This window comes from Enterobacter sp. Ag1 (assembly GCA_000277545.1).
Taxonomy (GTDB): Bacteria; Pseudomonadota; Gammaproteobacteria; order Enterobacterales; family Enterobacteriaceae; genus Cedecea.
Genome location: AKXM01000055.1, coordinates 114,165 through 171,131, shown reverse-complemented (window position 1 = coordinate 171,131; position 56,967 = coordinate 114,165). Strand labels below are relative to the sequence as shown.

General features: G+C 57.6%; 53 protein-coding genes (1 of these 53 cut by a window edge). 27 read left to right on the top strand and 26 right to left on the bottom strand.

The window, feature by feature from the left end; all coding sequences use genetic code 11:
• Window positions 1-71 precede the first annotated feature (71 nt).
• Window positions 72-2,327: a mechanosensitive channel protein gene (gene ybiO, locus A936_RS20075; protein ID WP_008461024.1), complete on the top strand. Its 2,256-nt coding sequence runs from the start codon at window positions 72-74 to the stop codon at window positions 2,325-2,327.
• On the opposite strand, the gene rlmF is transcribed toward ybiO, so the two are convergent.
• A complete protein-coding gene (rlmF, locus tag A936_RS20070; RefSeq protein WP_008461023.1) occupies window positions 2,328-3,269 on the bottom strand; it encodes a 23S rRNA (adenine(1618)-N(6))-methyltransferase RlmF in 942 nt (313 codons plus the stop codon).
• Window positions 3,270-3,371: 102 nt separating this feature from the next.
• Here rlmF and A936_RS20065 point away from each other — a divergent pair, with 102 nt between their 5' ends.
• The 5 genes from A936_RS20065 (at window position 3,372) to A936_RS20045 (ending at window position 8,363) form a co-directional block, all read left to right on the top strand.
• The gene (locus A936_RS20065) at window positions 3,372-3,998 is read left to right on the top strand and encodes a flavin reductase family protein (protein WP_008461022.1); all 627 of its coding nucleotides are present in this window, start codon (window positions 3,372-3,374) and stop codon (window positions 3,996-3,998) included.
• Between the two features lie 193 nt (window positions 3,999-4,191).
• Entirely contained in the window at window positions 4,192-4,449 is a 258-nt protein-coding gene (mcbA, locus tag A936_RS20060; protein WP_008461021.1) for a DUF1471 family periplasmic protein McbA, read from the top strand.
• A gap of 192 nt (window positions 4,450-4,641) precedes the next feature.
• A complete protein-coding gene (gene celB / locus A936_RS20055; RefSeq protein ID WP_008461020.1) occupies window positions 4,642-5,949 on the top strand; it encodes a PTS cellobiose transporter subunit IIC in 1,308 nt (435 codons plus the stop codon).
• Between the two features lie 6 nt (window positions 5,950-5,955).
• Window positions 5,956-6,924: a glycosylasparaginase gene (locus A936_RS20050; protein WP_008461018.1), complete on the top strand. Its 969-nt coding sequence runs from the start codon at window positions 5,956-5,958 to the stop codon at window positions 6,922-6,924.
• Entirely contained in the window at window positions 6,921-8,363 is a 1,443-nt protein-coding gene (locus A936_RS20045) for a leucyl aminopeptidase family protein (protein WP_008461015.1), read from the top strand. The genes A936_RS20050 and A936_RS20045 overlap by 4 nt, the downstream gene beginning before the upstream one ends.
• Window positions 8,364-8,397: 34 nt before the next feature.
• Here the strand turns inward: A936_RS20045 and A936_RS20040 are convergent, their stop codons facing one another.
• On the bottom strand, window positions 8,398-9,231 hold the full coding sequence (locus A936_RS20040; RefSeq protein WP_008461013.1) for a helix-turn-helix domain-containing protein: 834 nt from the start codon (window positions 9,229-9,231) through the stop codon (window positions 8,398-8,400).
• Between the two features lie 361 nt (window positions 9,232-9,592).
• On the opposite strand from A936_RS20040, the gene ybiJ reads away from it, so the two are divergent.
• Window positions 9,593-9,853 (top strand): DUF1471 family protein YbiJ, encoded by a 261-nt coding sequence (gene ybiJ, locus A936_RS20035; RefSeq protein ID WP_008461011.1) that lies wholly within the window; start codon window positions 9,593-9,595, stop codon window positions 9,851-9,853.
• 130 nt (window positions 9,854-9,983) lie between these two features.
• Here the strand turns inward: ybiJ and ybiB are convergent, their stop codons facing one another.
• The 6 genes from ybiB to A936_RS20005 all read right to left on the bottom strand — a co-directional run bounded on the left by ybiB (window position 9,984) and on the right by A936_RS20005 (window position 16,312).
• The gene (gene ybiB / locus A936_RS20030; RefSeq protein WP_008461009.1) at window positions 9,984-10,946 is read right to left on the bottom strand and encodes a DNA-binding protein YbiB; all 963 of its coding nucleotides are present in this window, start codon (window positions 10,944-10,946) and stop codon (window positions 9,984-9,986) included.
• Between the two features lie 14 nt (window positions 10,947-10,960).
• Window positions 10,961-13,120 (bottom strand): ATP-dependent DNA helicase DinG, encoded by a 2,160-nt coding sequence (gene dinG, locus A936_RS20025; protein WP_008461008.1) that lies wholly within the window; start codon window positions 13,118-13,120, stop codon window positions 10,961-10,963.
• Window positions 13,121-13,315: 195 nt separating this feature from the next.
• Window positions 13,316-13,714 carry a CesT family type III secretion system chaperone gene (locus A936_RS20020; RefSeq protein ID WP_008461007.1) on the bottom strand — a complete coding sequence of 133 codons (399 nt, stop codon included), beginning with the start codon at window positions 13,712-13,714 and terminating at the stop codon, window positions 13,316-13,318.
• Between the two features lie 2 nt (window positions 13,715-13,716).
• Window positions 13,717-15,096, bottom strand: coding sequence for a hypothetical protein (locus A936_RS20015; RefSeq protein WP_008461006.1), 1,380 nt, complete (start codon window positions 15,094-15,096; stop codon window positions 13,717-13,719).
• A gap of 77 nt (window positions 15,097-15,173) precedes the next feature.
• Window positions 15,174-15,809, bottom strand: a complete 636-nt coding sequence (xopG, locus tag A936_RS22480; protein ID WP_008461005.1) for a XopG/HopH/AvrPtoH family type III secretion system effector — start codon at window positions 15,807-15,809, stop codon at window positions 15,174-15,176.
• 20 nt (window positions 15,810-15,829) lie between these two features.
• On the bottom strand, window positions 15,830-16,312 hold the full coding sequence (locus A936_RS20005) for a CesT family type III secretion system chaperone (RefSeq protein WP_008461004.1): 483 nt from the start codon (window positions 16,310-16,312) through the stop codon (window positions 15,830-15,832).
• 227 nt (window positions 16,313-16,539) lie between these two features.
• On the opposite strand from A936_RS20005, the gene A936_RS20000 reads away from it, so the two are divergent.
• Window positions 16,540-17,172, top strand: coding sequence for a response regulator (locus tag A936_RS20000; RefSeq protein ID WP_008461003.1), 633 nt, complete (start codon window positions 16,540-16,542; stop codon window positions 17,170-17,172).
• Here A936_RS20000 and A936_RS19995 read toward each other — a convergent pair.
• Window positions 17,150-18,637 carry a histidine kinase gene (locus A936_RS19995; protein ID WP_008461002.1) on the bottom strand — a complete coding sequence of 496 codons (1,488 nt, stop codon included), beginning with the start codon at window positions 18,635-18,637 and terminating at the stop codon, window positions 17,150-17,152. The genes A936_RS20000 and A936_RS19995 overlap by 23 nt on opposite strands.
• Before the next feature lie 45 nt (window positions 18,638-18,682).
• Entirely contained in the window at window positions 18,683-19,276 is a 594-nt protein-coding gene (locus A936_RS19990) for an RNA polymerase sigma factor (protein WP_008461001.1), read from the bottom strand.
• A gap of 262 nt (window positions 19,277-19,538) precedes the next feature.
• Here A936_RS19990 and sctW point away from each other — a divergent pair, with 262 nt between their 5' ends.
• The 11 genes from sctW to sctU are packed head-to-tail and all read left to right on the top strand — an operon-like array spanning window position 19,539 to window position 30,127.
• Window positions 19,539-20,714 (top strand): type III secretion system gatekeeper subunit SctW, encoded by a 1,176-nt coding sequence (gene sctW / locus A936_RS19985; RefSeq protein WP_008461000.1) that lies wholly within the window; start codon window positions 19,539-19,541, stop codon window positions 20,712-20,714.
• A 27-nt stretch (window positions 20,715-20,741) separates the two neighbouring features.
• The gene (gene sctV / locus A936_RS19980; protein WP_008460998.1) at window positions 20,742-22,838 is read left to right on the top strand and encodes a type III secretion system export apparatus subunit SctV; all 2,097 of its coding nucleotides are present in this window, start codon (window positions 20,742-20,744) and stop codon (window positions 22,836-22,838) included.
• 11 nt (window positions 22,839-22,849) lie between these two features.
• Window positions 22,850-23,794 carry an FHA domain-containing protein gene (locus A936_RS19975; RefSeq protein ID WP_008460995.1) on the top strand — a complete coding sequence of 315 codons (945 nt, stop codon included), beginning with the start codon at window positions 22,850-22,852 and terminating at the stop codon, window positions 23,792-23,794.
• Window positions 23,788-25,152: a type III secretion system ATPase SctN gene (gene sctN, locus A936_RS19970; RefSeq protein ID WP_008460994.1), complete on the top strand. Its 1,365-nt coding sequence runs from the start codon at window positions 23,788-23,790 to the stop codon at window positions 25,150-25,152. The genes A936_RS19975 and sctN overlap by 7 nt, the downstream gene beginning before the upstream one ends.
• Complete coding sequence (locus tag A936_RS19965) at window positions 25,139-25,606, top strand: hypothetical protein (protein ID WP_008460992.1); 468 nt, start codon at window positions 25,139-25,141, stop codon at window positions 25,604-25,606. The genes sctN and A936_RS19965 overlap by 14 nt, the downstream gene beginning before the upstream one ends.
• On the top strand, window positions 25,603-26,226 hold the full coding sequence (locus A936_RS19960; RefSeq protein ID WP_008460991.1) for a type III secretion system HrpP C-terminal domain-containing protein: 624 nt from the start codon (window positions 25,603-25,605) through the stop codon (window positions 26,224-26,226). The genes A936_RS19965 and A936_RS19960 overlap by 4 nt, the downstream gene beginning before the upstream one ends.
• Entirely contained in the window at window positions 26,223-27,275 is a 1,053-nt protein-coding gene (locus A936_RS19955) for a FliM/FliN family flagellar motor switch protein (RefSeq protein ID WP_008460989.1), read from the top strand. Before A936_RS19960 ends, A936_RS19955 begins: the two co-directional genes overlap by 4 nt.
• Window positions 27,275-27,940 (top strand): type III secretion system export apparatus subunit SctR, encoded by a 666-nt coding sequence (sctR, locus tag A936_RS19950; protein WP_008460987.1) that lies wholly within the window; start codon window positions 27,275-27,277, stop codon window positions 27,938-27,940. The genes A936_RS19955 and sctR overlap by 1 nt, the downstream gene beginning before the upstream one ends.
• A gap of 7 nt (window positions 27,941-27,947) precedes the next feature.
• Window positions 27,948-28,214: a type III secretion system export apparatus subunit SctS gene (gene sctS / locus A936_RS19945; protein ID WP_008460985.1), complete on the top strand. Its 267-nt coding sequence runs from the start codon at window positions 27,948-27,950 to the stop codon at window positions 28,212-28,214.
• Window positions 28,211-29,020 carry a type III secretion system export apparatus subunit SctT gene (sctT, locus tag A936_RS19940; RefSeq protein ID WP_008460984.1) on the top strand — a complete coding sequence of 270 codons (810 nt, stop codon included), beginning with the start codon at window positions 28,211-28,213 and terminating at the stop codon, window positions 29,018-29,020. The genes sctS and sctT overlap by 4 nt, the downstream gene beginning before the upstream one ends.
• Before the next feature lie 24 nt (window positions 29,021-29,044).
• Window positions 29,045-30,127, top strand: a complete 1,083-nt coding sequence (sctU, locus tag A936_RS19935; protein WP_008460983.1) for a type III secretion system export apparatus subunit SctU — start codon at window positions 29,045-29,047, stop codon at window positions 30,125-30,127.
• Window positions 30,128-30,963: 836 nt separating this feature from the next.
• On the opposite strand, the gene A936_RS19930 is transcribed toward sctU, so the two are convergent.
• The 11 genes from A936_RS19930 to A936_RS19880 all read right to left on the bottom strand — a co-directional run bounded on the left by A936_RS19930 (window position 30,964) and on the right by A936_RS19880 (window position 40,450).
• Window positions 30,964-31,905 (bottom strand): Hrp/hrc type III secretion system-Hrp elicitor/effector region-harpin/ elicitor of hypersensitivity reaction, encoded by a 942-nt coding sequence (locus A936_RS19930; RefSeq protein WP_008460982.1) that lies wholly within the window; start codon window positions 31,903-31,905, stop codon window positions 30,964-30,966.
• 177 nt (window positions 31,906-32,082) lie between these two features.
• On the bottom strand, window positions 32,083-32,268 hold the full coding sequence (hrpT, locus tag A936_RS19925) for an HrpT family type III secretion system protein (RefSeq protein ID WP_008460981.1): 186 nt from the start codon (window positions 32,266-32,268) through the stop codon (window positions 32,083-32,085).
• A 9-nt stretch (window positions 32,269-32,277) separates the two neighbouring features.
• On the bottom strand, window positions 32,278-34,347 hold the full coding sequence (gene sctC, locus A936_RS19920) for a type III secretion system outer membrane ring subunit SctC (protein WP_034810083.1): 2,070 nt from the start codon (window positions 34,345-34,347) through the stop codon (window positions 32,278-32,280).
• 135 nt (window positions 34,348-34,482) lie between these two features.
• Window positions 34,483-34,713, bottom strand: a complete 231-nt coding sequence (locus A936_RS19915; protein ID WP_008460979.1) for a hypothetical protein — start codon at window positions 34,711-34,713, stop codon at window positions 34,483-34,485.
• A 103-nt stretch (window positions 34,714-34,816) separates the two neighbouring features.
• Window positions 34,817-35,437, bottom strand: coding sequence for an HrpE/YscL family type III secretion apparatus protein (locus tag A936_RS19910; protein WP_008460978.1), 621 nt, complete (start codon window positions 35,435-35,437; stop codon window positions 34,817-34,819).
• A gap of 3 nt (window positions 35,438-35,440) precedes the next feature.
• A complete protein-coding gene (locus tag A936_RS19905) occupies window positions 35,441-36,055 on the bottom strand; it encodes a hypothetical protein (protein WP_008460976.1) in 615 nt (204 codons plus the stop codon).
• 5 nt (window positions 36,056-36,060) lie between these two features.
• Window positions 36,061-36,861 (bottom strand): type III secretion system inner membrane ring lipoprotein SctJ, encoded by an 801-nt coding sequence (sctJ, locus tag A936_RS19900; RefSeq protein WP_008460974.1) that lies wholly within the window; start codon window positions 36,859-36,861, stop codon window positions 36,061-36,063.
• Window positions 36,862-36,867: 6 nt separating this feature from the next.
• Window positions 36,868-37,281: an EscF/YscF/HrpA family type III secretion system needle major subunit gene (locus A936_RS19895; protein WP_008460972.1), complete on the bottom strand. Its 414-nt coding sequence runs from the start codon at window positions 37,279-37,281 to the stop codon at window positions 36,868-36,870.
• 65 nt (window positions 37,282-37,346) lie between these two features.
• Window positions 37,347-37,556, bottom strand: a complete 210-nt coding sequence (locus A936_RS19890) for a hypothetical protein (protein ID WP_008460970.1) — start codon at window positions 37,554-37,556, stop codon at window positions 37,347-37,349.
• Between the two features lie 94 nt (window positions 37,557-37,650).
• Entirely contained in the window at window positions 37,651-38,625 is a 975-nt protein-coding gene (locus tag A936_RS19885; RefSeq protein WP_008460967.1) for a sigma 54-interacting transcriptional regulator, read from the bottom strand.
• A gap of 805 nt (window positions 38,626-39,430) precedes the next feature.
• Entirely contained in the window at window positions 39,431-40,450 is a 1,020-nt protein-coding gene (locus A936_RS19880; protein ID WP_008460966.1) for a lytic transglycosylase domain-containing protein, read from the bottom strand.
• A 198-nt stretch (window positions 40,451-40,648) separates the two neighbouring features.
• Here A936_RS19880 and A936_RS19875 point away from each other — a divergent pair, with 198 nt between their 5' ends.
• Window positions 40,649-41,149 carry a lytic transglycosylase domain-containing protein gene (locus A936_RS19875; protein ID WP_008460965.1) on the top strand — a complete coding sequence of 167 codons (501 nt, stop codon included), beginning with the start codon at window positions 40,649-40,651 and terminating at the stop codon, window positions 41,147-41,149.
• Window positions 41,150-41,189: 40 nt separating this feature from the next.
• Here the strand turns inward: A936_RS19875 and A936_RS19870 are convergent, their stop codons facing one another.
• Together A936_RS19870 and A936_RS19865 are read right to left on the bottom strand one after the other, a co-directional pair.
• Window positions 41,190-41,615: a type III secretion system chaperone gene (locus A936_RS19870; RefSeq protein ID WP_008460964.1), complete on the bottom strand. Its 426-nt coding sequence runs from the start codon at window positions 41,613-41,615 to the stop codon at window positions 41,190-41,192.
• Window positions 41,616-41,619: 4 nt separating this feature from the next.
• Entirely contained in the window at window positions 41,620-47,106 is a 5,487-nt protein-coding gene (locus A936_RS19865; protein WP_034810029.1) for an AvrE-family type 3 secretion system effector, read from the bottom strand.
• Between the two features lie 288 nt (window positions 47,107-47,394).
• Between A936_RS19865 and A936_RS19860 the strand changes: the two genes are divergently transcribed.
• Window positions 47,395-48,516: a ribosomal protein uL16 3-hydroxylase gene (locus A936_RS19860; RefSeq protein ID WP_008460962.1), complete on the top strand. Its 1,122-nt coding sequence runs from the start codon at window positions 47,395-47,397 to the stop codon at window positions 48,514-48,516.
• A gap of 551 nt (window positions 48,517-49,067) precedes the next feature.
• Here A936_RS19860 and exbD read toward each other — a convergent pair.
• Window positions 49,068-49,493 carry a TonB system transport protein ExbD gene (gene exbD, locus A936_RS19855; RefSeq protein ID WP_008460960.1) on the bottom strand — a complete coding sequence of 142 codons (426 nt, stop codon included), beginning with the start codon at window positions 49,491-49,493 and terminating at the stop codon, window positions 49,068-49,070.
• 6 nt (window positions 49,494-49,499) lie between these two features.
• Window positions 49,500-50,234 (bottom strand): tol-pal system-associated acyl-CoA thioesterase, encoded by a 735-nt coding sequence (gene exbB, locus A936_RS19850; RefSeq protein ID WP_008460958.1) that lies wholly within the window; start codon window positions 50,232-50,234, stop codon window positions 49,500-49,502.
• A gap of 256 nt (window positions 50,235-50,490) precedes the next feature.
• Here exbB and metC point away from each other — a divergent pair, with 256 nt between their 5' ends.
• On the top strand, window positions 50,491-51,678 hold the full coding sequence (gene metC, locus A936_RS19845; protein WP_008460955.1) for a cystathionine beta-lyase: 1,188 nt from the start codon (window positions 50,491-50,493) through the stop codon (window positions 51,676-51,678).
• 176 nt (window positions 51,679-51,854) lie between these two features.
• Entirely contained in the window at window positions 51,855-52,514 is a 660-nt protein-coding gene (yghB, locus tag A936_RS19840; protein WP_008460953.1) for a DedA family general envelope maintenance protein YghB, read from the top strand.
• Between the two features lie 60 nt (window positions 52,515-52,574).
• Here the strand turns inward: yghB and A936_RS19835 are convergent, their stop codons facing one another.
• Window positions 52,575-53,462: an AraC family transcriptional regulator gene (locus A936_RS19835; protein WP_008460951.1), complete on the bottom strand. Its 888-nt coding sequence runs from the start codon at window positions 53,460-53,462 to the stop codon at window positions 52,575-52,577.
• Window positions 53,463-53,649: 187 nt separating this feature from the next.
• Between A936_RS19835 and yqhD the strand changes: the two genes are divergently transcribed.
• From yqhD to phnD, 4 genes are all read left to right on the top strand, one after another.
• Complete coding sequence (yqhD, locus tag A936_RS19830; RefSeq protein ID WP_008460948.1) at window positions 53,650-54,813, top strand: alcohol dehydrogenase; 1,164 nt, start codon at window positions 53,650-53,652, stop codon at window positions 54,811-54,813.
• A gap of 103 nt (window positions 54,814-54,916) precedes the next feature.
• The gene (dkgA, locus tag A936_RS19825) at window positions 54,917-55,744 is read left to right on the top strand and encodes a 2,5-didehydrogluconate reductase DkgA (RefSeq protein WP_008460946.1); all 828 of its coding nucleotides are present in this window, start codon (window positions 54,917-54,919) and stop codon (window positions 55,742-55,744) included.
• Window positions 55,745-55,969: 225 nt separating this feature from the next.
• Complete coding sequence (gene phnC / locus A936_RS19820) at window positions 55,970-56,812, top strand: phosphonate ABC transporter ATP-binding protein (RefSeq protein WP_008460944.1); 843 nt, start codon at window positions 55,970-55,972, stop codon at window positions 56,810-56,812.
• A gap of 35 nt (window positions 56,813-56,847) precedes the next feature.
• Window positions 56,848-56,967: the start of a phosphonate ABC transporter substrate-binding protein gene (gene phnD / locus A936_RS19815; RefSeq protein ID WP_008460942.1), read on the top strand. It continues 822 nt past the right edge of the window; 120 of the gene's 942 nt are visible here — the first part of the coding sequence; it begins with the start codon at window positions 56,848-56,850; its stop codon lies beyond the right edge, outside the window.

Genomic DNA, 56,967 nt, shown 5'->3' with positions numbered 1-56,967 from the left:
TTTTCTCCTCGCCAAAATCTCAGCCACTATACTTACTCCTTTGTCAGATTTTCTCAGTCCGGAGGAGCGCTGTGCGATGGATCCTGATATTACTGTTTAACCTGATGAGCCTGCCCGGCCATGCAGTCACCTTACCCGCTGCCGCCGTTGCCGCCTCGACATCCCAGGGCAGCGCCACACAAACAGAACCCAGCGTAGAAGAAAAGAAAAAAGCGTACTCGGCGCTCGCCGACGTGCTCGACAACCCAAAGTCCCGGAGTGAACTCATCGAGCAGCTTCGCAAAGTCGCCGCTGACGGCACCTCACACACCATGCCGGTTATTGCCCCACCGGATACGCTCACTGAAGACAAAACCGTGCTCGAAAACGTCACCGACGTCAGCCGCCGCTATGGGGGAGAACTTACGCAGCGTTTTGAGCTGCTCCAGCAAAATATCGCCAGCGCACCGAGGAAAGCCTTTAACCAGCAGACTTTCTTCAATGCGCTGAGCCACTTCGCGATGCTCGCCAGCGCCGTTTTTGTGTTCTATTTCTTGCTTCGCGCCGGCGTCAGGCCGCTGTGGGCCAAAATGGGCGACTGGGGACGAAGAAAAAACCGCGATCATACCAACTGGCTTCACCTGCCGGTGACCATCCTCGGCGCCTTTGCGGTGGACATCCTGCTGCTGGCGTTAACGCTATTCGTCGGGCAGCTCCTGAGTGACAAAATGAACGCAGGCAACGCCACTATCGCGCGCCAGCAGGGGCTATTTCTTAATGCCTTTGGGCTTATCGAGTTCTTCAAGGCTGTTCTGCGCCTCATTTTCAGCCCGCGTTTCCCGGCGCTACGCCCCTTCCCCATCGGCGACCAGGGCGCCCGCTACTGGAGTATTCGCCTTTCCTGGCTAAGTACCATCATCGGCTATGGGTTATTGGTGGTGGTGCCGATTCTCGCCAATCAGGTCAACGCCCAGATCAGCGCCATGGTTAACGTGGTGGTCATGCTACTGATTACCGTCTGGGCGCTATATCTGATTTTTCACAACAAACGCGCCATCCAGCAAAGCCTGATTCACCTGGCAGATCGCTCAATGAGCTTCTTTAGCCTGTTTATTCGTGCTTTTGCGCTCATCTGGCACTGGCTCGCTTGTCTCTATTTTGTGGTGCTGTTTTTCCTTTCGCTTTTCGATCCGGGCAACAGCCTGAAATTTATGATGGGCGCCTCACTGCACAGCCTGACCATCATCGGCGTGGCGGCGTTTATCTCCGGCATGCTTTCGCGCTGGATAGCAAAAACCATCACCCTTTCTCCACAGGTGCAGCGCAATTACCCCGAGCTGCAAAAGCGTCTTAATGGCTGGATCTCCGTCTCGCTGAAGCTGGCACGTATTCTTACCGTTTGCGTCGCAGTCATGCTGCTGCTGGACGCCTGGGGGCTTTTCGATGTCTGGCAATGGCTCACTGAGGGTGCCGGAGAAAAAACCGTCGATATACTGATCCGCATTGTACTGATCCTTTTCTTCTCGGCGGTAGGCTGGACGCTGCTGGCAAGCCTGATCGAAAACCGCCTTGCGTCGGATATCCACGGCCGCCCGATGCCAAGCGCGCGAGCCCGCACGCTGCTAACGCTGTTCCGTAACGCGCTGGCCGTGGTGATCAGCACCATCACCATCATGATCTTGCTTTCTGAAATCGGCGTGAACATCGCACCTCTGCTGGCGGGGGCGGGGGCGCTGGGGCTAGCGATAAGCTTTGGTTCGCAAACCCTGGTGAAGGATATTATTACCGGGATATTCATTCAGTTTGAAAATGGGATGAATACCGGCGACTACGTCACCATCGGCGCGATTACAGGCACAGTCGAGAAAATGTCGATTCGTTCGGTGGGCGTACGCCAGGATACGGGGGCTTACCATATTATTCCGTGGTCATCGATAACGACCTTTGCCAACTTTGTCCGCGGGATTGGCTCTTTCGTCGCGAACTACGACGTCGACAGGCAGGAGGACGTGGACAACGCCAACCGGGTACTGAAAGAAGCCGTGGACGCGCTGATGGGCCAGGAAGATATTCGTCTGCTGGTCATTGGCGAGCCGTTGTTCTCAGGCATTGTGGGGCTGACGAACCAGGCCTTCACAGTACGCGTGACCTTTACCACCCTGCCGCTAAAACAGTGGACGGTGCGCTACGCGCTCGACGGAATGGTCAAAAAACACTTTGATGAAGCGGGCATCAGGCCCCCGGTGCAAACCGTGCAGGTCATGCAGCCGGGTGTCGATGCAGCACAGGCGCTACAGGCGACAGAGGCGGCGGCCGGCGCGCTGCCGCCCACCAGCACAGCCAACTAATTATTTCCCGCGGGTTTTCGCCCAGCGTGCGCGCTGGGCATCATCCATAAAGCTCCAGGCAATAAAACGGCTCTGTTTTTGCCCCTGTGCCATCTCTTTTTTCACCACTTTCACCACGCCGTTTTCCTGCATCACGCGGTACAGCGCAGGCAGGTTTTCACCTTTTGAAACCAGCGACGTAAACCACAGCACCTGGCGGCCAAACGCTTTACTTTCTTTGATCATCTGGCTGACGAAGGCCACTTCGCCCCCCTCGCACCACAGCTCCTGCTCACGACCACCAAAGTTCAGCGCCGCGCTTGCGTCCTGGCCAAGATTGCGGCGCTTACGCTCGCTGCCGCTGCGGGCCGCCTCGACTGAATCGTGGAATGGCGGATTACATAGCGTGGCATCATAGGTTTCATTTTTGTGGATGATGCCGTCCAGAATGCAGCCAGCATTTTTCTGGCGACGGAGACGGATCATGCGGCTAAGCCCAGGATTGCCGTCTACAATTTGCTGCGCGCTGCGAAACGCATCGCCGTCCAGCTCAGAGCCGGTAAAGCGCCAGCCGTATTCGTGCTGCCCGATGAGTGGATAAATGCAGTTCGCGCCGACGCCGATATCCAGGACGGAAACCTGGGCAGGCACAACGCCGCCGTTGCCTTCCGCCAGCAGGTCGGCCAGATGGTGAATATAGTCCGCCCGGCCCGGCACTGGCGGGCAAAGGTACCCTTCGGGGATATCCCACTGCTTAACCTGATAAAAATGCGCCAACAGCGCCTGGTTCAGCGCCTTCACCGCCAGCGGATTTGCGAAGTCAACGGTTGTGTCGCCGTGCGGCCCCGGGCGTAAAAACTCGCCCAGCGCCGGGCTGCTCGCGGTTAATGCGGCAAAGTCATAGCGGCTACGGTGACGGTTACGCGGGTGCAAACCAGGTTTGGTGTCGGCAGGGGTTTTCATTGGGGGCTTCTCCTTGTGTGGCCGCGTAAGATACTCTGCTCTCCGCGTCGGGTAAATACATCGCTGACGATTTGACCTTTCCAACATGAATTCAGGTGCGTAATGAGTAAAAAACGTTATTACTACGAGCCCTCGGAAGGCCACGGTTTACCACACGATCCGCTGAACGCCATTGTCGGGCCGCGCCCAATCGGCTGGATTTCGTCCTGCAACCTGCAGGGCCAGCGCAATCTCGCGCCGTACAGCTTCTTTAACTGCTTTAACTATCGTCCACCGATCATTGGTTTTTCCAGCACCGGCTGGAAAGACAGCGTCCAGAACATCCTCGACACCAAAGAATTCGTCTGGAATCTGGCCACGCGCCCGCTCGCAGAACAGATGAATGAAACCTCCGTCACGCTCCCCAGAGGAGAAGATGAGTTCCAGCATGCGGGCCTGACTCCAATTGCAGGCACCAAGGTCAGCGCCAGCCTGGTGGCTGAAAGCCCGGTCAACTTTGAATGCCGCCTGTCGCAGTGCATTCGCCTGACCTCTGCCGACGGCGACGAGCTGAACAGCTGGCTGGTGCTGGGGGAAGTGGTTGCCGTACACATCGACGAGCACCTGCTTATCGACGGCATCTACCAGACCGCGCTGGCGCAACCCGTGCTGCGGGCCGGAGGGCCAACCGCCTATTACACGGTTGATGAATCACAGCGTTTTGACCTGGTTCGCCCTGACGCGCGCTAAACCAGAAAAAAAACAATTAAAATCAGCCACCTGGTTGTGGCTTTTTTGTCAGCATTTGGTCAAGTTTTATCGTTCAAAAAACACGCACAAGTCCATCAGTTTTTTGCGCCATTGCCTGCCCAAAGGGGAACTAGACTGTAATTGTCAGACAACAAAAAGGTGTTTTGCTCTCAACGCTCAAGAGGATGTAAAGATGAAAAAACTGCTGTATTTCTCTGCGGTTATCTCTCTTGCTGCACTGCCTTTTGCCTCCATGGCAGCCCAGGAAATGAGTAACGCAAACGTCGGACAGATGCAACCTTTTGGTACCGTCACCGCCAAAGCGTCTAACCTTGACGATCTCCAGGCTAAACTGGCTGAAAAAGCGAAGGAACAGGGTGCAACCGGCTATGTAATTAACTCCGCCGGCGGCGATAACCGCCTGTACGGCACCGCCACTATCTACAAATAGCCCGCGTTCCGGCCAACATAATGCCCTGCTTTGCGGGGCATTTTTATGGCACCTTTACCCTCAAACCATTTAAGCAATCATATGATACTTATATGGCTCATCTGTGAATTAACTCACTTTATTAGCCCTGAACAAACACTAAGGTAGAAGCACGCAAGAATTGTCTCTTGTGATTACTTACGGAGCGGTAAAATGAAAAACCTGATGGCCGCATTAGAAGCCCGGCTGATGCCGCTGGCTGCCAAAATGGCGCAGCAGCGCCACCTCGGCGCCATTCGCGACGCCTATATCTCGTTCATGCCGTTTATTATCGTTGGTTCCATTCTGCTGGTGATCTCGTCCTTCCCAAGTACCCATTACCAGCAGTTTATGGCTTCTGTTTTTGGTGAGGGGTGGTCCGCCACCGTTGAGATCCCTTTTAACGCCATCTTCTCTACGATGGCGGTGTTTATCAGTTTTCTGGTGGCCTACCGGCTGGCGGAACGCTACGACATCGACAGAATGTCATCGGGCATTTTGTCCCTCTCCTGCTTTCTGATCCTCACGCCTTTTGCGAAGCACCCGGACGTCGGCAACCTGATTCCGATGGAATGGCTGGGATCGAAGGGGCTGTTTGTGGCGATGCTAGGAGCGCTGGCGAGCACGGAGCTTTTTGCCTGGATGCTGCGCCAGAACTGGGTGATCAAAATGCCGGATGGCGTCCCACCGGCGGTGCAAAAATCCTTTGCCGCCCTCATCCCTTCGCTGCTGATTCTGATTGTCGCCCTGGCGGTTCGCGTCCTGTTTGCCAAAACCGACTACCACACCATTCACCAGTTCGTGTATGAAGTGCTGGCGACGCCGATTCGCCACTTCGGCACCTCTTACATTGGCGCACTGTTCACCTGTTTCAGCATCACCAGCCTGTGGTCGGTGGGGATCAACTCCGGCTCGATGGTCAACGGCATCCTCCGTCCGTTCTGGATGGAAAACCAAATGGATAACCTGGCCGCCACGCAGGCCGGGATGCCTCCCCCGCACGTAGTGACGGAACAGTTCTACGACATGATCTGGATGGGCGGCGCGGGCGCTACATTGTCTCTGGTGATTGCTATGCTGCTGTTTGCCCGCAGCCAGCACATCAAAAACGTTTCGCGCCTGGCCGTCGGCTCCTCCATCTTCAACATTAACGAGCCGGTGCTGTTTGGCCTGCCGGTCATCATGAACCCCGTCATGCTGATCCCGTTCAACCTTGTGCCGCTGGTGCTGGTCACCGTGCAGTACATCGCGATGTCCATTGGCATGGTAGCCACCACCACCGGGGTGTATATCCCCTGGACGCTGCCGCCGGTATTAAGCGGATTTATCGTCACCGGCCACCTGAGCGGTGCGGTTATCCAGATAATCAACCTGTGCATCGGGGCGCTGATTTATCTGCCGTTCCTGAAAGTGGTCGACCGGCAATATCGGGCCAATGAATCACCGGCTCAAGTGACTGAACGTAAACCCGCCACGGAGTAGTTAAACATGACGTTAGCAGCAAACTGGGGAACGATCGCCACCTGGCGTATGGCATGGGAAGGGATAGGTGAAGCGGCTGAACGGCTGCAGCAAGGCAGTTCGGCGAGCGATGCCGTCGTGCACGCGGTGAAATGCGTGGAAGATTACCCCTTCTATAAATCGGTCGGTTATGGCGGCCTGCCGAATGAACAAGGCGAAGTCGAACTCGACGCCGCCTTTATGGACGGTACCAGCCTCGCGCTCGGTGCCGTGGCGGGGGTAAAAAATATTGCCAATCCGATTCTGGTGGCCAAAGCCCTGAGCGAAGAGCGCTTCAACAGTTTTATGGTCGGCCAGGGTGCCGAAGCGTGGGCCAAAGATCGGGGTTTTGAAAGCAAAACCATGCTGACCGAGCGCGCGTACAACCATTACCTGAAGCGCAAGCGCGAAACACTGGATCGCGGCTTAAGCCCGTACACCGGGCACGACACCGTGGGGGTTATCGCCCTTGACGGCCAGCAAAGAATGTCGGTCGCCACCTCCACCAGCGGCCTGTTTATGAAACGCCCTGGCCGGGTGGGCGATTCCCCGGTCTCCGGCTCCGGCTTCTATGCCGACAGCGAAGTGGGTGCCGCGACGGCGACCGGCCTCGGGGAAGACCTGATGAAAGGCTGTATCAGCTATGAAATCGTCAGCCGCATGGCGCGCGGCATGTCTCCCCAGCGCGCGGCTGAGTCCGCCGTGTACGATCTTGAAGCCCGACTGATTGCCCGCTACGGCCGGGCAGGCGACCTGTCCGTCGTCTGCATGAACAACCGGGGCGAATACGGCGCGGCGACAACCATCGACAACTTCTCCTTCTCTGTTGCCACTCCAGCGCAGCCCGCCCAGGTGTTTCTCACTACCAGGGACGGCAACCGCACGGTCATCCGCCCGGCAGACCGCGAGTGGTTGGACGCCTATAAGCAGCGCATCACCGCGGAGGTAATCCAATGAAATGTATACTCGTTTCACCCGATGCAGCCTTTAACAACGCTCATCTTATCTTGTGGGACACTTCCCTAAGCCGCTGGCCAAACGCCCTGCAATCCTTGCTGGAAGAGATGTCAACCCACGATGAACCGCAAACCACCACCTTTGGTTTACGGGGTATCTGTGCGCGGCTGTCGCTGCTGCCTTCAGCAGAAATCACTCAGCCAGCCGTACTTCGCCAGCTGCTTTCCGCCGCCGAAGCGCTGCTGCCCTCCCCTGTTTTGCAGCCCGTGGCGCTGGATCTCGCGGGCTTTAATCTGGCGGATGAAACCACCTTTGTTCGCCTGCGCACGCTGCTGATTGCCCTCCTCAACCGCTTCTATCAGCTGCCGCAGCTGGGCTATCGCGAAGACGAACCGCAAAGCAATGGCGAGCTGTGGCTGATTACCGAACCCAATAATGCGCTGGCTCGCCGTCTGGCTTCCCAGGCCGAAGCCATCGCGCAGGGCATGCTGCTCTCTCGCCAGTTGGCGGATTTACCCGCGCTGAATTGTCGGCCACAGGATGTGGCGCTGCGGGCGGAAACCTGGGCCCGCCAACACCCGCAAACCCAGTGCGAGATTCTGGACGAGCAGGCCATTTTTGACCACGGACTCGGCTGCCTGCACGCCACGGGAAAAGGCAGCGTCAACCCTCCCCGGCTGGTGACGCTGCGCTGGCAGGGTGCCAGCGAAGAAGCGCCAGTTTACGCCCTCGTCGGGAAAGGGATCACCTTCGATACCGGCGGAATGTGGCTGAAAGAAGGTGAAGGCATGCGCACCATGAAATATGACATGTGCGGCGCGGCAGTGGTGTTCGGCATGATGGAAACGGTGAAGCGTCTTAAGCTGCCTATTAACGTCGTGGCCCTTATGGCGCTGGCGGAAAACATGCCCGGCAGCACGGCGATGATGCCGGGTGACGTCGTGCGCTCCTACTCGGGGGCCAGCGTCGAAATTATTAATACCGACGCCGAAGGGCGGCTGGTTCTCGCCGACGCGCTCAGCTACGCCGCAGCGCATTTTAAGCCCGCCGAAATGATCGACGTCGCCACGCTGACCGGCGCGGTGGTCAAAGCGCTGGGCTACGATATTTCGGGCTTAATGAGTAACAATGAAGCCCTAAGCCAGCGCCTGCAGCAGGCAGGTAGCCTGACACAGGATCGCGTCTGGCCGCTGCCGCTGGACGAAAGCTTTGACGGTCAGGTCAAAAGCGTCATTGCCGACTACACCAACACGCCACCCAACAACGCCGCCATTGCGGTGTCCGCCGCCCAGTTCCTGAGTAAGTTCTGCCCCCAGCGTCCGTGGGCACATCTGGACGTCAGCGGCACCGCGCTGTCGCGTGGGAAATTCACCCAGGCCAGCGGCCGCCCGGCACATTTGCTGACGCAGTATTTCTTGTCGCTGTGTGAAGGGAAATAGCGTTGCCATGACTTAAACGCCCCAATGGGGCGCTTTAACGATGGGAATGATGAAGTTTCAGCCACGCCTCGGGCGTCAGGTTTTTCAGCCTGCTGCGGATAATCCTTTTATTGAGCAGATCTTCAAACTCCAGCAGCACCGCCCCCAGCCCCAGCCGCTTATCAAAGCGCTCGCCGTTCAGCAGCGCTTCCAGCGCCTGGTGGTAATTGCCCTGCCCGGCTTTTTCCAGCCAAGCTTCCTGCTCCACAGCCTGTAAAGGCACGCCCAGTTCCCCTGCAAGCTTGTGCGTAAAAGAGCAAGATTTTGCCGTTAAAGAAAGTACGGCGAGCGGCAACCCTTCCCGCAAAAAGCCCACCAGCGGCTCAGCCACCTCTTCACTGCCGCGCTCGCGCAGCGCAACGGCCATATAGCCGGAGGTTCTTTCACTGAACACCAGCAGTTCACCTTGCTTATGGCTAATCGTCTCCGGCAGCGAGAAGGTATCCAGCGTAAAATGGCCCGGCGTCTGGCTGAGCGTTGGCTTAGCCATGCGCGACAGCTGCCAGTTTTGCAGCATACGGCTGACGCTTGCGCGGGAAATCCCCTGCTGAATCAGTAAGCGAGCAGCTTCGAGAAGTTCATCGAGGGAAAGCGCCAGGCGCACGCGCAGGAAGATCAGCATCGATTCCTGCTCGTGACTTAACGCCCGATGAATGGTATTCGGCCGGTGAGATTTGTCGTAACAGTCGGCGCGTTTACGCCAGCGCCGGACGGTATCGACCGAAATGTTCAGCTCCTCCGCCAGCTCGCCGTCCGTTTTCGCGGACTCCTGAATGTACTTTCGCGTACGCGGCGTTGTTGTGGCGTTGGAGTGCAGCTTTATCTCCATCGAACCTCATCCGTCGGGTTAAAAAGGAAAGAGAACAGTATAAAAGCTTCCCTGTCAGCTTACTGCGCAAATCATCAAAGTCAGGCTGAAAAAGAGGCGCAAGCGATTGCACATCAGGTAAGACCAGCGCTGGCAAAAAGAGTAGCAAAATGTGCGCAAACTAAGTGTTTCTAGGGTTAACGTCACGCAACGAAACTATTTACTCCGTAATTATCTTTTATTTCAATACGTTATAACTAATTCAATTTTTTTGATTAAGGTCGTCAATTCTCTTCGATTTATTCTTCCACAAAAAAGTGTGACCATAATCACATCGACGGAACAACGTCACCTTAACAGAACAACCTGCGAGAATTTAGCCATGAAAACCATCAAATATGCTGTAGCTGCAATTGCTCTTTCTACTCTGTCTTTCGGTGCTTTCGCTGCCCAATCCGTAAACGAAGCCCAGGCGCAGAACCTGAATAAAATTGGCGTTGTTTCCGCCACTGGCGCAACAACTCTGGATGGCCTGGAAGCAAAACTGGCCGCTAAAGCAGAAGCCGCTGGCGCAAGCTCTTACGCGATTACTTCTGCCAACACCGAAGGCCAAATGAGCGGCACCGCGGTTATCTACAAATAATCCCGCGCTCAAGTAATACCCTCATCAAGGCTGGTACCCTCATCGGCCTTGATACCACTACCCTTGTTTAACCCTGATGTTACCCTTGTTTGCCCGCGATGCCTGTCGCGGGCTTTTTTTTGTTTAGCATTCAGAATACGTCGGCAACCCGCGCCAGGCCGGCCTCAAGCGTTGCAGCCTCTCCGGTAGCAACCAGGCAACAGGCCATCTGAATTTTCAGCGACTGCGGGACCGGCTCAACGCCCGCCACGCAGCGCTCAATCCAGCGGGCAGTGACTTCAGGATCTTTGCCTGATGGCAGCACGACGCCTTCGTGTTCGGCTTGCCGTTCGCTCACGATGCGGGTGCCCTGTCCATCAATCAGCGTTATTTGCGGGCAGCGCAGCGGGTTGGCGTACACTTCACCTTCGGTGCCATGCATTAACAGCCCCCGCCCGCCGATATCAGCAAAAAACTTCGCCACTTTCGGCACATATTCCGGGTGAGAAACGCTGGCCAAACGCAGCGCGGCCTCCTCCTCAAACGGCGTGGCCAGCTTCGCCAGCGTGTGCGCGCTGTTACGCACCCCCATGCGCCAGCGCATTGCCAGCTGGTTTTCCATCGGCGGGCAAAGCGCGCTAATCGGCAGATAGACGGGATGATGAGATTCAAGCTTCGCCTGTGCCTGTCCGGCGTGGCGGGTCGGCTCAATGCCCAGCAGCGTAAAGATGGTTTCCGTCAGCACTCGGGTGGGATCTTCACTCACGCCGTGGATCACAACCGGGTAACCCAGTTTGTTGAGCAAAAGCGCCAGCAGCGGCGTGAGGTTGGCCTGCTTGCGGGCGCCGTTATAGGAAGGAATGACAATCGGCATCGGCTTGCCGGGCGGCGGCGTGAGCGTAATGACATGCTGCTTCATCGCCTCATAAAAACCGAGCATCTCCGCTTCGCCTTCGCCCTTAATACGCAGGGCAATCAGCACCCCGCCCAACTCAAGGTCAGGCACTTCGCCCTTCAGCATGTGGCTATACAGCCCGCGCGCCGTATCAAAATCGAGATCTCTGGCGTGGTTTTTCCCACGGCCAATTTCTTTAATGATTTTGCGATAGTCCATCCAGACTCTCCTTGCTATTTCTTGCTCACACGTTTGCGCCGTACAGTGTGTTTCGGCGTCGTTATTATCACTTTTGCTTCCGGCGCCTCGGGCTGTTCAATCGGGAACACCGGCAGCGCGGCCAGCAGACGCTCGCCGTAGCGTTTACTCAGCAGGCGGCGGTCGTAAATGACTATCTCACCATAGCAGGCGTGGCTACGAATTAAACGCCCAACTTGTTGAATCAGATTAAAAGAGGCGCTGGGCAAACTCTGCACTTCAAAAGGATAGCGGTTGAGGCTTTTCAACCACTCCCCTTCGGTGACCACCACCGGGCTGTCTACCGGCGGGAAGGCAATCTTATGAATGTGCACCTGAGTCAGCAGCTCGCCTTTCAGATCCAGCCCTTCGGCAAAAGATTGCAGGCCAATCAACACGCTGGTTTCCCCGGCCTGAACGCGCTGGCGATGCAGCTCTACCAGCCGGTAACGGGGCTGATCGCCCTGCACCAGCAGCATCAGCCGCAGATCGGTGACGTGGGTTAAAAACTGCTGCATGGCGCGGCCGCTGGCGAACAGCACCAGCATCGCTTTATGCTCGCCCTGCGCCAGCTGCGCCCGGAAGAAGGCCGCCATCTCGGCAATATGCTGCGCCTCGTGCTCCATCAGCGGCTCAAAGCGCATTTTGGGGATAACGATTTTCCCTTGCTCAATATGATTAAACGGCGAGTCCAGATGGATAAACCGGTCGCCCGCTTTCTCACGCAGGCCGCTCATCTCCTGCAGGCGATCAAAGCGGTTGAGCGAGCGCAGCGTGGCGGAGGTCACAATCACATGCGGCACTTTGCGCCACAGCATTTTTTCCAGCTGATCGCTGACGCGGATCCCCACGCAGTGGAAGAACAGATGCGGCTGCCCCTCGCGGATTTCACGCGTCACCCACTTCGACACTGGCGCGCCGGAGGCCTGCTCCATCGCCGCCAGCTTCCACAGCTTGCTCTGCGCTTCAAAAAAGCCTAGCGCCCGGTTCATTTGCAGCAGCGCCCGGTGCAGGCGCACGATATCGTGGCTGGCGTTTTTTTCGCTCAAATCGTTGAGCAACGCTTCCGACAGGCCGCGCAGCGCCTCCATCAGCTTCGCGAGGCGCTGGCAAATCACCATGATCTCTTCGGGCAGGACGCCCATTTCAAAGCGGTGTTCGCCTTCCCGTTCCCCCGGCAGCCAAAGGCTAACGATCGCGTTAAACGACTGCAGCAGCTCATACACCTCGTCGCAGTGATTGGTCAGACGTTCAGGCACGGTCAGCGGCGGCGGGCTTTTGGGCCGGAACTGCGCCATGCAGGTTTCCACCAGCTTGCTGAACAGGTCGAGCTGCAGGCGGCTGTAGTCCGGCGTTATCTCCGCGCTCATCTCCAGCGCGTCGCGGGCAACGTCCGCCAGATGATGGCCTTCGTCCAGCACCAGCAGCAGATTTTTCGCCTCCGGCAGCACCGCGTCGCTTTCCAGCGCCGCCATCACCAGCGCGTGGTTGGCCACGACCACTTCCGCCTCGTCGATTTCCCGGCGGGCCACAAAGAACGGGCACTCTTTATACCAGTGGCAGTTTCGCCCCAGGCAGCTGGCTTTATCGGTGCTTAGCCGTCGCCAGAGATCGTCGTCAATCGCCTCATCGGTGTGATCCCGCAGCCCGTCCCATTTATAGCCGTCGAGGCTGGCTTTAAGTTTGGCGCAGCGCTGCTGTTCGGCTTTGCTGGTCGGCGACATTTCATCGTCCAGAAACGCCAGCAGATCGCCCTGCGTAAAGTTATCGGTCGCCAGCGCAGCCAGATTGCGCGGGCACACGTAACGCCCGCGGCCAAAGGCGGCGGTAAACTTCAGGTCAGGAATGATTTTGCGCAGCAGCGGCAGATCTTTGCTGTAAATTTGATCCTGCAGCGCCACGTTGGCGGTGCTGACCACCAGCGTTTTTTGATCCCCTCTGGCGATAGCAATGCCGGGGATCAGGTAAGAGAGGGTTTTGCCGACGCCGGTCGGCGCTTCAATAGCCAGATGCCGCCCTTCTTCACCGGCAAGGGTCTTCGCCACCTCGGCGATCATCTGCCGCTGAGGCGCTCGCGGAATAAAATCCGGGATCTGCTGCTGTAACGCCTTATACCAGGCACCTATTTGCGCTTTTTGCGCCGACGACAAAGCCATAACATCACTTCTTTCTCTGGATAATTTAAGTCACAGAACGGCGTCTGTGGCCCGAATTATGACGAGATACTGTATAAACAGCCACTATTGTTTTACTTTTACTCCCCTGACCCTGCCGTTTTTTGCCTCTTCCTGGAGGTTCATTCAGAAAAACGTTTTAACCGCACGAAGGCGGCTAAAACGTGAGGATCGCGGTTAAACCAACCACGCGGCCAGCTTTTCGGCCTGCTGCGCAAAGCGGTTAAACAGCCGCTTGAGCACTTCCGGCTCCAACTGATGGAACGGCAGACTGCTCCACTGCACAACCTGCTGCTGGTCGGGCAGCAGCCCGGTGAGCACCGGGGGATAATCCATCCCCAGCAGATTAGCCTGCAGCAGCACCGTCAGCGTGTCGGTATCGCTCAGCCGGGTGGGCTGAACGGGCAGCATGCAGCTCAGCAGCAGGTGCCCAACCGGCGATTCGCTGATCTCCAGCGTCACGCCCTCGCCAAGCTCAACGGAATAGCCTTCTGCGTTCTCAAGCTCGACTCTTTGCCCCAGCTCATCGGTCAACAGCGGCTGCAAAACTTGCGCTAATTTTGAAGGTGCGGGCATCGTTAGTTACCTATGATTCGCCGGAAAGCGGCAGTGACTGAGTTAGATCGAGGCCGGGTTCGGGCCGGGGCTGGTGCAGTGCCGTAGACATCCGGCGGAATAACCGGCGGCTCACGGTAAACCGGTCGGCTTGCCATCGCGTGCATAGGCGCATGGGCGTGCACCGGCGGCGGGCCATAGCTGTAAACCGGCGCTGCAGCTGGCGGTGGGCCGTAGCTGTAAACCGGTGCAGCCGCTGGCGGCGGGCCGTAGTTGAACGCGGGGGCATGACCCGGCAGCGGAACCGTGCTGTACATCCCTCCAGGCGCGGGAGGCGGTGGGGCATAAATAGGCATCGGGGCCGGACGAATATCGACGGAGTTTGCCCGGCGACGAGGGGCTGCGGGGGGAACCGCATTGGATGCCGTTCTCGGGCGGCGGCCACGGGAAGAAGATTCCGCGGCGAACGATTCCGTGCGCTGACGAGGCCGATCGTTACTGGTGAACGTTGGCGCAGGTGTCCCACGCTGTTGCGCATCTACCGCAGCCTGAGGCCCGATCATTCGGGAACGCATCTGCCCGACGGACAGCGACTGGTCAAAATGTTGCACAACGCCCCGGCTGTCGGTGCCATCGTACTGAATACCCAGGTTGTTGGAGGCGTGCCGCTGCACGTATCCTGGCCCCGCCACCACCGAGTCCCGCAGCTTTTCAGGGCTTAGCTTCGCGAGTTTTGGCGCGGCCTTACGGAACGCTTTATCCACTTCCGCCTGCGTCGCTTTCTCGCCACGCAGCAGCTTCTCGCGGACATCATCGTCCCGGTGGCCAACAGGATACGTATGCAGTACGTGGTAACTGTCGCCGAATTTCGCGTCTTCTATCCGCATGGCTCGGCCAAATTCCGGCCAGGGGTCGGACACCACAGACCGCCCGTTCTCCCGCGGATCGCCGATGATCACAAAAGCGTGGTCGACATCGCGGTTATGCACTACGGAAACCGGCTGTTTGACGCGGGAGTTCGCCAGCAGTAGCGCATTCACCGCCGCCATTTCGCCGCAGTTTCCCGCTCGAAACTTAGAGGCCTCCCAGGCGCGCACGGTGTAGTCCCCGTTGCCCGTTTCCTTCTGCGACAGAAGCGTTCGCTTATAGGATTCGGCCATCGTGGCGCGAACATGGTTCTTTTGGTTACCCGACCCCATGTCCAGAATGCGCCAGGTATCATCTATTGCCTTATTGGCGTAATAGAGCGCGTCAGCCCGGCGCGACGACACGTTCACGGTGCAATCGAAATGCTGAGTATTATTAGGCTCCAGCGCGAGGCGCATGGAAACCCGTCGGTTTGAGTTACCGCTTATCAGGCCTGGATCGACCCTCAGGCTGGTATCAACGTTGTTTAACGGCATGATATCTCCCCACTTTAGTTGTTGCGTCAACAGGTTATGTGGGGAGAGCGGCGCGGTGGTTCCTGCTGCGGAAGAATTTACCCTGCGGCGTACTGCCCGCGCAGCGGCAGGCCGTGCTCATGGCGAATACCGTTTTCGGACAGCGCTTCCCCCGCATACTTGCCGATGCCCACCGCGCGGGATTCCTCCTGCCCGGCCGGCGAGCCCGTATCGTAGCGGTCGGAAGTCCCTCCGGTGTAGGTCCCTTTCATCATGCGATAGCCGTGTACCAGCTCATGGGCAAGCGACACAAAAGCCAGCGAGGGATCGTCCAGCAGGCTTGGGCGGCCGTGGGCATCGATAGCCACGGACTGCCGCGGGTTCCAGTCGACGCTGACGCTGGTCCCCTCGCCTTTTTTGCCGAGCGGCTGTTTTTGCGCTAATTGCGTCGCTTTTTTATTGTGCGCCTTATCGTACTCGCTGCCGGAGAGGTGAAACCGGCGGACCTGAGAGTCGGTCAGCACCGGGCGGGCAACCGTATTCGCCATCGCCGTGACTTTCACCTTAACGTACCGGCCCTGGGTACTGAGGTTACGCAATTCGCCCACCAGGCTTCGGCCATTGGGCCGACTGAGCAGCTTATGCAAAGCGCTTTCGGCAGCGAGATAGTCTTCCGGGCGGTGATATTCAATGGCGATATGTGGCGCCACATGGCTGGCAGAAATCGTACTCATCTTTTCCCCTTGGTTGGACGTTAACGTCGCAGCATCAGCGCTTCAATCTGGCGGCGCTGAAGCCGATCTTTTTCTGTCTCCGGTGCAGCCTGGCGCTCACGCGGCGCGGCAGGCTGGCACCAGCGGCCAATCACCGACAGCGTCCAGCTCAACCGCTCCAACAAAGGCAGCAGCGTGTCGAGATGCAGTTCGTCCAGGGGTAACGCCGCCCAGACCACCAGCTGCGCACGCTCTTTATCGGCGGCAACGGTGATGGCTGGCTGCTGGTCAATGTTCAGGTTGGCCTGTAACAGCTCGAGAAGCAGCGCCTCGCCGGGATTGTCCGGCAGCGCCAGCAGGCCCATCATCGCCAGCGTCAGGTTTTCCGTCAGCTCCAGGAAAACCTGCTGGCCGCCGTCGAGGGTTAACGAGTAGTAGCCCTGGGCGTTGTACACCATGCCAGGCGCATTCAGCTGTTTAAACAGCGGCTGGAGTTTGTGGTAGAGCTGCTCGGCAATCACCATGATTTCACCTGTCTCGGTCAGGAACATGGGGCGTGAGTGAGCGGCAGGCGAAGTGGGTTCCAGGGGGAACTTGTAACAAGCTGCAACCTTATCGCCCCCGGCAAAGCTAGATTCGCCGCAGCGAGGCTGCTATGTTCATTTAACACGCGTCTTTGCAATTCGTGCGCGATGATTATTCTTATAAAAAAGAACGATTTAATAACTATAAATTATGGATGACAGACGGTATGGCAATCAGACTCCTCCTCGCGGACGATCACATTTTGATGCGCGAGGGCCTGAAACAGATTTTTTCACTGGATAAGAAAATTAAAGTGGTGGCGGAAGCGGGCTGTGGCAAAACGGTGCTGTCGCTGCTGACGGAAATTGACGTCGATGTCCTGCTGCTGGATCTCTCCATGCCCGGCGACTCCGGGCCGGAGCTGGTGCAGCAAATCACCCGCCTGTGGCCGATGCTGCCGGTGCTGGTGCTGAGCATGCACAACGAGCCGCAAATCGCCCAAATGGTCCTCGCCAGCGGCGCCCACGGCTTCATTACTAAAGACCAGGCCCCGCAAACGCTGCTGCACGCCATTCATCGCGTCGCCTCCCGCCAGCGCTACATTGATCCCTCCCTGGCGGAAGCCATCGTCTTTTCAACCCAGGAAAACGACCAGCTTCGCCGCTACGCCACGCTATCCCAGCGTGAGAAGCAGATCCTTCGCCTGCTGAGCAGCGGCGAAAACATCAATGGCATCGCAGAAACCCTAAGCATCAGCAACAAAACGGTCAGCACCCATAAGACCCGGATGATGGAAAAAATGCAGTTCGACAACAACGCCGACATCATCAAGTTTGCTATTCGCTATCATAAACTTTAGCCGGGGCCGGCAGGGCATAAGGGATCTCGATATGCACGCAGCTCCCTTTGCCCGGCGTGCTGTGGATGTTAAACGTCCAGCCTTTCATCATGCAGCGTTCGCGCATACTCAATAACCCAAAGGCCCCGTCGGAGACCTGGCCCGGATCAAACCCCTGCCCGTCATCATTGATACAAATCAGCACGACTTTGCCCTTTGTAAGTACCTTCACCTCCACTTCCCGCGCTTTGGCATGCCGCTGCACATTGGTGAGCGACTCCTGCACCACGCGAAAAATCGCGGTGACCTCATCGTCACACAGCGACACCGGCAGCGGCTGAATCGTCAGCGTACACACGCCGGAACGGTGCTTGTTGAACTGGTCCCGCAGCCAGATAAGCGCGGGTTTCAGCCCCATGTTCAGCACCGCCGGGCGCAGTTGGGTGGCGATATCGCGCACCACTTTGATGGTGCCATCCACCAGCTGCGTCAAAGGTTCAACTTCATGCTGCAGCGCAGGATGATTCTGGCCCAACAGCGAAATCCCCACCCGTAGCGAGGTCAGATGCTGGCCCAGCTCATCATGGATTTCCCGCGCCATATGCTTGCGCTCGTTTTCGACGCTGCTTTGCAGCTTTTGGGTCATCTGCCGCAGCTGTTCGTGAGTCTGCCGTACCTGCTGTTCGGCAAAATATTGCCGGGAGGCAGGACGGGCGATCACCAGCACGGACTTCAGCGTCTGCTGCTGGGTAAATTCAGGAATAAAACGCGCCTGGTAGATTCTCGACACCCGCAGGTCGGATCGCATGCCGTGCAGCACGGCCTCCAGCTGAATATGCTTACTCAGCACCAGCTGCAGCGACCAGCCGATCTGCTCCATCAGCGTCGAATCGCCGATAAGCGAGTTGATCTTCAGCCCGATGGCCGCCGCGCTCTTGGGCATGCACTGCAGCGCCGTTTCGTTGGCATAGAGCAGCCGCTGTTCACTGTCCACGCGCAGAATCGCATCCGGCATATTGTCCAAAATGTCGCGAAGTTCGTTTTCACGATCGTAGTAAAAACGATGAATATCATTGCGATAGCGGGTATCGCACACCACCATCATCACCCAGTTCTGCCGCTGAAACTCGAAGCGGCTCGGGCAAACCTCGACCGGAATAGCCTGCGTTGCCGCCTGAAACCGGGCGTTAATTTTATCGCCGTAAGGCGAATGTTCTGGCCGATCCAGCTGCTGCTCAACCACCGCCAGCAGCGGCAGGTCGCCATAGCCCCGCAGCCGGGTAAAAATATTTTCACCCACCAGATGCCCGGCCCTTGCCTGGCCGGCACCTTCCGGCAGACAAAGACTGAGCGCCTTGTGGTTGGCAAAAACAATATTGAAATCCCTGTCAACAATGAAAACCAGCTCGCGCATGCTATTGAAAGCGGCGCTCAGCAATGCCTGAGTATCATTGGGCCGTGGGTGCGGCCCGCCGTCTTGTTTCATAGAGTGTGATTCTTCTCGTTCAGGGAGTAACGAAGCACCGCTCGCTCAGTTCAGGCTGTCCCACCCCAGATCCTGTTTCAAAGATTGTCGGAGACGGGAAAGACGGGAACGCACGGTGCCGATAGGAATAGTCATCCGGTCAGCCGCTTCCTGGTAACTGATATCGTGATCAACGATCAGCTGTAATAATTGCTGATAATCTTCAGGTAGTTGCGCAATGCGCTGCAACACTTTCGACAGGATGTCCTTACCCTCAGTCACCCCTTCCGGCTGCTCCGAATGCAGCAGCGTACCGAGCACATCATCGTTTAACTCATCGTGCAGGTAGCTCACTTTGACGGATTTATAGTGATTTTTCACCAGGTTTACCGCAATCCCGAACATCCAGGTTTCCGGGCGCGACGTGCCGCAAAACTTGTGCTTGTTACGAATCACTTCATACCAGGTGTTCTGCACCAGGTCTTCTATATCGGCAAAATTTGCCACGCGTTTACGAATAAAATTGTACAGCCGCTGTTCGTTGTCGCGCATCACGCGCTCCCAGTTAACCACCGGAAACTCGCCCTGCACAACGTGGGACTCAAAAGCAGCCTGCGCATCCGGGAAAACCTGTGATTCGAAATCAAACATTGCTGACATAGTGAACACCTTTTTATGGAATAGATTCAGGAGTTCGTCCTATAGCAAGCGCCGTGCCAGCGAAAAACATCAAACCAACACATTGATTAGTAACAATTAATTTTTATTAATCAGATAAATATGAGCAAAAACACACACAGCCCGAAAACGGGTTTGTGCAACTTTTTACACATCCCCAGCGGCGGAAATTTTTTATTTGTCGGGGAACCGCCCCAGGCCTTAGCCCACACACTGACAGGCGAATCGGGTAAGGCACACCGCAATGAACATGAGAATCCCCCAGCACCACCATCACCACAATCTGCGTCTTGAAACCGAACAGGCGGACGCCCTGGTCGATGAGCTAATCAGCGACACTAATAACGATAAGAGCGCGGCGAGCAGTTCCTCGTCCGCCACTCGTGCAGCGCCCGCGCCGCAGCGGCCCGGGGCCGCTCAGGAGTCGATGGCGTCAACTTTTGCGGAAAGCATCGAACAGAAAATCAAACATGAGGAACAGCGCACGCAGGCCACCCAGCTGCGCCGTATCTCCGTGGCGGCAATCAAGGTCACTCACCTTGTAGAACTGGGGAAACTGCTAGAAAGCCCGTCGGGGAAAGAGCAGGCCGAGCAGGAATCGGCTTTTGAACGAATGCTGTCAGGTGGCGACGGAAAAAACCCGACGCTGGATGATTTGCTCGAACAGGCCAATCACGACCCGGCTTCTGCATTTGTCACCCTCAGCCTGATGGCGATGCGCCTGCGCAACGGCAGCAACCCGGCGCTGGCGGCACGCGTCGAGCAAATGCTTGCCGACCTGCAGCAGCAGCACCCGGAAAAAATTAACGCCGGGGTGAATACCGCTCCTGCAATTGCCGCCTTCAGCAGCGATCCGGCGCAGAAGCGCGAAATGCGCAAGCTCTATTACAGCGGCGTGATCAACCAGCAGTCTGCCGACAACATCATGGACGTGCTGCTGGACAAGTTTGGCGTCGATGGCTTCGTGCCCGCATTACGTACGCTGCAGCGCGCGCTTTCCGATGACATCGCCGCCCTGGCCCCTTCCGCCCCGCCGACGGCCCTACGCCGCCTGCTTTCCGGGCTGAACGACACCCGCGCCATTACGCACACGCTGTCGGAAGTCGCCCAGTTCCTCGACCGCCTGAAGAGCAAATATTCCCACGTCACGATGGGGGCCGATGTCATGACGCGCTCCTTGCTCAGCATGTGCCGCAACGGCTTCTATTCCCGCGACCTGACCCAGCTTGGGCTGCAGGTGGTGGGCGAAAAACCCCTGCAGCAGTCTCTCTTTTTCAACGGGCTGCTGACGCTGCTCCAGGCGCTGCCGGAGAAAATTTGGGGCGGGAACGATGAAACCCGTAGCAACGCCCTGCTTTTGCTCCGCACCCTCAACGGCGAATACGCCGCGTGGGAAAAACGCAGCCAGCTGGCGCAGTAAACGGACTTTACCAGGATTGAATAGCCCATGAACGCTTTGTTTAACCTTCTAAACCGGCTGGCAATAACCGCCATGCAACGCTCCGAAGTCGTCGGGGCTTTCATCGCGCTGGCGGTGGTGTTCATGCTGATCATCCCGCTGCCGCTGGGGCTGATTGACGTCCTGATTGCGGTCAACATCAGCGTGTCATGCCTGCTTATCATGACGGCGATGTACCTGCCCAAACCGCTGGCGTTCACCACCTTCCCGGCGGTACTGCTGCTGACCACCATGTTCCGCCTCGGGCTGTCTATCTCCACCACGCGCCAGATCCTGCTGCAGCAAAACGCCGGGCATATTGTCACCGCCTTCGGCAACTTTGTGGTCGGCGGCAACCTGGCGGTGGGGCTGGTGGTGTTCCTGATCCTGACGGTGGTGAACTTCCTGGTGATCACCAAAGGCTCAGAGCGCATCGCCGAAGTGGCCGCCCGCTTTACCCTCGATGCCATGCCGGGCAAGCAGATGTCTATCGACAGCGACCTGCGCGCCGGGCTGATTAACGTCCAGCAGGCCAAAAGCAAACGTGAAGATCTGGCGAAAGAGAGCCAGCTTTTCGGGGCAATGGACGGCGCCATGAAGTTCGTGAAAGGCGATGCCATTGCCGGGATTGTGATCCTCAGCATCAACATGGTGGGCGGCTTCTGTATTGGTGTGCTGCAGCTGGGCATGGCCGCAGGCGACGCCGCCAATGTCTACTCCATTCTGACCATCGGCGACGGCCTGATTGACCAGATCCCGGCGATGCTTATCTCCCTGACCGCCGGGATGATGATCACCCGCGTGTCGGCCAACGAAGACATTCCCAACAACAACATTGGCCGAGAAATCAGCGACCAGCTAACCAACCAGCCTAAGGCGTGGATTATGTCCGCCATCGGCATGTTCTGCTTCAGCCTGCTGCCGGGCATGCCCACGGCGGTGTTTATCGTGCTCGGGATAATCACCCTGGGCTCGGGGCTGTTTCAGCTGTGGCGCGCCAAACGCGCGGCGGCCACCACCACCGGCGGCGAAATTGTCGCCCCGGAAGCCAACGGCGAAGAAGACATTCGTACCTTCAACCCCAGCCGCCTGTTTGTCCTCAGCTTCTCGTCGGCTCGCGCCGGTGACCCGGCGGCCATGGCGCTTATCGAAGACATTCGCCGCCTGCGTAACCGCATCGTGAACCAGTACGGCTTCACGCTGCCGGTCTTCAACATCGATTTCTCACCGTACCAGCCTGACGATGAATTTCGTTTTCTGGTGTATGAAGTGCCGAAAGTGATTGGCACCTTTACCTCCAGCAAACGGGCGCTGGACTACCGCCTGCTGGCCCAGGAAGAAACCGGGACAGAACTCAGCACTGAAACCTATCCGCAGGAAAAAGGCTGGGCGTGGCTGGAAGAAAACGATCCTCTGCTGGATAAATTCCAGATGGAGTCCTGGAGTTCGCACCAGCTGCTGCTGGCCCGCATGGAAGAAGCGCTCTTTGCCAGCGGCCCGCGCTTTATCGGCCTGCAGGAGACCCGCGCCATTATCTCGTGGCTGGAGATGGACCTGCCGGAGCTGGCGCAGGAATTCCAGCGCATCTTCCCGATCACCCGTCTGAGCGCCGTGCTGCAGCGCCTGGTGGCCGAACGAATTTCGCTGCGTTCGGTGCGCAGCATCACCGAATCGCTGATTGTGCACGGCCAGCACGAGCGCGATGTGGGCCTGCTGGTCGACCAGGTTCGCATCGACATCAAAGAACACATTTGCCACCAGTACAGCCACGACGGCGGGATACAGGTTTGGCTGCTGACGCCGGAAACCGAAGAGATCCTGCGCGACAGCCTGCGCCAGACGCAGAACGAAACCTTCTTCGCCCTCAGCCAGGACAAACACGCCCTGCTGCTGGACCAGCTCCGGGAAGTGTTCCCCCTGTTCCAGCGGCAAACCAGCGTGCTGCTGTCCGCCCAGGATTTACGTAGCCCGCTGCGCCTGCTTATCCAGGACGAATTCCATCACGTCCCGGTGCTGTCCTTCGCCGAGCTGCAATTTAACCTGCCGGTAAACGTGCTGGGGCGCATTGATATTCACGAAAACGCGCTTGACGCCTTCACTGCATAAAGGGTGCTGCCATGTATGAGCTGAGAGTATTAAACGGATTACATGAAGGCGCGGCGCTGCCGTTAAGCGGCGAACGCTGGCAGTTGGGCAACGCCGCCGACAGCGATTTGCAGCTCAACGATGGCGGTATTAAAGCCAGCCACGCGCTGCTAAGCCGCAGCGCCGAAGGCTGGATGCTCACGCCGATGGAAGGCACCGTTTGCCACCGCCACGGCGAACGCCTGAGCGCGCAGCAACTCTGGCAGCCCGGGGAAATCTTCGCCGTCGGCGGCGTCTGGCTGACGCTTGCCGCCGCTGACGACGAATGGGATAACCACCCGCCACCGCCGTTGCCTGCTGTCAGCCCGAGTCAGCCAGAATCCGCTATACGCGAACCCGTCGGCGGGACACAAAGCATACCAGCGCCGACCGCGCGCCGTTCGCTGCTGGCAAGGATCCTGCCCCGCTGGGCGCAAATCTTCACCTTGTCCAGCCTGATGCTGCTGACCTTCACCATCTTCAGCTGGGTGCTGCAGCCCGGCATCGCCCAGCAAAACAGCGACGATGAGCCGCAAATTAAACCGGCGATTACCAATAGCAACGAACTGCGCAGCCTGGTGGAACAGGATCTGCGCGAACGGGAGCTCTATAACAAAGTGCTGCTGACCAGTACGCCGCAGGGCATTACGCTCACCGGGGATTTGCAGGAAAACCAGCTGCCGATTGTCAGCCGCATGGTGGACAGCATCCGCAGCGATTATCAGCTCAAGGTGGCGCTCACAAACCAAACCAAAGTGCGCGAGGCCGTGCTGCCCTTCCACATCGTGCAAATTACCGCCGGGCCGCACGCCAACATCGTGACCGAGGACGGGCAGCGCCTGTTTGTCGGGGACGAACGTAACGGCCTGCGCCTGACCGGCATTACCGGCGACAGCGTGCAGTTTGGCGGCAAAGAAAACATCGCGGTGAAATGGTGATGGGACACTATCAGTCCGACCTCAACGCCTGGTTTGCCCAGCGCCATAGCAGCCTGAGCCAGCTTTCCGCCGTCAGCGCCTACGGGCGCATCACCGGCATCAGCGGCATCCTGCTGGAAAGCAGCTTGCCGCAGGCACGCATCGGCGACCTGTGTCTTATCAGCCGCAGCGGCGACACCGAAGTGATGGCCGAAGTGGTCGGCTTTAACCCCCGCCACACTTTGCTTTCCGCGCTGGGGCCGCTGGACGGCATCGCCCAGGGCGCTCGCGTCACGCCGCTGTTTCAGCCCCATTCTATTAGCGTGTCGGACAGCTTATTTGGCAGCGTGCTGGACGGCTTTGGCCGCGCCATCGACGAAGACAGCCTGTCGGCTTTTGCGCTGGCCAGCGAAACACCGGACGCCCGGGGCGTGCTCGGCGACGCGCCACCGCCCACGGACAGGCCGCGCATTGATACTCCGCTGCCGACGGGCATTCGCTCCATTGACGGCGTGCTGACGATTGGCGTAGGCCAGCGCGTGGGCGTCTTCGCCGGGGCTGGCTGCGGCAAAACGACCCTGCTCGCTGAAATGGCGCGCAACACGCCGTGCGATGCCATTGTGTTTGGCCTGATTGGCGAACGTGGCCGCGAACTCCGCGAATTCCTCGACCACGAGCTGGATGCCGAACTGCGCTCACGCACCGTCCTGGTGTGCTCCACCTCTGACCGCAGCAGCATGGAACGCGCCCGCGCGGCGTTTACCGCCACGGCCATTGCCGAAGCGTTCCGTAACAAAGGCAAAAACGTCCTGCTGATTATCGACTCGCTGACGCGTTTTGCCCGCGCCCAGCGTGAAATTGGCCTGGCGCTCGGCGAACCTCCGGGCCGGGGCGGGCTGCCGCCGTCGGTCTATACCCTGCTGCCAGGGCTGCTCGAGCGCGCCGGGAAAACCTCACGCGGCTCCATCACCGCCCTTTATTCGGTGCTGATCGAACAGGACTCGATGAACGATCCCGTGGCCGATGAAGTCCGCTCGCTGATAGACGGCCACATCGTTTTGACCCGCCGCCTGGCGGAGCGCGGGCACTACCCTGCCGTGGACGTGCTGGCCAGCCTGAGCCGAACCATGAGCAACGTCGTCCCACGAGAACACATTGCCGAAGCCAGCGCGCTGCGCCAGATGATGTCGGCTTACCAGCAGGTCGAAATGCTGATCCGCCTCGGGGAATACCAGCCGGGAAATGACCCGATGACCGACGCCGCAGTGCAATCTCAGTCGGCCATCAACGCGTTTTTACGCCAGGCCAACCACGCCCCGAGCGACTTCGTCGACACCCGCCAGCAGCTACAGGAGGTGATTGCTTATGCGCCGTTATAGCGAGGCTGAAACGCCGCTCTCACCGGACCCGCAGCAGGTTGCTCTGGAACAAGTGCTGACGCTCTTACTGCCCATCCGGCGGCGACGCTTACGCCGCTGTGAAAGCGAGCAGCGCCAGCATGAGCAGCAGCTCCGGCGCTGCCGGCAGGCCGTCGAGCAGGGCGAGCAGCAGCTGGCAGAGCAGAAAATCGGCTATTTGCAGCTGCGCAATAATTTCGTGCCGCAGCACGCGGGCGTCACGCAGCCGCTTAACGACCTGCGGGAGACGCTGGACGTTGAGAAATCCAGCCGCGCGGGCGTGATTCAACAAATTCAGCACACGCACCAGCTACAGGAAGAGGTGCAACAGCAGCAGGAGCGGCTGACCGCCGCGCAGTCAGCCGTACAGCGCTGCCAGCGGGACATCGAAAAAATGGAGTATTTGCTCAACCAAAATCAGGGGAACGCTTTATGATTCACCACGCGCTAAAAAACGCTCACCCGCAGCCCAGGCTTTGGCAGCAGGCCCATCCGGCCCCGCAGCCGCATCACCAGCCCGAGAACGCCCCGCAGGCACCCACGCCTCGTGCACCGCGCACGCCGGGAAATAACACGCCCTTCATGCCGCAGATGCCCGCTCGCAGCACGTCCTCGTCCGGCCGGGCCAGCGATCGCCAGAAGCTGTCGCGGGATGAAAAAGAGTTCAGCGATCTCCTGTCTGACGATGAGCCCGACCCGGTGATGCCCATTCTGGCGCTTAACCTGTTTGATGGCTCGCTCGGCGGCACGGAACAGCCGCAGCAGGCCAGTGAATCCCCGTCTTCCGCCCTGCGGGCGATGCTGGAATCGCACCTGATACAGGGCATTGAACAGCAGGAAAGCCTGCCCGCCCGCTTTAGCCTGCTGCTGCCGGATTTAGGCGAAGTGGTGGCGCAGGTTACCCCGGCCAATGGCGATGGGCTGGATATTGCCCTCGGCTTTTCCGCCGAGGCCTGGGACAAAGTTCGCGGCTTTGAACAGGATGGACAAGGCTCGCTCTGCGACCGTCTGGGGAAAAAAGTTCGCCTGCGCTTTAAGCGGCGGGAGGCGGTATGAAACGCCTGGTGCTTGCCGCTCAGTCACCGGATGAAGCCCGCCTGCGGCGCTGGACCGGCAGCGGCTGCCGGCTCCCTTTCTTCCGGGAAGCAATAGCCGGAGAACTTCGCCTCCTGCCCTCCCGAGCGCTGATCCAGCCAGATATGCCGGGTGAAGCTTTTCACTGCGCGGCTGGCACGCTGCTTTTTAGCGACCCGCTGCCGGTGCTGGGGCTGCTGGCCGATTGCCCGGCGCTTCCAGGCGTCTCCACCGAGGACAATGCCTGGTACTGGCGCTATTTCAGTCAACAGCTCAGCCCTGAACTGGCCGAACTCTTTGAGTTTCTGCAGCCCGCAGAAGAACGGCAAAAACCTGACGTCACGCTGCGCCTTGAGGTTTTTCTCGGCGAAGCCCAGGCCTGCACGCTGCTGTCGCTCTCCTGGGCCACGCTGCATCGGCTTGCTCAGCATCCGGCCTGGCAGCGGCTGATGGCCCCGCTAAACCCTGGACTCCCACTCCAGTTACCGCTGACCGTTGGCAAGCTCCAGCTTTCCGCCGGTGCCGCCCGCCGTCTGGTTAGCGGAGATTTGCTTTTGCCCTCAGAGACGTTCTTCTCGCCGGAAGGACACGGCGTTATGCCGCTGGCGAGGCGACAATTTCAGGTTCACCTGGAACTGGCGAGCGAAACCACTCACAGAGACTTACTACACATTACGTTTAGCGAGGAGCTAACCATGACTTACCCGAACGCCCCCCTGGAGTACGACGATCAGCAGGACGGCGAAGAAGTGGTACCCGCCGGGGAATGGCAAACAACACGGGGGAGTTTCGACGACTTGTCGCTGGATTTAACCATCCGCTGCGGCAACCTACAGCTGACGCTTGGCGAACTCCAGCAATTGGATGCGGGGTCAACGGTATTGGTTCAGCACGTCACGCCGGGCGAGGCGCTGCTGTGCCACGGCAACAGCCTGCTGGCAAAAGGTGAACTGGTGGACGTTAACGGCACGCTCGGCTTCCAGGTCACCCGCATGCTGCGCCAGACGGGTACGGCCATGGAACCCGTGTGATGGCCGAGAATATCAGCTCATTCAATCCGCTGGCGCTGGCCATCCTGCTGGGAGCCATTTCGCTGCTGCCCCTGCTGCTGATGATCACCACCAGCTTTCTCAAGATTTCGATGGTGCTGATGCTGACGCGAAACGCCATCGGGGTGCAGCAAACGCCGCCCAACATGGCGCTGTACGGCATCGCACTGGCCGCCACGCTGTTCGTGATGGCGCCGGTATTCGACGGGATGCAAACCCGCTTCAAAGAGAAGCCTCTCGATACCACCAGCGCAGAGCGCTTAGAGAACAGCTTACAGTACGGCATTAAGCCGCTGACCGACTTTATGCTGCGCAACAGCGACCCGGACCTTGAAACACACCTGATGGAAAACAGCCAGCGCATGTGGCCGAAAGATCTGTCTGAGAAGGTCGTCCACCAGCGCGACAACCTGCTGATCCTGATCCCGGCATTCGTGCTGTCCGAGCTGCAAAACGGCTTCAAAATTGCCTTTTTAATATTTATCCCTTTCCTGGTGGTGGACCTGATTGTCTCCAACGTGCTGCTGGCGCTGGGGATGCAGATGGTGTCGCCGATGACCATCTCTTTGCCGCTCAAAATTCTGCTTTTTGTCATGGTGAGCGGCTGGACGCGCCTGCTGGACGGCCTGTTCTACAGCTATATGTGAGGACGTTATGGACATGATCTACATGTTTAAGCAGGCGGTGCTGATGGTGGTTGTGCTCTCCGCGCCACCGCTGGTAGTGGCCGTGCTGGTGGGCATTGTGGTGTCCCTGCTGCAGGCGGTGTTTCAGCACCAGGATCAGACCCTGCCCTTCGCCATCAAGCTGGTGGCCGTGGGTACCACGCTGGCGCTGAGCGGCCGCTGGATTGGCCTGCAAATGGTGGAGCTGGCGCAGTCCGCCTTCAACATGATGGCCGCGTCCGGAACCCTGCGATGATCGCCGCCGAACTGACGCCCATTTTCAACGGCATGCTGGGGCTGGGGCTGGCAATCGCCCGCATTTACCCGTGCGTGCTGCTGACGCCGCTGTTTGCGTTCTCTGCCCTGAAAGGCATGATCCGCACGGCGGTTGTCGTGCCGCTGGCGCTTTTTGTCACGCCGACTATTGTCCCGATGTTGACCCACGCCCCGCACACGCCGTGGGGCATTGTCGCCATGATGCTGAAAGAAGTGGTGCTGGGGATTTTTCTTGGCTACCTGCTGGCGCTACCCTTCTGGCTGTTTGAGTCGGTGGGCGTGCTGTTTGATAACCAGCGTGGAGCACTCAGCGGCGGCCAGCTTAACCCGGCCCTGGGCGCAGACGAAACGCCGCTCGGCTACATGCTTTTGCAGTGGTCGATGATGGTGCTGATCGTCAACTTTGGCCTGTCCCTCGCCACCCAGGTTATCTGGGACAGCTACCGGCTGTGGCCGGTGGACAGCTGGCTGCCCGACTTCCGCGAGCAGGGGTTCCTGGTGTTTCTCGGCCAGGTAAAGCAGATGTTTATCGACACCATTCTGTACGCTGGCCCGCTGGTGCTGCTCCTGCTGTTCCTCGATTTCGCCGTTGGCGTGCTCAGCATCTACAGTCCGCAGCTGCAGGCCACGGTACTGACCGTGCCGCTAAAATGCATCGCCGGGCTGCTGTTCTTTATCTTTTACCTGCCCACGCTGGAGTATTTCGCCGGCCACCAGTTCAGCAGCCTGCGCGATATGATCCCGCACCTGGCGGATATTCTGCCCGCCCGTCAAACCACCTGGTAATGCCGCTTCGGAGGGTGCCAAGCCGTGAGTGAAAAAACAGAGAAGGCCAGCCCCCATAAACTTCAGGAGGCCCGCAAAAAGGGCCAGGTGAGCCAGAGTCAGGACATCCCCAAACTGCTGATCATGTTCGGCGTCCTGCAGCTGATCTTTTCCATGATGGAGGCCAGCATGGCAAAGCTGCAGGCGCTGATGCTCCTGCCGCTGATGCGCCTCAGCAGCCCTTTCAACCAGGCGTTAGGGGAAGTTGGCGGTGCCGCGCTGCTGACCGTCGGGGTGTTTTTTATGATGACGGTGGGCACCGTAATCCTGCTGCGCATTGCCGCAGGCTGGATCCAGTTTGGTCCGCTGTTTGCCATCGCCGCGCTGGCCCCAAAGCTTGAGGCGCTCAACCCGCTGAATAAATTCAAAGAGATGTTTTCGGTAAAGCAGTTTATCCAGATCCTCAACAGCCTGCTGAAGGCCATCACCCTTTCGGTGGTGTTCTGGCTACTGATCAAACCCCGTCTGTCGCAAATGGCCAACCTTTCAGGCGGCACGCTGGACGGCTTCTGGCATGCGGGCGTGGCGATTCTGGAAACCCTCGCCCACACCATCGTCGGCGTGATGCTGGTGTTTTCGGTAGCCGACTTCGCGCTGCAGAAATACTTCTTCCTCAAGCAGAATCGCATGAGCCACGAGGACGTGAAAAACGAGTACAAGCAGATGGAAGGTGACCCGCACACCAAAGGCCACCGCAAACACGTCGCCCACGAAATCCTCAACGCACCGGCAAAAAAAGTCACCCCGCAGGAGATGGAAAAAGCCGACGTGCTGCTGGTGAACCCGACGCACTACGCCGTGGGGCTGCGCTATCTCCCGGACGAAACGCCGCTGCCGGTGCTGCTGTTTAAAGCACAGGACGAAGACGCCAAAGCGCTGATTAAACTGGCGCACGCCGCCAATATCCCGGTGGTGCGCTACGTCTGGCTTACCCGCAATCTTTACCGCACCACCGAAGAAGGTGCCTATATCCCACGCGACACGCTAAAAGCGGTGGCCGCTATTTACCGCCTGCTGCGCAAGCTCGAGGGCCGCCTGAAGGGTGAAACGATTGAGTTTGAGGAGTAACGGGGACGATTTTCCCTTACTCTGGGTTCTTTCTTAACCACATTTTACTTGCGAATCCTCCAGGAGATATCTGTCATTCTGCAGTTATTCCGTTCACCTATAGATCTTTTTTCCCCGCATGTTCAGAAACGCTAAGCAGCAAGCCCACCGGCTATCACCTAAATATTAGTGAACAACTCGGCCCCTCACCCCGGCCCTCTCCCCAAAGGGGCGAGGGCCGGGGTGAGGGGAGGCATTTTTTTATTCCCTCTCCCTTATAGGGAGAAGGTTAGGGTGAGGGTAAAACAACCAGCGACTTTGTGGCTGAGGAAAATGTTAGTCGTAAAGCGAGGCATGGTTCCGGCTTAAATCGCCTCCGTTTTCTCTCCGACTGGCCAGCCTCCGGCCGTCGGGAACGGCCGGAGGTTGAGAGCGTCGGGAACGCATCTCAGCCGACCCAGGACTGGGAGATAAAACGGAGGTCTGCCGCTCACGCGGTCGATTTATTTGGCCGGGAGTCCGGGTTCTTAGGAGAGTGACGGTGACTCCCCTAAGACGTTCACCTATGCCGGGTTACATATAAAACAGGGCTGGAAGTGAACGGAATATTCGCCGCTCCTACATAATCGCAGAGATTTTTGACTAAGAAGCAGCTCTTAGGGAGAGAGTCGAATAATTATTCTGTACTGGAAATACACGGGCGCGATCGAGAGACAAAAAAAAGACCGGTATCCCACGCGATTAGCGCAGAAAAACCGGTCAAATAGAGGGCGAAGAAGAGTTTCGCGAAACACGCGTGGCGAAGTTACCTCGCACCACGCGTCAAAAAGAACATCTGTGGACTACAACACAATTCCTTAGGCCAGCACGGCGCTGGCAAGGCCCATCAGCGCGCCGTGGTGGTGCTTCATGGCATCTTTGATGATATTGCCGTTAAACAGCTGCGCATCGGCGTTCACCAGCAGGCTGGAAGAGCCATTGCCCGGTGCGGTGGCGGAGCCTGGAATAGAGCCCCCCACCATAGAAGTTTTCAGATCATTTTTCGCGGACTGGAAGGCTTTCAGCGAATCGCCGCTCAGCGGTTTGCTGTTTTTCAGCGCGTCTTCCCAACTGGATGGGCCTTTACCAACGTGCACCAGGCCCGGTATACCGGCGCCCGCGCTCTGCGGCTTGCCGTAGATTTCCGGGTGCTGATCCATATATTTACCGATTTCAGCACGGGTCTCTTTGGAGCCCCCATCCACTTTACCGGAACCCATCAGGGACAAACCGCTGGTGTCTGACTTCACGTCATCCAGCGCCTGCAGGCCCATTTTGCTGCCGAGCTGGCTGCCCATGTTGTTACCCAGCTGGTTAAAGCTGTTCGCGCTGTTGGCGCTGGTGGTGGACAGCGGCAGCTGGACCAGGCCAATGCCGGTAGACGGTGACTGCAGGCCGTTGCTCATGCCGCTGTTGAAGGCATTCATGTTGCCTGCACCCGCCTGGCTGTTGAACGGGGAGTTCTGGGAATTCACGCCCATCTGCTGGAGCACCTGCTGGAGCATCTGCTGCATGTTGCTCATTGCCAGCGTGTTGCCCATGCTCGCGCCGCCCTGACTCTGCGGAGACATAAAGGTGTTGTTGTTGTTGCCGTTCATGCCGCCGGAGAACAACAGGTTGGTCAGCTTGGAGGCAATGTCGTTCACCATCTGATCGCCAACGTTTTTCAACAGATTAGCGGCCATACCTTCTGGGGTTGCGTTCAGCGCCAGCTGCGGTAATGCAGTGGCCAGATTCAGCATATTTCCAATCGTACTCATTCGATTACCTCACCATGACAACGGGGTTGATACAGGCGACCAGTCCTGCTGGGTCGCAGTATTAAGACGCCTGTTAAGTGAAAAGAAACCGGCTTCGGTTCCACAAAACTGCCTAACATCAGGAAAAAAATGATTTTTTAAAAACAGGCGTGAAAACAGCCACGCCCGCTCTGGCACTCAGCGCACCGGCATCTGCGTGTAATCCTGCACGCCGTTACGCATATCGTTCGGCCACCAGATGGTCAGGTGGTGGCTGTCTGACAGGGGACGACACGTCACGTTGTCACAGCCGTTGTCATTGCGGGTGGCACAGCCGCTAAGCACAAACGCCAGCGCCATCAGTATCAAAATTGAAGGTTTCATCGTGGCTCCTTAATGCAGTACGGGGCGCGGCGGCAGAAGATAGCTGCGCGACCTGGATGAATTCACCGGCAATGACGAGGCAGAGCTCAGCAGCGACTGGCGGCTACGGCGCCCTTCTCCCCGCGTGCGGTAGGCGATATACACCTCTGCCGACTGGCCTGGGGCAAGGTTTCCGCCCGGCCAGGCGGCCACGGCAAGCACGTCATCATCGCGGCAGTTGGATTCGTCAAAACGCTGCGGCTTGCCGCTGATATTGCGGATCAGCCCGACGCTGATTTGCACCGATGAATTGCTGTACCACTGGCTGTGGGAGCTGTCCGATGACAGCCCTGGCCCCACGTTGCACAGCTGGCCAATACTCACGCCTTCACCGCCTGTCTGGAACCCGGTCGGGACTTTGTCTTCCGCCAGATCCCGCATGGCGTTTTCGATGTCGCCTTTCATCGAGCTGTAGCGCTGGCGGAGCTGTACTTCATTCATCGCCGAAGAAAGCTGCTGGCGATCCTGCTCGTCGATGTAGCGCGTCGGGTCCACCTGATCGCCCACCAGATGCGGCGTGATGATGAACAGCCGCTCGCGCTGCGACGTTTCGTGGCTGGTATATGAGAAGAATTTCCCCAGGTAAGGAATGTCGCCCAGCAGCGGAATACGGTGGTCGGTGTCACCGGTTTCACGGGAATGGAAGCCGCCCATCACCAGTGAACCGTTCTGCTGCACCAGCGCCTGAGTGCTGACCGTGGCACGCTTCGCGCCGGTTGCCACGCCGTCATCGTTGACCTGGACTTTGCCGTCTTCCACATCCACAACTAACTGCACCGTGCTGGTTGGCCCGTTGCCGATGGCGCGCGGGACTACCTGCAGGCTGGTTCCGGCGGTCACCGGTTCAATGGTCGCCACGCGCTCGCCGGTCGCGGTAATGAAAGCGGTGTCGCTCATGTCGATCACTGCGGGCTGGTTTTCCAGCGTCAGAATCGACGGGTTAGCCACGATAGAGGCGTTGCCCTCGCCTTCCATCGCCTGGATCTGGGCAAAGAAGCGGCTGTAGTCGGTCACGAATAACGTGCCTGCCCCCTGCAGCATGGAAGAACCGGCGGTAATGTTGCCGAACGTGCCGCTGAGGTTGCTGGAGAACTTCGAAAACGCGTGGCGATCGACATCAATGATCATGGCGTCAATTTCCACCAGCTTTTGCGGCACGTCGATCTGGGAAATCAGCGCCTGATACTGCTCGCGGCGTTTAGGATCGTCCCGCACCAGCAGGGCGTTGTTGCGCACATCGGCAGACACCAGCGGGTTCATTTCCCCTTCGTCATCACCGCCTGCGCCGCGCAGACGGCTGTCCTGGCCCTGAATCAGCCCGGAGAGAATATTGTCCGATTGTTCCTGGAATGACTTGTTGAGGGCTTCACGCGAGCTGCCTTCTCCGCCGGGTACAATGCCCTGCGAAGAGCGGGTGCTCTTTTTACCCAGCAATTCGTTAAGGATGGTTGCCACGCCGGGCACCAGCAGCGTTTTCTCGCGGTATTTAATCTCGCGGTCAGCCACCGAGGCGTACTTCAGCGGGAACGCCATCATCTCTTTGTTCTGCTTTTTGTCTTTGTCTTTGGCGCTAAAATCCGCCACCAGCGCGACGTACTCCGGCGGCCCGGTGACAATCACCACGCCGTCGTCCGGCAGCTCGCCGTAGCCGAATTTGTCTTCCAGCAGCCCGACATCACGCAGCGCCTGCTTGAGATCCGGCGCGGCATCGGCTGACACGCTGATGCGCTTTGAGGTTTCTGCCGACTGCGGGCTGACGAACAGCGAGCCGTTATAGACAAACCACTGGAAGCGGTACTGCAGCGCCAGGCGATCGAGGAAGGCAACGCCGCTGTCGGAACGCAGGCGTCCATCCACCACGCTGTCGGGCACATCCCCTAAACGCAAATTCACGCCGTGGCTGCTGGCGAAATCCTGCAAGACAGTGCGCAGCGGCGTGCCCTGGGCAGAATAGGCATAGGCGCCATTTTGCCAGTCGGCAGGCGTTTGAGCGCTAACAGTTGCGCTGAAGCAACCAGCGGTAGCGGCCAAAGCAAACATGGCTGAGCGCAGTAAACGTACGTGCTGATTCAACGACTCTTCTCCTGTAATCGACGGCATAAAACGGTAGCCATCCGGGGTGCAAACTGCGTTAAACAACGGCTTATCGATACGAATAAGCCGTTGACGGCATAACTAGTTGATAGAGTCGATAATCTCCTTGCTCAGGCTATGCTTGAGCGACCCCAGCTGGCTGTCGGTGAAGGTCGCCGCCGCCTCTTTCATCAGGGCGTTTTTGAATTCCACCATGTCGCCCATGCTTGGCGCGGGCTGGCCAAGCGTGCTCTGCGCCAGCTCGGCAACCGAGTGGTGCAGACGGGACAGCTGGCTGTCGAGATTGCGCTGAATATCAAAGGAATTGCTCATACGTTTCTCCTCGCGTTGAAATCGCATGATAAGTGGCGGCAGAAAGGCGGCAGTTCCCGACGCGGGAAAATTAACTTCCCGGCGGGACGTTTTTGGCAGTGGGTTAGCTGGCGAGGCGCAGCAAATGCTGCTGGAGCGAAGCCCAGCTAATGCTGAACTCGCCCTGGGCGGTTTGCAGCAACAGCGTTTCGGCCGTCAGCGCGTCGTCGATGCAGCGCGTCCAGCCTAGCTGAGGGCGCGCGGCCAGCCAGCTTGCCAGCGGCGCTTCATGCTGTGAGGGGTGATACAGCGTGACGTCCGTTGCCCGAGCGCTTGAACTCTGAAGCTGAGTCAGCAGCGCCGTGAGCTTTTGCTGGTCGCTCAGGCCGCCAAACAGCTGTTCAAACGCGGCCGCAATGAGCGCCTGCGCCTGGCCGACGATTTCGGCACTTTGCGCGTCCCGCTCGGCCCGCCATTCGCTAAAAAAGGGCTCAACCCGCAGCCAGAATTCCCGCTCTGCCTCTTCACAGCGTGTAACGACCAGCCGTTCAGCATCGACCTGCGCCTCGGCGAGCATCTGCTCAGCCTGTTGACGAGCCTCCTCCAGCAGGGCTTCACTCTTGCGCATGGCCTGTTCTACCAGGCTTTGAGCCTGTTGCTGCTCCTGCAAAGCGGAGTGCGGCAACAGTACGCCTTCAATCACCTGGTCGTTCTCTTCTAAGGCAAGTTTACGGCCGACCCACATGGTTTATTGCTCCCGTGAAAAATCATTCAGCGCTGGCATCGCCGAACGTTGAGCCTGCCAGATCGCGCCATCCCACAGCGCCTGCAGGCGATTTAGCGGCACAGGTTCATCCGCCAGCCACGCTTCACATCGCACAATCACAGGCTGAGGGAAACTGAGCCGCAGCCGCAGCCAGGCAGCTGGCGTCAAAATCGGGCGCAGCAGGCAGAGCACGGCGAAACTCGGCTCTCCGCTAAAACTAAGACTTGCGGGCAGCCAGACGCCGGGGCGTAGCCCCCGGGTTAGACGTTCGCACCAGATCCGCTGAGATTCGGTGAGCTGCCCCGCCCCGCTCCCGCGCTGACAAACCTCAGCCACCAGCGCAAAAAGCGTTTCGCGCTGGGCTAAGTCAAGCGAAACCAGCGCCAGCAGGCGGGCGTCGGGCGTTTCCGGCAGAGACTCCTCCAGCGCCAGCATAGCCGGCACGGCCTGCGGCGATTTAAGCATCAGGCTCTGGCGTCGCGCCTCGTCCAGGCTGAACCAGGGCAGCCCGAACCAGCTGGCATCCGCCTGCCGCCAGAATCCCTCCTGCCACCAGCGAAGCCAGTTCGCCGCGAGCGCGTAGTCCCAGGCAACCACTGGCGTTACCGCCGCTCTGAGGGCACAACGGCCAGTCCAGTCGAGCCTGAGTTTTTACCGCGCTTCATCGCCTTTAGCTTCGGTAAAAGGGTGAAGATCCCGCCGAGCAGCAGCAACAGGCCCATCAGCGAGAAGAACAGCGTCCTGACCGTGGCATACTGCGAAAGCGTCAGCTGGAAAGGCCCTAAGGTCACCAGTTCCACGCGGTCGTGATAGGCCGCAGCGGGCACAAACACCACGGAAAGCGCCCCGTCATTTTTCCCGGAAAGCCCCGGAATACTCGCGGCGACCAGTCGACGGATCCTGGGCTCAATGCTGTCTGGGTCCATTTCCGGGGTGTATTTAATAAACACCGATGCCGATGCGGGCTGCACCGGCTCGCCGGGCGCCACGCGCTCAGGCAGGACAACGTTCACCCGAGCCACCACCACGCCGTCAATCTGTGAAAGCGTGGACTCCAGCTCCTGGGAAAGCGCATAGATATAGCGGGCGCGCTCTTCGAGCGGGCTGGAAATAATGCCGTTTTTCTGGAACACCTCGCCCAGGTTGGTCCGCGCTTTGTGCGGCAACCCGTTGGCGTTGAGAATGCGGACGGAGCGTTCAATATTGTCCTGAGCCACCAGCACGGTGACGCCGGTTTTATCTATTTGCTTGTCGGCTTCAATCTTGTATTTCGAGAGTTCGGAAATGATGTCATTGGCATCGTTTTCCGTCAGGCCGGTGTTCAGAATGACCTGTGAGTCGCAGCCTGCCAGCAGCAGGACCAGCAGCCAGGGCTGCAGGATTTTTCGCCAGCGTCGTTGCATGATGGATTACTGCAGGTTGGTCAGTTTATCGAGCCCCGAAATGCTCTTCGAGACAATCTTGGCGTTCATCATGCTCTCCAGGTAATAGTTGGAGAGCTGGTCGTCCACCTGGTTAAGCACCAGCGGATCGGTGGAGCGCGCGGCTTTACGCAGCACGTTATTCATCTGTTTCTGGTCGCCTTCCATCTGCTTGAACATGCCGGAGGCTTTTTCAAACATTGCGGCAGGTTTCCCGCCCACGCCGCCCATCGCCGAGGCCGCTTCCGGCTGCTGCAGCGCGGCTGAAAAGAAAGCGGCATCGCTTTGATTCGCGACGCTGTTGCCGAATGGGATGGAAGACTGAGTGGCCGGGCTGGATGCAGCGCCCAGAGACTCGGGTTCTGGCAAAGGCATACCTGTCGCAGGATTAAGAATGTGCATAAGAGAGTTTCCGCCAGCAGAAGTGAAGATCAGGGATTCACGCCGGGGCGAATCCCTGATTAGCATTAGAAGGAAATTTTGTTCTGTGCCAGAGAACTGATCATGGTGGTGGCTGAGTTCTGGTAGCCGGACACGTAGGCGTTCTTACGGTCACGTTCAGCTTTGTCCAGAGAGTCCTGCATGGATTTGTTTTCGATAGAGTCCATCTGGGACTGGAAGCTATCTGCCAGGCTGCTGCTTGCGCCCGCGTTGTTACCGGTGTTTACTGATGCCATGATGTTTACTCCTCGTTAATTAAACAGCAAATGTTGTGTCATTCACGGATTAAGTGGCGCGGCGTAAGCGGCAGTTCCAAAGAAATTTAAAAAATTAATTTTCCTTTTCAGTCAAAGATTTAATTCTCTGGTACAGCGTTCGTCTTGGAATACCCAATTCATGTGCGGCGCTGACAACCCGATTTTCATGCCGCGAAAGGCAATCTTCTATCAGGCTGTATTCTATCCGCCGCAGGCGTTCGCGCAGCCGAACGGAACGCATCTCCGGGTGCGCCACCTGCCCCAGGGCCGGCAGCCCCAGCACAAACCTTTCGGCAGCGCCTTTCAGTTCACGAATATTCCCCGGCCAGCGGTGCATCAACAGTGCTTCGCTGAGGTGCTGCGGCATCGGCGGCATTGGGCGATTCAGCCGAATAGCAGACTCCTGCGCAAAACGGCGGAACAGGGGAATAATGCATTCCACGCGCTCACGCAGCGCCGGAAGCGAGATTTTGACCGTCGTCAGGCGGAAGAAGAGATCCTGGCGGAACAGCTTTTGCTCCATGAGCTGGGCAAGGGGCTTTTGCGAGGCCACAATCACCCGCAGATTAAGCGAAATAGACTGCGTGCTGCCCAGGCGCCCCACGGTGCGAGTTTCTAACACCCGCAGCAGCTTGGCCTGCAGGCTCAGGGACATACTGTCAATTTCATCCAGAAACAGGACACCATTATTGGCGCTTTCAATGTAGCCAGCACGCGAATGTGTCGCGCCGGTGTAGGCCCCCGCCGTCACGCCAAACAGTTCACTTTCTGCCAGCGTTTCGGGGATCGCCGCGCAGTTAATTGGCACAAAAGCGCCACGACAGCCGGAATGGTCGTAGATACGGCGTGCAAAGGTGTCTTTCCCGGTGCCCGTTTCGCCTTCCAGCACCAAATCAACCTTCAGAGGGGCTAACGTTTGCAGCCAGATATCCAGCCCATCGTGCACATTTTCAGACGCGGGTAATGCGGCTGCGGACCGCGGCATATTCAAGTCGATATCGACCGGAATATGTTTTATCTCCCAATGATTCGAACTGTTTTCTTTCATAAATCCCCCGCTGCCTGGCTTATTCAAGGTCTGGCGTATGAGTCCCACTTATGAACCATAAACGTGAACCACAAAATAATTGCCGCCTGCTGCCGTGAATAAAATACGGTAGCACGCTAAATAAATGAGTTTTGTTTATGAGAAGCAGGAACAACCTATCACCGAGCCGCGGTTTCACAATCAGACAAAATTTTAGCCTCATGTAGGAATATCCCTACATAAGAATTCAGGTTTAACTGTTCCGATGTCTGGATAGCAGGTTGTTTTGAGCGGAATAAAATCGTCAGCCGATAGCGTTTGCTGAGATTCATTTCGTGAAGCCGACTGAAAAAAAATGTGAGATTCGCTGAATATTTCCAAATGTATTAATAAGAATCTAAATATATCGCTATTAAACTAAATAAATGATTTTAATGAATAAATTAAATAAAAATAGACAGGCCGTTAATTTTTTACCCTGTTGCGACCAAAAAATGAATTTTTGCCCGACTCACGTATGAAGCCCGACGGATTCTCCGACAGGATTTCCTCACAATCCGCAAAGCCGATAATATATATTTACGATTATTTACATTGAGAGGTCGCTATTGAAACACCCTTTTCTTTTTGAAATATATTTCACTTTTAGTATTTATGTTTAATTGGGAACATTCCTGGACGCATTTACTGCGATTAATCACGCTATTTTAGCTTGTCAAAGAAATAAACTGCTTTGTAACTAAAAAAAGCAGCCACCCTCTTTGGAGACGTGGCCACTGAATTACCCCATTTTGTAAAGAAACAGGCAAAAATTACCGCTCCACAATCAGGCGAATTTCGCCATGTGGCTGTTCACTTCGTTCACGTAGTTAGGGTCGCCTAAAGAGACGCTGGACAGGTTGTGCAGGTTCACCTGATCGTCGCCGGAGTTATAGGCGCGCAGCGCGGCATCATAGCTGCCGAATTTCTCTTTGCCTTCTTTAAGCATCAACGCCGAACACATGATCTGGTTGGCCGGAGAGTTCATGTCGCTGCCGAGCTTGTCCGGGTATTTGCTTTGCATCTCCCGGTAAGTGTCCGGGTTGATCTGGTTCATGCCGCTGTCGGTCAGGCCGTTACCCGGGTTGGTGGATTTGGCGTTTACGTCCCCACCGGATTCCTGCATCGTCAGCGCGGCTAAAAGCTTGGCCGGAACGCCGGTTTCAGCGGAGGCTTTTTCATATTCTCCCCCGAACTGGGAAACAATTTTTTGCAGCGTTGGATCGCTCGTTTTCAGGCTGGTGTCGCCCGGCGGCAGGCTATCCGCAGACGGCCCGGACGCACCGGATGGACCACCAGAAGGCGCGGCCGCGAGGTTATTCAGCGGACGGCCAGCATCCCCGGCGCCATCGCTGCTGCCGCTGTCCATGCCAGAACCGGAGCCGGAACCAATGCCGCTCGCCGGTGAAGAGGAATCGTCGTCACCCTTACTTTGCCCGGTGTTCATGTGGAAGAGCTGCATCAGCTCTTTCAGGAACTGCTGCAGCATCTGTTGGAGTTCCTGCATCATGCTGTCGGCGGAACCGCTGCCGCTGCTTGACGAAGCATTCGCCGGGTTCGTTGCCGGGCTGTTATTACTGGCCGGTGAGTCGCCGAAGTTAATCGCCGAAGGCTTGTCTGCCGCCCCCGTGTTGGCAAAGTTCAGCGCCAGCGGGATCGCCAGCGTGTTCCCGCCGTTATTCAGCAGCAGTTTGGCGGTAATGCTGTTACTGCCGTTCTGTGAGTCAGGTGATGCCCCGTCCAGGCCTGGAAAATGGTTTTCCGGCAAAAGCGGTGAGAACCCGCCCGGTCCTGATGATATCTGCATACAACACACTCCCTAAGTGATACCCAGTAGCAATAACCGGCCGCCGCTTAACCGCGCAATGACGCTTAGTTTTACCCACGCCCGGAATGTTCAACTGAGTGAGAAGCAGGGGTAAAGAGTTCCTTACATGGCAAAAAATGGGAACCCAAGTGCGCTTTTCGCCACACATTGCCTGTAAGAATTAGAGGAGATAACGCGATGCAGACTAAACAATGGCGCTGGGGACTTTTACTGCTTAGCCTGCCGGCCCTCGCCCAGGCCGAATGCTTTACCCGCGTGGGGCATGCCTTTGGGATTGCTCCCGCATTGCTGGAGGCCATCGCCTGGAAAGAGTCGAAATTTAGTCTCTCGTCGGTGAACGCCGCCAACTCGAACCACACCGAAGACGTGTGCATGATGCAGGTGAACAGCGTGCATTTTGGCCGGTTGAAGCAGCTGGGCGTGACGCGTGACAACCTGCTGCACGATCCCTGTACCTGCATCGCCACCGGCGCGTGGGTGTTACACGGGCTGTTCCGCCAGTATGGCCGCTCCTGGAATACCGTCGGCATGTACAATACCGGCCCGTCGGAAAAGCGCCGCCAGCTTCGAAGCCGCTATGCGGATGACGTCCAGCGTATTTATAAGATCCTGCAAAAGCAGCAGCCCGCGCGGCGTGAAGAGGATCTGTTTGCCAGCAACGAGGCTGCAGGCCAATAAAAAAACCGGGACATTTCCCGGTTTTTTATTTCTATCAATATCAGCGCGGCGTGGCGGCCTCCAGCAGCGAAGGCAGCTCGGCAATAAATGCTCTGACCTCGCCGCTCTGGCTGATAAAGGCGTTTAACCAACCCGCAAACCGCTCGGCGTCCAGGACAAACATTTCGCACTGAGTGCAAAGCCGAATGGCATTTTCCCCATCGAGCGCCAGCCAGCAGCCACGCATCGCGTTCATTTCAAAGTTCATCGCCAGCAGGTTCGGCAGCAGCGCCGCATCCTGCCCGGTTAATTCCCCTACCCGGCAGTGCAGCACCGCCGCGCTGCTGTCCGGCGGCAGTTCAATCACCGCCGCCTCTTGCTGCTGCGCATCCGTCAGCAGGCATACGCCTTCTTCCAGACGCAGCGAGATCTTGTGCTGTTTTCCCCAGGCATCAAGCCACTGTTGAAGCTGCTGTTGCATCGTCATTTCCTTATCCTCCTTTCACCATAAATCCCGCCTCGGCGGCGTCTTGCAGCGCCGATTTCACTTCTTTTTCTGCCTGGGCCACGCCACCGTCCACGGTGTAGCTGAGCGGCGCGCTGTCGTCATCGCCGTAGCTAAAGTTGATGGTGCCCAGATTTTCGTTCATCGACAGCGACACGCCGTTAGAGCCGCCGAGTAAAAATGACGGCGTCGAGAACCCATCGGATTTGCTCTGCGTTTTGGTAAACGCGATAGATTTCAGTCGCAGTTTGTCGCGATCTTTTAACAGATCGACAATCGAGTCCTGGGTGACCGTATGGTTTGCCCACTGGTCGGCCAGCTTTTCACGCGGCTTGGTTTTCAGCTCAAGGGAGACCACCGCCTGGGAACTGCTGTTATCCTGCAGCCCGCGCAGGAGCGCTTTCAGCCGGTAATCCTCGCCCATCATCTGGGTAATGCGGTCGGCGTTACTCGGCGAAAACTCACCTTCCATAAAGTGGCGCATAAAGTGGAACAAGCCGTTGTTGTCGATGCGCGAAAGGTTCTTATAGGTGGACTGGTATTCCGCCTTGTTCACCAGCTGCTGCTGGTTGAGCACCGCATTTTGCTGGCGCACGGTTTGCTGCAGCGACTGTAGCGCCGCCTGCGGGCCGTTGCCCGTCAGCTCGTGGTGCCGCGACGGCGGAATAAAGCGGGCAAAGTGGGTTTCCAGCTTGCCCAGCCGCTCTCCGGCTGACATCGGCAGGCGTGGAGCCCCTTCCGCCGGCGTGAGTTCATCCAGAAGTTGGCGGCTGGCGAGGTCGGTAAACTCGCCGCGTAGCCCGGTGATAAGCGCATCCACCTCGGCATTGGTCGGTTCGGGCTGCGTATTCTGCACGGAAAGAGAGTCGGCCTGCTGCTGCCGGGCGGTCAGCTGCTGCAGCGTGTCGAGCAGCGGACGGCGCGCCTTCGCGTTATCGGCAGGCGGATACCAGCGTGTAAAATGGGCATCCAGCTGGCTGAGCTTATCGGCCACGGAGATCGGCAGTTCCCCTTCTTTCGGCTCCTCTTTCAGTTTGGCCAGCAGCTGCGTGGAGGCGCTGTCGGTAAACTGCTTGCCCAGCGTGGTCATCAGTTTTTCCAGGTGAACGCCCTCCACCGGTTGGGCATTTTTTAAGTCTACGGTGAGGCTGTGCGTCGTCCGGTTGTTGATTGACAGCTGCACGCTGGCCCCGACGCCGACGCCCACCGAGAAGGGATCTTTGTGCTTCGGCTGAAGGGTGGTGCTGACCGGAATGGCGATGTTAGCCCCGGCGCTCATCTGGTTAAATGCCCTCAGGCGGTGGTCGCTGTGGCTGACGCCCTGCCCTTCGGCGTTGCGTGAGTCCGTTCGTTCGCGGCTGCCCGCCAGCAGATTAGTGTTGGCATAGACGCCGCCGCCGAGGCGGGCGCTGGTCGGGAAATCTTTCTCGTGGCTGTCGGTAAACGGGAAGCCAACGCTCGCCAGCGCGGCGGCGTTGATGTCCACGCTGAAGCTCTGGGTTGCGCCACTTTTCACGCTGTGGTTGGCACCCCGGTTCAAAAACTCCAGCGGATCCAGCGTGCCGCTGCTCAGCTGTTCGATAAAACCGGGGATTTCGTGCTCCGCCAGTTCAAACGAGACACCGTGCTGGGACTGAAGCTGCCCGCCCAGCGTGACGCCGCCGCCCAGGCGAACGCCCTGCGACAGCGGGTGCTTATGGTCGCCGTCGAGATAGACTTTGTGGGTTTTGTTGTAGTCGGTCAGCACGTTGTAGCCGACGCCCACGATGCCGGTTGCCGACACGGCACCGGTGCGCCCGAAGCTGACGTTAATTCCCGTATCGCCGCGTGAAAAGCTCATGGTGTAGCCACGATCTGCACCCACTTTGCCGCCAACGCCCGCCACAACCTGAGTGCCCGGCGCCACCGTGGCGGTGGCAGACGCCCCATAGGTGCGGCTGAACGCCAGGTTTTCGCCGCTCTCCAGCGAGAGCACGGTGGAGACCATTTTGTCCTGCATTTCGCGCTGGTTTTCCGCCTGCATCACGGTTTTGGTATTGATGTTAACGCCGTGGTTTTCTTTGCTGAACGCCTTGGTCATTGCCTTGATGGCGTCATAGTTGGCCTCCAGCGACTTGTGGTTGCCGAAGCCCTGAGTGGTGACCGTTTTAATCACGTTCCCGCCCCATTCGCTGTCCCTTAGCCGGGCCACGTTGGCGGCAATTTCCGTCATTTTGGCTGAACGCTGAGGTTCGCCCAGCAGCGAGGCCTGCTGCAGCTCATCCACCGAATCATGCAGGGATTTCAGCGCCAGCACGTCCAGCATTACCCTGGATTTCACCAGCCCGATATCGTCATGGATATCGCGCTGGCGCCCCATCGGGACCTGTTCTTTCTGGTGGTTAAGGGTTATTTTCCGCGCTTCCAGCTCGGCAATAATCGCCCCGGCGTGGTTGCTTTTATCGGCCGGATAGCGCCGCAGCAATTCGTTCAGTTGCCCGGTCAGGTTATCCTGGCGGCTGCTCGACGGGTTCAGCGCCCCGCTTTGGCTATGGTTCAGCCCAAAACGAGAAGGCGTGGCCTCCTGGCGGCGTTCGTCACGCACGCCATAGTGCTGGCCGATTTGCTCGCAGTAATGCGTGCTGCTGTCGGAAAGCTGGCGTGCAAAGCTGCTCATTTCTTCCAGCAGCGCCTTTTCCTGCGGCTGCCACTGGCGCGCCGTTTCCCCGCTCATGATTTCGAGACGCTGGCTTAAGCCTGGGCGCGGAGCCGCTCTGCCCGGCTGCTGCGAGAGCGCCTTCAGCCGCTGGGTCAAATCCCCCTGCTGCTGGTAGACGTCTTTCAACCCTTCACGCCCGGCGTAGCGGTGCTGAATAGAATAGGCGGCGGTTTTTATCGGGCGCGGCCATTCCAGCGACGGACGGAAGACAAACGTGCTGAGACGAGTGCGGAACGAGGTCCGAACCTGCTTGCCGTCCTGCCCGGTCTGGCCGAGGAAGTTTACCTCGCGTTTGAAGGTGATCCCGGTACCCGGCAGGCGCCAGTCTTTTGACGCTTTCGTCAGGCGCTCGTAGTGCTGGCGAGCCATGTTGGGTTCCGCCACCGGCGCGGTCGCCGGGTCGCCTTTTTCCCAGGCTCCGGCTTTGAAGACAAACGTATTGCCCTGCTTGTCGAGGGCGCTGACTTGCCCCTTAGCCGAGGTTTGCAGCGCGGTGAGTTCAGGCTGGCTGCCGTCCTCGTTTGCCGGCAGAGTGACTTTCGCTAACCCGTCGGCTTTGCCGCTGTTCCAGCCGTTTTCCGGCAGGCTGAACAGGCTCCCCTCTTTGCTTAACAGCCAAAGCTGCTTGTCTTCACCGAGGGCGAGATCGCTGACTTTTGCCGCATCCTCTTTCCCCGCGCTGCCGAGTACCAGCTTCTCAATTTGCTGCTGCAGAGCCGCCTGACTGAGCGTCTGGGTAGCACGCTGATTGCGGCGAGTGGTGGTGTCTATGTGGTGGAAGCCGATATCGCCTTTTTCGTTCACCGCCAGATAGCGGCGGCTGTCGATCGCCGTGAATGCCTGCGCTTTCTCGGCTTTGTCCAACCCGGCCGTGGCCAGATCGGCGCTTACGCTTTTGGTCACCTGCGGCAGCGCAAAGACGTTGCTGCCGTGGTCAACTTTGTTACTGCTCAGGTTGACCTTGAGGCGCTTCAGCTCGCCGTCTTTCATCAGCCACGGCTGGCCGTCCAGGCCGCACTGCAGCTTGTCCGCTTTTTCGTCGGAAGCGGCCCACAGGCCGGTGGTTTCGTTGAAGTAGTGCACTTTGCCGTCGTGCAAAGCCAGCTTGCCGAGCCGCCCGAGATCCACCACATCATGGGCGGCAGGCGTGACCTGCGGCAGCCCTTTTTGGTAGTCGAGCACCAGGCTGTCGCTGAGGTTCCAGCTGCTCTGCGGCTTGAGGTCGCCGCCGTGCCAGTGGAAGGTAATGGCGTGCTTCTGGTCGTACTTATCCTTCACGATAAGGTGCAGGCGATCGGTTTCATCGGCCAGCATATCTTCGATTCGCGCGCCATCTTCAACGGTCGCGGCCACGTATTGCGTGATGTTATCCAGCAGCGGCTTGTGCCGGGCTTCTCCAAAGGTCAGCGCCGTGCTTTGTGCATCAGGTTTGTCGCCGCAGTGCAGCCGGCCATTGTTGTCCAGCGCAAACAGCAGCGGGCCGTGCAGCGCCGTTTTCTTCAGCGTCATGTTCTCGGGCAGCGTCAGCATTTTAGGCTGAGGATCGGTTGCCGCCAGGTTGGCCACATAGGCCACCTGCGGCTTCTTCTCGTCGTCGCTCAGCAGCACCAGAGCATCGCGCTTCGGGCCTACCGCATAGTGATCGATTTTGTGCTCAAAATTGACCTTGATCGTGTCACCCACGGCGCTGCCAAGCTGTTTGTCGTCGTTCACTCGCCACAGCATGCCGTCACTCTGGCGCGACAGGGAGGAGAGTTTATCGTCCTCGCCGGAGAGCGATTGCCAGGCGTTGGCGGCGCTGTCAAAGCTAAAGAGTTTTTTGTCGTGCAGGCGGTAACGCGTGCCGTCGCCGTCGGTAACGCTGTCCGTCAGGCGGTCGCGGATGCCCGTTTCCGGCAGACGCACTTTCTCACCGCCAATCTCGACGGTCTGGCGGTCGTGCCAGGAAAGATGCTGCCCGGCGGGCGCCAGGCTTTGGCGGCGCATAAATCCCCGATGGGGAGGATGTACTTCCCGCCACTCCACTTTTTGCTGACTGTGGCTGAGGGCAATAAACACGCCGGGCTGGCTGCGCAGCGTCATCAACCGCCCTTCTTTATCCAGCAAAACATGCTGATGGCCGTCGTCGCTGGCCAGGTGATTTTGATAACGCAGGCGGTCATGGCCGATGGTTTTTTCCATCAGGGCATGTAGAGGCGCAGAGGTTGCGGGCGTATCGATCTCCAGCCGCCCTTTTTTATCGAGCGATAGCCGGGTTTCCAGCAGCATGTTTTTTTCAGGCTCAATCTCCAGCGGCAGCTCGGCAAAGTGGCTGCCAGGCGTTCCGACTTCATTACTGGGGATTGCGTTCGGGTCGGACACATCCGGCTGACTATAAACGCTGGCGGAACTGGCACTGGGCTGGCTGTAAAGGCTTGGGCTAGTGGCACGAGAAGCGCTGGCCTGGCTATAGAGACTTGGGCTGCTGGCGCGAGAAGCGCTTGCCGTGGCGGGAATCGTAATTTGCGCGGCATCTTGTCCGTTGCGATGCCGTCCTAAAAAACGGCTGAACATTCCTTTTTGCGGCGTCTGCGTATTTGCCGCACTCTGCCTTAGTCCACCGGGGGGCAGCGTAGCTCCGGCCTCGGCGTGCAGTGACCCCGACGCGATTTGCGTGGGCGGCGCTTTGCTTTGTTTTATCGCTGAGGCGCGTGACCGCCCCTGCTGTAAATCGGTAATTTCACGGTCGCTAATGGCTCGCCCTGGCTTGATAAAAGCCGATATTCCTAATCCCATGCTGTTACCCCTTAACAGTCAAACACGTTCTCCGCTTAGTCAGTGGTAAGAATTCAGTTCCGGTTCCAGGCTAAATTTTCTTTAACTCTGTGTAAAACCAGAAAAAACCAGCCACAGCAAGGGCAGCAGCCCGGTTGAACGTTAAAATAAAATCAGAAAAAACCGATAGCCCCGGCGTTTTCTGGCCGGAGAAAAAGCGGGAATGTAGCGGCAGATTGACCCATGACAAGGTCGGCGGCGGACGCCGCTCTCTATAATCGGCCTCCTTCCGCACAGGGGTAAATAACCGTGGATTATCAACTTAATTTCAACTGGCCAGCGTTTATGGAAACGTACTGGCAGAAAAAGCCGGTGGTGCTCAAAAACGCACTGCCTAATTTTGTCGACCCTATAACGCCCGACGAACTTGCCGGCCTTGCAATGGAAAATGAAGTCGACAGCAGGCTGGTCAGTTTTAAAGAGGGAAAATGGCACGCCAGCAATGGCCCCTTTGAACACTTTGATAATCTCGGCGAGACCGGCTGGTCGCTGCTGGCCCAGGCCGTTAATCACTGGCACGAACCCGCCGCCGCGCTGGTGCGCCCTTTCCGCGTGTTGCCGGACTGGCGGCTGGATGATTTGATGATTTCGTTTTCCGTACCGGGCGGCGGCGTTGGCCCGCATATCGACAACTATGACGTGTTTATTATCCAGGGGATGGGCAGCCGCCGCTGGCGCGTGGGCGATAAGCTGCCGCTGAAGCAGTTTTGCCCGCACCCAGCGCTGCTGCACGTTGAGCCGTTCACGCCGATCATCGATGAAGATTTAGCCCCCGGCGATATCCTCTACATTCCGCCTGGCTTCCCGCACGACGGCTTTACCCATGAAACGGCGCTGAACTATTCGGTTGGCTTCCGCGGGCCAAACAGCCGCGACTTAATCAGCAGCTTTGCCGATTACGTGCTGGAAAATGACCTCGGCGGCGATCACTACAGCGACCCGGATCTCACCTGCCGCGTAAACCCTGGCAAAGTAGAAAACTACGAGCTGGAACGCCTGCGCGACATGATGACGGCGTTGATTAGCCAGCCGGAAGCGTTCAACCAGTGGTTCGGCAGCTTTGTGACCACGCCGCGGCACGAGCTGGATATTGCATCTGCAGAGCCGCCCTACGAGCCTGAAGAAGTGGCCGCAGCGCTGGCTGGCGGAGAAGAGCTGATTCGCCTGAGCGGGCTGCGGGTATTGCAGGTTGGCGAGGGTTTCTTCGTCAACAGTGAACCGCTGGACGTTAGCCATCAGGCCGCCGCCGTGTCAATGTGCCGCTATACCCGGCTGACCAAAACGGAGCTGGGTGCCGCCGTGGAGGATGACGAATTTATCCGCCAGCTGACGGCGCTGATTAACCAGGGGTACTGGTACTTCGAGGATTAAGCCGGTCCAGAGCTGTCTCTTAGTCATAAATAGGCGTTATGAAAGACTGGCTAATATTCCGTTCACTTTGAGTCCTGTTTTATATGCAGCCCCCGCACCGGTGAACGTCTTAGGGGAGTCACCGTCACTCCCCTAAGAACCCGGACTCCCGGCCAAATAAATCGACCGCGTGAGCGGCAAACCTCCATTTTATCTCCCAGTCCTGGGTCGGCTGAGATGCGTTCCCGACGCTCTCAGCCTCCGGTTATGACCCAACTCAGGCGGGGTTGAGCAGCCGGGAGCAGCGAAAGAGAGCGATCGTCGGGAACGAATCGCGAACGACCCCGAATGTTTGGGTGATAGCCGGTGGGTTTACCGCTTCAGCGGCGATGAGCTCGCCGGGCGCCGGGGCTGTTCGGGGGATGGCGTTATCCCCCGGACACGTTCACCGTGCTCTGAACGCGCAGGGGAAACAGATTTACGGGTGAACGTAACAACTACGGAGAGAATAAACTTGAGTTGTTTTCACCCTCTCCCAAGAGGAAGAGGGCCGTGATGAGGGTCATCCCCACTTACTTCGCTTTCGTGACTTCCTGGCCGACCAGGCCAATCTTCAAATACCCTGCCTGGTGCAGCGTATCCATCACGTCCATCAGCGTTTCGTAGTCCACCGTTTTGTCCGCGCGGAAGAAAATGGTGGTGTCTTTTTTCCCTTCGGTTGCGGCAATCAGCGCATTGACCATCGACTCTTTGGTTACCGGGTCATTACCGATAAACATCGAATGATCGGCTTTTACCGACAGATAAACCGGCTTCTCAGGGCGTGGCTGTGGTTCACTGCTGGAGGCCGGAAGGTTAACCTTCACGTCCACCGTTGCCAGCGGCGCCGCCACCATGAAGATGATCAGCAGCACCAACATCACGTCGATAAACGGCGTAACGTTGATTTCGTGCATTTCACCATTGTCATCGAGGTTTTCGTTCAGACGCATTGCCATGGGGCATTAACCTACTCGCAGTTGCTGGGTATTACGCACCGGACGCGGCTGAGCGGTACCATCCAGGTCCAGATCGCGGCTTTGCAGCAGCAGAACCTGCGCGGCAACGTCGCTGAGGCTGGCTTTGTAGCTGCCGATCATACGCGCGAAGATGTTATAGATAACCACCGCCGGGATGGCAGCAACCAGGCCGATTGCCGTCGCCAGCAGCGCTTCTGCGATGCCCGGGGCAACGACCGCCAGGTTAGTGGTCTGGGATTGAGCGATACCGATGAAGCTGTTCATGATGCCCCAAACGGTACCGAACAGGCCGACGAACGGTGAAATCGCACCGATGGTGGCCAGGAAGCCGTTACCGCGCCCCATGTGACGCCCAACGGCGGCCACGCGGCGCTCAAGGCGGAAGCCGGTACGATCTTTAATGCCTTCGTTATCTTCCACGCCGGCTGAAAGTTCCAGTTCGTTCTGGGCTTCGTTGATTAACAGCGTGCTCAGGCTTTTACTGCCAAAGGCTTCTGCCGCGCTGCTCGCTTCGTTCAGGGAGCGCACGTTAGCCAGCTGCTGCTGCTCTCGCTTGAGGCGACGTTTCTGGGTGATCAGCTCCACGCTCTTACTGAAAAAGATGGCCCAGGTGACAACAGAGGCCAGAATCAGGCCAATCATCACGATCTTCACTACGATGTCAGCATGTTGATACATGCCCCAAACGGACAGATCCGTCTGCATCAGATTACTCGTCACGTCTTACGCTCCAGCGAGAAATAAATGTCAAAACTGAGACTAATATATCAAAAAACTATCGAATTGATAGTCGTTCTCATTAGTATTTGCAGACTGCCGGAAATTGTTGAAGCATTCCTTGCGCTTACGCAGGAAAAGCGCCCACATGGCGAAATGATGACTTTTTTCGCCAACCTGAGAAAACGCCATGATGCCCTTTGCCCATTCTGTGTTAATTTACGTCCAGACATCCAGATGGTTAGACGGGGAAGCGGAAATGGCGGAAAAACACATCGAAACGGCGCTGGTCAACGCCGGGCGCAGCAAGAAGTTTACTCAGGGTTCGGTTAACAGCGTGATTCAGCGCGCCTCCTCCCTCGTCTTTGAAAGCGTTGAGGCCAAAAAGCAGGCCACCGCTAACCGCGCTAAGGGCGAGCTGTTCTATGGCCGTCGCGGCACGCTGACCCATTTCTCGTTGCAGGAAGCGATGTGTGAACTTGAGGGCGGCGCGGGCTGTGCCCTCTTTCCCTGCGGCGCCGCCGCGGTGGCTAATACAATTCTGGCCTTTGTTGAACAGGGCGATCACGTTCTGGTGACCGAAACGGCCTATGAACCAACGCAGGATTTCTGTACCAAAATTCTCTCAAAGCTTGGGGTTAGCACTGGCTGGTTCGCGCCGGAGATTGGTGCCGATATTGCCAGCCTGATTCAGCCGAATACCAAAGTCGTTTTTCTGGAATCCCCCGGTTCTATTACGATGGAAGTCCACGATATTCCGGCGATTGTCGCAGCGGTAAGGCGCGTTGCCCCCGACGCTATCATCATGATCGACAATACCTGGGCGGCTGGCGTGCTGTTTAAAGCGCTGGAGTTCGGCATCGACATCTCCATTCAGGCGGGAACCAAATATTTAATTGGCCATTCGGATGCGATGGTTGGCACCGCGGTATCCAATGCCCGATGCTGGGATCAGCTGCGCGAGAATGCCTATCTGATGGGGCAAATGCTGGATGCAGACACCGCGTATATGACCAGCCGCGGTATTCGGACCCTGGGTGTTCGCCTGCGTCAGCATCAAGAAAGCAGCTTAAAAGTCGCCGAATGGCTGGCACAGCATCCGCAGGTTGAGCGCGTGAATCATCCAGCGCTGCCCGGCAGCAAAGGGCATGAATACTGGAAACGTGACTTTACGGGCAGCAGCGGGCTGTTCTCATTTGTGCTGAAAAAGCGGCTGAGTGATGAAGAGTATGAACAGTACCTCAATCATTTCGAGTATTTCAGCATGGCCTATTCCTGGGGCGGCTATGAATCGCTTATTCTCGCTAATCAGCCCGATGAGCTGGCGGAGCTCCGCCCGGCAGGCGGCGTCGACTTTAGCGGCACCCTGGTTCGCCTTCATATTGGCCTGGAAAACGTGGACGATCTAATGGCGGATCTGGAAGCGGGTTTCCAGCGTATTGCCTAAAAAATCCGTTTATCGGTAATCGTGGAACAGTTTTTTGCCATTATCGGGATTTTGTTGAGCCTGGGATCAAGGTGTCGAGAAGATTTTAGCAGTACAATGTGTAGAAATTAAGGTGAGCCTAAGTTGCGGGTGTAATACTCGGGGCGAACTCAATAAGCGGTTCCACAGGAATACCTATGGCTGTTATACAAAATATTGTCGAGGCGCTTTGGCATCACGATTTTGCCGCGCTGGCCGACCCCCATGTGATTGGCATTGTCTATTGCGTTATGTTTGCGACGCTGTTCCTGGAAAATGGGCTACTTCCTGCTTCATTTTTGCCGGGCGATAGCCTGTTGCTGCTCGCGGGAGCGCTGATCGCCAAAGGCGTGATGGGCTTTGTACCGACGCTAGTGATTTTAACCATCGCAGCCAGTTTGGGCTGCTGGCTTAGCTATTTACAAGGGCGCTGGCTCGGCAATACCCGCACGGTTAAAGGCTGGCTGAAACAGCTGCCAACCCAGTACCACCAGCGCGCCACGCAAATGTTTGACCGCCACGGTTTACTGGCGCTGCTCGCGGGCCGCTTCCTGGCCTTTGTTCGTACTCTGCTGCCTACCATGGCGGGGATTTCCGGCCTCAGCAACCGCCGTTTTCAGTTCTTTAACTGGCTAAGCGGCCTGCTGTGGGTCGGCGTTGTGATTAGCCTGGGCTACGCGCTCAGCATGATCCCCTTTGTTAAGCGCCATGAAGATCAGGTGATGACCTTCCTGATGATTTTGCCGGTTGCTCTGCTGATTGTGGGCCTGGTCGGCACGGTGTTTGTGGTGCTGAAAAAAAAGGTTAGCGCCGCGTAACCCTGCTTGATGAAGAAAGAGCGGATAAGCCCGACTTATTCGCTCTTCGCTTTTGCCTCATTAAATAACCCGCATCCGCGCCATATCTTCCCCCGGCGTCACGCCAAAATAGCGTTTAAACTCCCGGCTAAACTGAGACGCGCTCTCGTAGCCCACGCGGATAGCCGCCGCGCTTGCCTTCATACCGTCATGCAGCATTAACATTCTTGCCTTATGCAGACGGTAAGTTTTCAGGTATTGCAGCGGCGACGTGCTGGTCACCGACTTGAAGTTGTGATGAAACGCAGAAACGCTCATGTTAGCCTCGGCTGCCAGCTGGTCCACCGACAAGTTTTCGGTGTACTGGTTTTCAATCCGGCGCAGCACGCGGCTGATCAGGCTAAAATGCGTCTGGCGGCTTACCAGCGCCAGTAGCGCCCCGCCGCTTGGGCCCGTCAAAACGTGATAAAGGATCTCACGGATAATCTGCTTGCCCAGGACTCGGGCATCGAGAGGCCTCTCTAATACATCCAGCAATCGCTCTGCAGCGCAAAGAATTTCTTCCGACAGTTCGGCAGAATTTATCCCGTCGGTACAGGACTGCGGACGGAAGAGATCGTCTTCTCCGATGTCCATCAGCAAATCCTGCAGTTGCTGGATATCCACTTTCACACGCATCCCGGCGAGTGGTACGTCTGCCGTCGCAAAAGTTTCGCACTCGAAGGGTAAAGGCACCGTCAGCAGCAGGTATTCATTGGCGTCATAGCGGAATACGCGGTCATTAAGATAACCTGTTTTATGACCCGAAAAGAGAAAAACAATGCCCGGCTCGTACATGACCGGGGTACGCGCCATCGGTTTGGTGCCGTACATCAGCCGTACGCCATCAAAAAATACATCACTCTTTTCTTTTAAAATCAGCTGATTGATTTTATCCGTCAGCTGCTGGCAGATAGCCTGGCGGTTCATTTCTTACGTCTCCACGGCGCTTTTTATCCGGCTTACAGTGTGCGATGGATTCTGCGATTTCTCCAGTCATTTGGAGAAACAGGCAAGATAAAGGCAGGAATATGCATTGAGAGAGGCAGCGTGGCGGACCACAATAGGCACCATCAGATTTAGCAATGTGACTCATCTAACGAACGGGAAACCCATCATGAATAACTTCAATCTTCATACCCCAACCCGCATCCTGTTTGGTAAAGGCTCCCTGGCAGAACTGCGTGACCAGATCCCAGCCGACGCTCGCGTACTGATTACCTACGGCGGCGGCAGCGTGATTAAAACTGGCGTACTGGACCAGGTTAAAGACGCGCTGAAAGGCCTCGACGTGCTGGAGTTTGGCGGCATCGAACCTAACCCGTCTTACGAAACGCTGATGAAAGCCGTAGAGATTGCGCGTAAAGAAAACGTGACTTTCCTGCTGGCAGTCGGCGGTGGCTCCGTGCTCGACGGCACTAAATTTATCGCCGCTGCGGCGCACTATCCGCAGGATATCGATCCGTGGAACATTCTGCTGACCCGCGGTAGCGACGTGAAAAGCGCGTTCCCAATGGGTTCCGTGCTGACGCTGCCGGCCACCGGCTCCGAATCTAACAAAGGCGCAGTGGTTTCCCGCCGCTCTACCGGCGACAAACAGGCGTTCATGTCTGACTTCGTACAGCCTGTCTTTGCGGTTCTGGATCCGGTTTACACCTACACCCTGCCGCCTAAACAGGTTGCTAACGGCGTGGTGGATGCCTTTGTTCACACCATCGAGCAGTACCTGACCTACCCGGTCAACGCCAAAGTGCAGGATCGTTTTGCGGAAGGCATTCTGCTGACGCTGATCGAAGACGGCCCGAAAGCGCTGAAAGATCCTGAAAACTATGACGTGCGTGCGAACGTGATGTGGGCTGCAACAATGGCGCTGAACGGCCTGATCGGGGCTGGCGTGCCGCAGGACTGGGCGACCCACATGCTGGGCCACGAACTGACCGCGATGCACGGCCTGGATCACGCTCAAACGCTGGCGGTGGTTCTGCCTTCGCTGATGAATGAAAAGCGTAACGAGAAGCACGCCAAACTGCTGCAATACGCAGAACGCGTCTGGAACATCACCTCCGGCAGCGAAGAAGAGCGTATTGATGCGGCCATCGAAGCAACCCGCAATTTCTTCGAGAAAATGGGCACCGCGACTCGCCTGTCCGCCTACGGCCTGGACGGCAGCTCCATCCCTGCTCTGCTGGTGAAACTGGAAGAAAAAGGCATGACTAAGCTGGGCGAACATCAGGACATTACGCTGGACGTTAGCCGCCGCATTTACGAAGCCGCGCGCTAAGAGAATCCAGGTTAGCGATTTGATCGCCTGAGTTTCGACTAGACTTAATACAAAACTTACACCGGGCTTGCCCGGTGTTTTTCGCACTATTAAGGAGGTACGCATGACTCATCCAACCTTAATCAAGCTCCAGGATGGCAACGTAATGCCGCAGCTTGGGCTCGGTGTCTGGCAGGCCAGCAACGACCAGGTCAGAACGGCCATTGAGAAAGCCCTGGAAGTGGGATACCGCTCGATTGATACCGCCGCCGCCTACAAAAACGAGGACGGCGTAGGTGCCGCGCTGAAAAGCGCAGGCATTGCGCGTGACGATCTGTTTATTACCACCAAACTCTGGAACAGCGACCAGCAGCGGCCCCGCCAGGCGCTGGAAGACAGCCTTGAAAAACTGCAGCTTGATTATGTCGATCTCTACCTGCTGCACTGGCCGGTGCCGAGTAAAGATCATTATCTCGAAGCCTGGAAAGGGCTGATTGAGCTGCAAAAAGAGGGACTGGCGAAGAGTATTGGGGTGTGTAACTTCAATCTTAATCACCTCCAGCGGCTGATCGACGAAACCGGCGTTAGCCCGGTGATCAACCAGATTGAGCTGCACCCTCTGCTGCAACAGCGCCAGCTCCACGCCTGGAACGCGACCCACAAAATCCAGACCGAGTCCTGGAGCCCGCTGGCCCAGGGCGGTGAAGGCGTGTTTGATCAGAAAATCATTCGTGATTTAGCGGACAAATACGGCAAAACCCCGGCTCAGGTGGTGATTCGCTGGCACCTCGATAGCGGGCTGGTGGTTATCCCTAAATCGGTCACGCCTGCCCGTATTGCTGAAAACTTTGACGTGTTCGACTTCCGCCTGGACAAAGAAGAACTGGCTGAAATTGCGAAGCTCGACAGCGGCAAACGCCTTGGGCCAGACCCGGACGTGTTTGTCGGCTAAATCCGGCTTCTCTTTTCGTCCCCAAAACCACCTTTGCCTTCACCCGCAGGGTGGTTTTTTATTTCCCGAACACCCCCTGCCCCAGCGCTTTCTACGTGTAACACATCTGTTTGATCGTCGCGTGAATTTTCACGGCGTTCATTATTTGTTCTTTTAGCCGTAATCAAAAAGTCACACAACACCACGATAAATAGGGCCAGCTTCGCTAACTCATTTGGAATGGTTATGAACAGATCCCTTGCCGTAGTTACCAACTCTGACCTGGAGTCACTGCCGCAGTTTGCGCCCGCGGCGGGGCGTAAAGTCCTGAGCGTTAAGAGTCTGAGTAAGGCCTATAACGCACACCAGACCGTGCTGCACGACATTAACTTCGACCTGCATGCCGGTGAACTGGTGGGCGTGATTGGCCGTTCAGGCGCAGGTAAATCTACGCTGCTGCATATTCTTAACGGTACGCATTCTGCCACGTCGGGCGAGATCCTCAGCTTTCCGGAAGTCGGGATGCCGCACGATGTGTCTAAACTCAGCGGTCGCGCTCTGAACCAGTGGCGCACCGAATGCGGCATGATCTTCCAGGACTTCTGCCTGGTGCCAAGACTGGACGTGCTGACTAACGTCCTGCTGGGTCGCCTGAGCCAGACCTCCACGCTGAAATCCCTGTTTAAGGTTTTCCCTGAAGCAGACCGCGCCCGCGCTATTTCGCTTCTGGAGTGGATGAACATGCTGCCCCACGCCCTGCAGCGCGCCGAGAACCTTTCCGGCGGCCAGATGCAGCGCGTCGCTATTTGCCGCGCGCTGATGCAAAACCCAAGCATTCTGCTGGCCGATGAGCCGGTGGCTTCACTCGACCCGAAAAATACCCAACGCATCATGAAAGTGCTGCGTGAAGTGTGTGAGCAAGGCATCAGCGTGATGGTGAACCTGCATTCCATCGAGCTGGTGAAAGAGTACTGCACCCGCGTTATCGGGGTTGCAAAAGGAAATATCGTGTTTGACGGTCATCCGTCGATGTTAACGGACGACGTGCTGCATCTCTTGTACGGCGATGAAATCAATCAAGTGCATTAATTCTCTCTCCAATTGATACAACACAGGCAATGATAATGAAAAAGCAACTGACTGGCGCATTACGTTTATCCGCAGTGATTACTGGCCTTGTGATTGCAGGCCACGCTATGGCTGCTGACCAGCCGCGCGAACTGAACCTCGGGATCCTCGGCGGG

What these genes read in the sequence shown, in the direction of transcription:
- A936_RS20005 (WP_008461004.1), bottom strand. Translation starts at nt 16,312, where the DNA reads ATGGTGATTGCCGAGCAGCTCTACCACAAACTCCAGCCGCTGTTTAAA.
- A936_RS19930 (WP_008460982.1), bottom strand. Translation starts at nt 31,905, where the DNA reads ATGAGTACGATTGGAAATATGCTGAATCTGGCCACTGCATTACCGCAG.
- A936_RS20050 (WP_008461018.1), top strand. Translation starts at nt 5,956, where the DNA reads ATGACGTTAGCAGCAAACTGGGGAACGATCGCCACCTGGCGTATGGCA.
- phnC (WP_008460944.1), top strand. Translation starts at nt 55,970, where the DNA reads ATGAACAGATCCCTTGCCGTAGTTACCAACTCTGACCTGGAGTCACTG.
- A936_RS19880 (WP_008460966.1), bottom strand. Translation starts at nt 40,450, where the DNA reads ATGCAGATATCATCAGGACCGGGCGGGTTCTCACCGCTTTTGCCGGAA.
- A936_RS20045 (WP_008461015.1), top strand. Translation starts at nt 6,921, where the DNA reads ATGAAATGTATACTCGTTTCACCCGATGCAGCCTTTAACAACGCTCAT.
- celB (WP_008461020.1), top strand. Translation starts at nt 4,642, where the DNA reads ATGAAAAACCTGATGGCCGCATTAGAAGCCCGGCTGATGCCGCTGGCT.
- A936_RS19870 (WP_008460964.1), bottom strand. Translation starts at nt 41,615, where the DNA reads ATGACGATGCAACAGCAGCTTCAACAGTGGCTTGATGCCTGGGGAAAA.
- A936_RS19995 (WP_008461002.1), bottom strand. Translation starts at nt 18,637, where the DNA reads ATGAAACAAGACGGCGGGCCGCACCCACGGCCCAATGATACTCAGGCA.
- sctT (WP_008460984.1), top strand. Translation starts at nt 28,211, where the DNA reads ATGATCGCCGCCGAACTGACGCCCATTTTCAACGGCATGCTGGGGCTG.
- A936_RS19895 (WP_008460972.1), bottom strand. Translation starts at nt 37,281, where the DNA reads ATGCACATTCTTAATCCTGCGACAGGTATGCCTTTGCCAGAACCCGAG.
- A936_RS19865 (WP_034810029.1), bottom strand. Translation starts at nt 47,106, where the DNA reads ATGGGATTAGGAATATCGGCTTTTATCAAGCCAGGGCGAGCCATTAGC.
- ybiB (WP_008461009.1), bottom strand. Translation starts at nt 10,946, where the DNA reads ATGGACTATCGCAAAATCATTAAAGAAATTGGCCGTGGGAAAAACCAC.
- A936_RS19965 (WP_008460992.1), top strand. Translation starts at nt 25,139, where the DNA reads ATGCGCCGTTATAGCGAGGCTGAAACGCCGCTCTCACCGGACCCGCAG.
- sctC (WP_034810083.1), bottom strand. Translation starts at nt 34,347, where the DNA reads ATGTTTGCTTTGGCCGCTACCGCTGGTTGCTTCAGCGCAACTGTTAGC.
- sctS (WP_008460985.1), top strand. Translation starts at nt 27,948, where the DNA reads ATGGACATGATCTACATGTTTAAGCAGGCGGTGCTGATGGTGGTTGTG.
- sctJ (WP_008460974.1), bottom strand. Translation starts at nt 36,861, where the DNA reads ATGCAACGACGCTGGCGAAAAATCCTGCAGCCCTGGCTGCTGGTCCTG.
- A936_RS20040 (WP_008461013.1), bottom strand. Translation starts at nt 9,231, where the DNA reads ATGGAGATAAAGCTGCACTCCAACGCCACAACAACGCCGCGTACGCGA.
- A936_RS20000 (WP_008461003.1), top strand. Translation starts at nt 16,540, where the DNA reads ATGGCAATCAGACTCCTCCTCGCGGACGATCACATTTTGATGCGCGAG.
- sctV (WP_008460998.1), top strand. Translation starts at nt 20,742, where the DNA reads ATGAACGCTTTGTTTAACCTTCTAAACCGGCTGGCAATAACCGCCATG.
- yqhD (WP_008460948.1), top strand. Translation starts at nt 53,650, where the DNA reads ATGAATAACTTCAATCTTCATACCCCAACCCGCATCCTGTTTGGTAAA.
- A936_RS20065 (WP_008461022.1), top strand. Translation starts at nt 3,372, where the DNA reads ATGAGTAAAAAACGTTATTACTACGAGCCCTCGGAAGGCCACGGTTTA.
- A936_RS19990 (WP_008461001.1), bottom strand. Translation starts at nt 19,276, where the DNA reads ATGTCAGCAATGTTTGATTTCGAATCACAGGTTTTCCCGGATGCGCAG.
- A936_RS19910 (WP_008460978.1), bottom strand. Translation starts at nt 35,437, where the DNA reads ATGTGGGTCGGCCGTAAACTTGCCTTAGAAGAGAACGACCAGGTGATT.
- hrpT (WP_008460981.1), bottom strand. Translation starts at nt 32,268, where the DNA reads ATGAAACCTTCAATTTTGATACTGATGGCGCTGGCGTTTGTGCTTAGC.
- xopG (WP_008461005.1), bottom strand. Translation starts at nt 15,809, where the DNA reads ATGAGTACGATTTCTGCCAGCCATGTGGCGCCACATATCGCCATTGAA.
- dkgA (WP_008460946.1), top strand. Translation starts at nt 54,917, where the DNA reads ATGACTCATCCAACCTTAATCAAGCTCCAGGATGGCAACGTAATGCCG.
- rlmF (WP_008461023.1), bottom strand. Translation starts at nt 3,269, where the DNA reads ATGAAAACCCCTGCCGACACCAAACCTGGTTTGCACCCGCGTAACCGT.
- ybiJ (WP_008461011.1), top strand. Translation starts at nt 9,593, where the DNA reads ATGAAAACCATCAAATATGCTGTAGCTGCAATTGCTCTTTCTACTCTG.
- A936_RS19875 (WP_008460965.1), top strand. Translation starts at nt 40,649, where the DNA reads ATGCAGACTAAACAATGGCGCTGGGGACTTTTACTGCTTAGCCTGCCG.
- A936_RS19955 (WP_008460989.1), top strand. Translation starts at nt 26,223, where the DNA reads ATGAAACGCCTGGTGCTTGCCGCTCAGTCACCGGATGAAGCCCGCCTG.
- A936_RS20020 (WP_008461007.1), bottom strand. Translation starts at nt 13,714, where the DNA reads ATGCCCGCACCTTCAAAATTAGCGCAAGTTTTGCAGCCGCTGTTGACC.
- sctN (WP_008460994.1), top strand. Translation starts at nt 23,788, where the DNA reads ATGGTGATGGGACACTATCAGTCCGACCTCAACGCCTGGTTTGCCCAG.
- dinG (WP_008461008.1), bottom strand. Translation starts at nt 13,120, where the DNA reads ATGGCTTTGTCGTCGGCGCAAAAAGCGCAAATAGGTGCCTGGTATAAG.
- mcbA (WP_008461021.1), top strand. Translation starts at nt 4,192, where the DNA reads ATGAAAAAACTGCTGTATTTCTCTGCGGTTATCTCTCTTGCTGCACTG.
- yghB (WP_008460953.1), top strand. Translation starts at nt 51,855, where the DNA reads ATGGCTGTTATACAAAATATTGTCGAGGCGCTTTGGCATCACGATTTT.
- A936_RS19960 (WP_008460991.1), top strand. Translation starts at nt 25,603, where the DNA reads ATGATTCACCACGCGCTAAAAAACGCTCACCCGCAGCCCAGGCTTTGG.
- A936_RS19835 (WP_008460951.1), bottom strand. Translation starts at nt 53,462, where the DNA reads ATGAACCGCCAGGCTATCTGCCAGCAGCTGACGGATAAAATCAATCAG.
- A936_RS19890 (WP_008460970.1), bottom strand. Translation starts at nt 37,556, where the DNA reads ATGGCATCAGTAAACACCGGTAACAACGCGGGCGCAAGCAGCAGCCTG.
- A936_RS20015 (WP_008461006.1), bottom strand. Translation starts at nt 15,096, where the DNA reads ATGCCGTTAAACAACGTTGATACCAGCCTGAGGGTCGATCCAGGCCTG.
- metC (WP_008460955.1), top strand. Translation starts at nt 50,491, where the DNA reads ATGGCGGAAAAACACATCGAAACGGCGCTGGTCAACGCCGGGCGCAGC.
- sctW (WP_008461000.1), top strand. Translation starts at nt 19,539, where the DNA reads ATGAACATGAGAATCCCCCAGCACCACCATCACCACAATCTGCGTCTT.
- A936_RS19975 (WP_008460995.1), top strand. Translation starts at nt 22,850, where the DNA reads ATGTATGAGCTGAGAGTATTAAACGGATTACATGAAGGCGCGGCGCTG.
- exbD (WP_008460960.1), bottom strand. Translation starts at nt 49,493, where the DNA reads ATGGCAATGCGTCTGAACGAAAACCTCGATGACAATGGTGAAATGCAC.
- A936_RS19885 (WP_008460967.1), bottom strand. Translation starts at nt 38,625, where the DNA reads ATGAAAGAAAACAGTTCGAATCATTGGGAGATAAAACATATTCCGGTC.
- A936_RS19915 (WP_008460979.1), bottom strand. Translation starts at nt 34,713, where the DNA reads ATGAGCAATTCCTTTGATATTCAGCGCAATCTCGACAGCCAGCTGTCC.
- sctR (WP_008460987.1), top strand. Translation starts at nt 27,275, where the DNA reads ATGGCCGAGAATATCAGCTCATTCAATCCGCTGGCGCTGGCCATCCTG.